Raw genomic sequence first — 53,603 nt, 5'->3', positions numbered from 1 at the left:
GGCTTCGCGCCCGGCGCGCTCTGCTACAACACCGGCGCCGTGGTGCCCTTCGCCGCCACCCGCGCGGAACGCGAGGCTGCGGGCGATCCCCGGCCTTCCATCGAGGAGCGCTATGCCTCGCCGGAAGCCTACGTCACCGCCGTGCGCGCCGCCGCCGAGCGGCTGGCGGCGGAACGGCTGATGCTGGCCGAGGATGTGGAAGCCGCGGTCACCGCGGCGCGGGAGGACAGGCTCGCCCGGCTGAAAAGGTAGTTCAGGCCGGGCGCGCCGAGGCAGGGGGGCGGAACGTTACCGCTCCACCTCTTCGATCGAGAGGCCGAAGGCGGCCGCGCCCTCGGAAAGCAGGTCGCCCAGGCCTTCCATCCCGGCGAGATAGGCGCTGGCATCGCCCTTGGCGTTGCGCTCGGTGGCGAGGCGCACGGCCTCCTCCCACTCCTCGGGCTCGTAATCGCCGCGGCCGACCCAGGCCAGCGCGATGAGGCCGACCTGCTCCTCCTCGTTCAGCTCATCGATGTAGTCGGTGAGCATCTCCTCGGTGATCTCGTCCTCTTCGTCCTCGTCCTCTTCCTCGTCGTCCTTCGGGTCGCCCATCAGGGCTTCCTCGGCCTCCTGCACGGCGTTGGCGAGGTCCACGACGGTCGCGACCACCTCGAGGCTCACACCCAGGTCGACCTCATCCTCGTCATCATCAGGTGGGGCCATGGTTCTCTGCCTTTCGTCGGTTTCGGGGCGCGGGACGCGTCAGTTGCGCGCAGAACGCGGAAGGCCGGGAGGCGTTGCGGCACCTCCCGGCGCGCCGGGTTCATTCCCTTTTTGGGACGTCTCGCGGGCTGGCCGCAAGCGCCCTCTCCGATGAAATTCAGGCGGCCCAGTCAGGCGCGAAGGAGGGGTTCACGAAACGCCTGTTCTTGGGCAGGGCGTCGATGGCGGCGATGTCCGCCTCGCTCAGCTGGATCTCGGCCGCGCCCAGGTTTTCCCGCTGCCGCTCCGGCCCCTGGGCCTTGGGAATCGCCGCCACCATGGGCTTGGCCAGCAGCCAGGCCAGCGCCACCTGGGCCGGGGTCGCGTCCAGCCGGTCGGCGATGCCGGTGATCACCTCGTCCTCGAGCATCTCGCCCTTGCCGAGCGGGGTGTAGCTGGTCGTGACCATCCCCGCCTCGCCCGCCAGCGCCAGGATACGGTCCTGGCCCAGCATCGCGTGCTGCTCCACCTGGATGCAGGAGAGCTCGGCGATCTTGTGCGCGAGCGCCTGCTTCAGCAGGCCGGGCGGGAAGTTGGAGACGCCGACGGCCCGCGCCAGCCCCGCTTCCTGCAGCCTCGCCATCTCCGTCAGCACGGAAGGCAGGTCGAGCTGCGGCGAGGGCCAGTGGATGAGCAGCAGGTTCACATAGGGCTGCCGCAGCCGCTGCAGCGACTGCTCGAAACCCGCGCGGAAGCTCGGGCCGTCCGGCTTGTCCCACCAGATCTTGGTCGTGAGGAAGATCTCGCCGCGAGGGACGTCGGCGGCCGCGAGCGCGGCGCCGACCGCGTCCTCGTTGCCGTACATCTCCGCCGTATCGATGTGCCGGTAGCCGAGGCCGAGCGCGCTTTCCACCGCCGCCTGGCACTCCGCGCCCTTCATGGGCCAGGTGCCGAGGCCGAGCGCGGGCATGGCCATGTGCTTGGTCGTCAGGATCGGAACGCTCATCGTGCGGCGAGATCCAGAATGCCCATGAAGCCCTTCTCCGTGCCGAAGGCGAGCAGCGTGCCGTTGGCGTTCCAGGTGAGCGCGGAGATGCCGCCCTCTCCCGGCGGCGCCACGGGCAGGACGCGCCCCGTGTTGATGTCGCTCAGCAGCACCAGCCCGTCCTCGAAGCCGGCGGCCACCATGTCGTGCTGCGGATGGCAGGCGACGCGCGTGCAGATCACGGCATCGCCGCCCGCGAGCTCGGTCGGCGCCTTGCCCATGGGGCCGCCGCCGAAGAAGGGCCAGATCACGATGGATTCCGCGCCGCTCGTCGCCAGCCACTTGCCCTTGGCGGTGAAGGAGAGGCTGTGCGTCTTGGCCGGGTAGCCGGACATCCGCATGTGCTGCCCATCGGCGAGGCGCCATCCGTGCAGCGACATCTCCTGCATCGCGGTCACGACATGCGAGCCGTCGGGATGGATGGCGATCGCCGCGTGGCTGCCCTTCCAGTCGAGCACGCGTGGCTTGTCCTCCTTCGCGCCGACGAACCAGAGCGAGGCGCCGTTGTAGTGGCTGGCCGCGATGCGCTTGCCCTTGGCGTCGAAGGCGATGCCGCCGACGCTGGAGGGATGGGCGAGCGACTTCAGCACCTCGCCCTTCGCGTTCAGCACATGCACCGCCTTGGAGACGGCGGCGGCGCGCACGCCGCTCTCGTGGCTGGCCACATGCTCGACCCAGCGGCTGCCGAACTTCTGCAGCTCGACCGCCTCGCCCTCGGGCGAGATGCGCATCACGCGGCCGTCGTCGCCGCCCGTGAGCGCGCCGTCCTTGCAATCGGCGCCGAGCGCGAGGCAGGCGCCCTGATGCGCCTCGACCGTCTTCCATTCGCCGTCTCGGGCCGCGAGGTTCACCACGCGCACGGTCCCGTCGCCGAGGCCGGCATGCAGCGAGCGACCCTCGCGCCCGAAGGCCAGGCCCACCACCCAGGCGCCGAGCTGGCGCGCGACGCCGCGCTCGGCCAGCAGGTATTCGATATCCGTATCCGACATCAGGCTGCCGGAGCCTCGACCTGGCAGGATTCGAAACCGCGGCGCAGCTGCGGCCGGTTCAGGTTGCGGCCGATGAAGACGATCTTCGACTTGCGCGGATCGCCCTCCTTCCACGGGCCGATGTAGTCGCCGTCGGCGATCATGTGCACGGCCTGGAAGGCGAAGCGGCGGTCCTCGCCGGGATAGGCCAGGATCCCCTTGGTCCGCAGCAAGTCCTGCCCCTTGGCGGCCAGCAGGTCCGTCATCCAGGTGTTGAACTTCTCGGGGTCGATGGGACGCGAGACCTCGAAGGACATCGAGTTCACCTCGCTGTCGTGCTCATGGTCGTCGTCGCCCGAGAGGAAGTCGGGCTCGCGCGCCAGGATGCGCTCGAGGTTGAAGGCGTCGCGGCCGATGACGCTGTCGATCGGAGCATCGGACTTGGTGCTGCGGATCAGCTCCACCATCGGGTTGATGGCGCGGATGCGGTGTTCGACCTCGGCGGCCTCCTCCTCGCTCACCAGGTCCATCTTGTTCAGCAGGATGAGGTCGGCGAAGGCGATCTGCTCCTCCGCCTCCTTGCTGTCCGCGAGGCGGGCGAGCAGATGCTTGGCGTCCACCACGGTCACGATGGCGTCGAGCTTGGTGGCCTTCTTCACATCCTCGTCGACGAAGAAGGTCTGGGCCACGGGCGCCGGGTCGGCGAGGCCGGTGGTCTCGACGATGATGCCGTCGAACTTCTCGCGCCGCTTCATGAGGCCCGAGAGGATGCGGATCAGATCCCCGCGCACGGTGCAGCAGATGCAGCCGTTGTTCATCTCGAAGACCTCCTCGTCGGCATCGACGACAAGGTCGTTGTCCACGCCGAGCTCACCGAACTCGTTGATCACGACGGCGAATTTCTTGCCGTGGTTCTCGGTGAGGATGCGGTTCAGCAGCGTGGTCTTGCCCGCGCCGAGATAGCCGGTGAGGACGGTGACAGGGACGGGCGCGGCGGTGTCGCTCATCTGGGGGGAACTCCAGGAGAAATGCTTAGGCCGCAATATGGTGCAGCCTTCCGGATGGGCAAAGCCCGGCTGGACCAGGGCCGCCCGGGACGCATAGCGTGGTTGCGGCAAACCGGGGCCCGCCCATGACGCTTTCGACCCTGCTCTGGCTCTGCACGACGGCCTATGCCCTGCATGTCATCGAGGAATTCGTCCTGGACTGGCGCAACTGGGCGCGGAACGTGCTGGGCCTCCCGGTGGAATGGCCCGCCTTCTACGTGACCAACGCCGCGGTCGCGGTGCTGGGCGTGACGGCGGCCATGATCGCGCCGGAGCTGCCGGCCGTGGCCCTCGGCCTCCCCGCACTGATGCTCATCAACGCGACCTTCTTCCACGTCCTGCCCGTGATCCGCTTCGGGGGGCGCTTCTCGCCGGGGCTGATCTCGGCGGTGCTGCTCTTCTATCCCCTGGGGATCGCGAGCTACGTGGCGGCGGCGCCCGGCTGGGGCGGGGCGCTGCTCTCGGTCCTGCTGGGCGCCGCGATCATGGCCTGGCCCATCGTCATGCTGAAGCTCAGCCTGCTGCCCTATTTCCGGCAGGACCGCTGAACCGGGAGGATTCCATGTCGTTCCAGGCCTATCTCGACAATATCCAGGCAAAGACCGGCAAGAGCCCGGCGGATTTCAAATCCATGGCGGCCGAGAAGGGCTGGATGACCGGCGGCCGCCTGCGGGCCGAGATCAAGCCCGGCGCGGTCGTCGCCTGGCTCAAGGAGGATTTCGAGCTCGGCCATGGCCACGCCATGGCGATCGTGGCGCTGCTCAAGGGCACGAAATAGGGTCCGATCCAACCAGGCGCGGCGCCGGGGGTTGGACAGATGAACCCCCGAGGAGGATCGCCATGGCCATCAGCAAGCCCAACCCCGGAAGCTCGAAAAAGGGCGATATCGACACCCGCAGCACCGATGCCTACGGCAAGCAGGCCGACGAGGTGAAGTCCCATGCCGAGCGCGCCCGGGAAAAGCCGGCGAAGAAGCCAAGCGAGGCCGGCGAGGCGGCCGGCGCGCTGAAGGACGAGACGGCGCGCTAGCCTATCGCCTGATCAGCGCGAAGAGGCCCATTCCCGCCAGCATGGCGGCCACGAAGGTCAGCGCCGTCACCCCGCCGAAGGAGAGCGAGGCGAGGGCGGGCCCCGGGCAATAGCCCGCGAGTCCCCATCCCAGGCCGAACAGCGCCGCGCCGCCGAGCAGGCCCGCATCCACCGGGCGGCGCGGCGGCTCGGCGAAGGCGGGCGCGTAAAGCGGCGCGCCCCGCCGCCGCCCCAGCGCGAATCCCAGGGCCGCCACGGCGACGGCGCCCGCCATGACGAAGGCGAGGCTCGGATCCCAGTCGCCTGCGACATCCAGGAAGCCCAGCACCTTGGCCGGATTGGCCATGCCGGAGATCACCAGCCCCAACCCGAAGAGCAGGCCGGATAGGAGGGAAGCGGCCACCCTCATGCCAGGTGCCGTGAGGCGTAGACGGTGAGCGCGGCCACCGCCATGAAGACGAGCGTCGCGGCAAAGGAGCGCGGCGAGAGCCGCGCCAGCCCGCACACCCCATGCCCGCTGGTGCATCCGCTGCCGAGCCGCGTGCCGAAGCCGACCAGCAGGCCAGCCAATACCAGCCGCGCCGTCCCGGCCTCGACCGAGACCTCGGGCGCGCCCTGCACGGCGACGTAGAGCAGCGGCGCGGCGAGCAGCCCGGCCAGGAAGGCCAGCCGCCAGCCGGTTTCTCCCGGCTTCGGGCGCAGCAGCCCGCCCAGGATGCCGCTGATGCCCGCGATCCGCCCGTCCGCCACCCAGAGGATGGCGGCCGAAAGACCGATCAGCACGCCCCCCATCAAGGATGAGAGGGGCGTGAAGTTCTCCAAGGCTTACGCCGCTTCCTTGTGGATCGCGTCCGCCAGCGTCGTGAAGATGCGGTCCACGTGCGACTTCTCGACGATCAGCGGCGGGCTGAGCGCGACGATGTCGCCCGTGACGCGCACCAGCAGCCCGTCGTCGAAGCAGCGGCGGAAGACCTGCGTGGCCCGGTCGCCCGGCTTGCCCTCGCGCGACTTCAGCTCGATGCCCGCGATGATGCCGTAGTTGCGGATGTCGACCACGTTCGGCGCGGACTTCAGCGAGTGCGTCGCCTCCTCCCAATACGGCTCCATCGCCTTGGCGCGGCCCGGAAGGTCCTCGCGCACATGGATGTCGATGGTGGCGATCGCGGCGGCCGCGGCCAGCGGGTGGCCCGAATAGGTGTAGCCGTGGAAGAACTCGATGCCGCCCGCGACGCCGTTCACGATGGTGTCGTAGATCTCGTCGCTCACCGCGACGGCGCCCATCGGCACGGCAGCGTTGGTGAGGCCCTTGGCCATGGTGATGATGTCGGGGATCACGCCGAGGCGCTCGGCACCGAAATGATTGCCGACGCGGCCGAAGCCGGTGATGACCTCGTCAAAGATCAGCAGGATGCCGTGCTTGGTGCAGAGCTCCCGCAGGCGCTCCAGATAGCCGACCGGCGGCACCAGCACGCCCGTGGAGCCCGCGACCGGCTCGACCATGACGGCGGCGATGGTGTCGCCATGGATGCTGACCATCCGCTCCAGCTCGTCGGCGAGGTAGGCGCCGTTGGCGGGCTGGCCCTTGGAGAAGAGGTTCTGGCCCGGCAGGTGCGTGCTCGGCAGATGGTCCACATAGGGGAGCATGGCGCCGAACTGCTTGCGGTTGCCGCCGATGCCGCCCACCGACATGCCGCCGAAGCCCACGCCGTGATAGCCGCGCTCACGCCCGATCAGGCGGACGCGCTGGGCCTGGCCGCGCGCCTTCTGGTAGGCGAGCGCGATCTTGAGCGCGGTGTCGTCGCTCTCCGAGCCGGAATTGGTGAAGAAGACGCGGTCCATGCCCTTGGGCGTCAGGTCCGCCACGCGGGCCGCGGCCTCGAAGGCCAGCGGGTGGCCGAGCTGGAAGGTCGGCGCGAAGTCGAGGATGGCGGCCTGCTTCTGGATGGCCTCGGTGATCTCGCGGCGGCCATGGCCGGCATTGCTGCACCAGAGCCCGGCCGTGCCGTCCAGGACTTCCTTGCCCTCGGGGGTGTAGTACGACATGCCCTCGGCGCGCGCGAGCAGGCGCGGGTGGGACTTGAAGTACTTGTTGTCCGAGAAAGGCATGAAGTAGGCGTCCAGGTTGTTCGGACGCGAGATCTCGTTCATCGGCGGGGTCCTGTCGTGCAGGCCCGCAGGTTAGCCCCGTCCGGCCGGATTGTCGTCAGCCCGGACGGGGTAAGTTTTACCCCCGGGCCGCGAAATTCTCCAGAACGGGCAGCAGATGGGGCCGGAGCGCGCCGTAATCCTCGCTCATGGGAAAGTGGCCGAGGCCCTCCATGATCCGGGCCTGCGCCCCCGGAATGGCGGCGGCGGTGGCCAGCGTGTCCTCCGGGCGGCAGGAATAGTCGTGCTCGCCGGTCAGCAGGTGGACCGGGCATTTCGCGGTATCGATCCGCGCCAGCAGGGGGCGGAGGTCGCCCTCCTCCTTGTAGAAATGCAGGTCGCCCCGGAAGACGCCCGGCCCGCCCTGCATGTAGTGCCAGAGCGTCTCGTGCCGGTCGGCATCGGGCGCCGTGGGCGCGATGAGGCCCGAGACGGCCGAGGCGCAGACCGCGCCGCCATGCACCTGGGGGTGATGCAGCATGGTCGTGTCGTAATAGGGGTGCACGAAGGCGCTGCCCTGCAGGCCGATCACGCCCCGCAGCTCCGCCGCATGGCGGGCCGCCAGGTCCAGCACGATGCGCCCGCCGATGGAGCAGCCCATGACCACCGGCCGCTCGGCCCCCAGGGCTGCCGACAGCGCCATGGCGAAGCCGGTATAGGCGGCGGTGGTGAGGCGGTATTCCTCGCGCTCCCAGCCCGGCGGCGGCGAGGACTTGCCGTGCCAGGGCATGTCGGGCGCGATGCAGCGGAAGCGCCGCGTCACCTCCGGGTCGTTCAGCAGATGCCGCCACTGCCGGGCATCGGAGCCCGCCGTGTGCAGCAGCAGCAGGGGGATGCCCTGCCCCGCCTCCTCGATGAAGACGCGGTGCGGGCGGCCCGCCAGCTCCATGTTGAAATAGCGGCCGGTGACGGCGTCGTAGCCCGGCTGGAGGGCGTGCGTCGCTCCCGCCGGCCGGGACGGCTTCGCGAAAGCCGCCTTGAACCAGGGCAGGTAGGCGAAGAAGAGGCGCGTATCGCCCTCGATCGCCACCGCCCCGTGGCGCCGGAGCGCCATCAGGTCCCCCCAGCGCGGCGGCGGCGGATCGGCGCGGAATTTCTGCCAGCCCTCCTCCGTGAAGCGCAGCGCGATGTCGTAGCGCGCCATCACGCCCGCGGGCTCGGCCGCCACCACGGCGCCATCGGCCACGGTGAAGCGGCTGGCCTGGCCGCCGGCCTCGACCAGCACCACGGCATCGAGGTCCCGGCCCAGCCGCCGGTCGGAGAAGCCCGCGAGCGGCATCAGCCGCGAACCAGCGGGCAGCCGCCCTCGGCCATCGGCCGGAAGGACTGCTCGGGCGGCACCGATTGCAGCAGCTTGAAGTAGTCCCACGCGCCGCGGCTCTCCGAGGGCGCCTTCACCTGGAAGAGGTGCATGGAGTGGATCTTGCGCCCATCCGCGCGGACCGTGCCCCGGCCGAAGAGCGGGTCGTCCGTCGGCATCTCCTTCATCCGGCGCACCACCGCCGCGCCGTCGGCCTTGCCTTGCGCCGCGCCCAGCGAGGCGATGGATTTCAGGTAGTGCATCGTCGCGGAATAGCCGCCGGCGTGGATCATGCCCGGGCGCTGGCCGCCGCGCTCGCGCGCGAAGCGCTCCGCGAACGCGCGGGTGCCGTCGTTCATGTCCCAGTAGAAGCTCTCGGTCACCAGCAGGCCCTGGGCGGATTCCAGCCCCAGCGCGTGCACGTCGTTGATCTGGGTGAGCATGGCCGCGATCCGCATGCCGCGCCGGGTCAGGCCGAACTCGGCGGCCTGCTTGATGCTGTTCACCGCATCCGCGCCCGCATTGGCAAGGCCCAGCACCTTCGCCCGGCTCGCCTGGGCCTGCACGAGGAAGGAGCTGAAATCCGCGGTGCCCGGGAAGGGATGCCGCACGGAGCCGACGATGCGCCCGCCCGCCGCTGTCACGAAGGCGCTGGTATCGCGCTCCAGCGAATGGCCGAAGGCATAGTCGGCCGTCAGGAAGAACCAGGTGTCGCCGCCCACCTGCACCGTCGCCGTGCCCAGCGCATGCGCCAGCGACCAGCTGTCGTAGACCCAGTGGACATGGTTGGGGCTGCAATTGCGGCCCGAGAGGTCGCTCGACGCCGGGCCGGTGAAGAGCGCGACCTTGTTCTTCTCCTTCATGATGTCGATGAGGTTCAGCGCCAGCGCGCTCATGGGCACGTCCAGCACCGCGTCCACGCCCTGCGTGTCGATCCAGGAGCGCGCGATCTGCGAGCCGACATCCACCTTGTTCTGCGCATCCGCGCTCAGCACCTCCACCCGGATGTCCGGGTGGGCCTTCATGAAATCCTCCGCCGCGAGGCGGGTGCCGGCCAGGCTGCCGGGGCCGGTATTGCCGGCATAGGGGCCGGCCATGTCGCTCAGCACGCCGATGCGGATGGTCGCGGACTGCGCCCGCACGATGGCGGGCGCGGCCACCGACATCAGCGGCAGGGCAAGCGGAAGGCCGAGCGCGGCGCGGCGGCCGGGCATGAGGGTCATTGGAACGTCCTCAGAAGCTTGATTTGTACGGACGTTGCCATGCGCTAACCCCTTTGCCCAGAGGACCGCTGGGCTAATATGGAAACCCCTCAGCCCCGGAATCGCGCCTCGTGCTCACCACCTCGCCCCAGTTCAAGGAGAATGCGCGCCGCGCCATGGCCGATCCCGGCCTGCAGAAGGCGCTGGGCACCGCCAAGGGCGCCTTCCTCCAGCGCCGCGCCGCCGCGGTGGAGCGCCTGCCGGAATTCGAGCAGCTGCGGAACATCGGGCGCGACATCAAGAACCACACGCTCGCGAACCTCGACTTCTACCTCGAGACCTTCGCCGGCAATGTCGAGCGCGCGGGCGGCCAGGTGCACTGGTGCAGCACGCCCGAGGAAGCGCGCGCCGCCGTGCTGAAGATCTGCCAGGACGCGGGTGCCCGGACGGTCACCAAGGGCAAGTCGATGATCTCCGAGGAGCTCGGGATCAACGACCACCTGGAGCGCCACGGCATCGCGCCGATCGAGACCGACCTCGGCGAGTACATCATCCAGCTCCGCAAGGAGACGCCGTCCCACATCATCGCGCCCGCCTTCCACCTCAATGTCGAGGATTGGGAGGAGAGCTTCCGGAAGATGCACACGGACCTGCCGAAGGACCGCGTCTTCCACGAGCGCCGCGACATCCTCACCGAGGCGCGCTCCCGCCTGCGGGACAAGTTCCTTGCCGCCGATGTCGGCATCACGGGCGCGAACTTCCTGATCGCGGAGACCGGCAGCAGCGTCATCGTCACGAACGAGGGCAATGGCGACCTGACGCAGACGCTGCCGCGCGTGCACATCGCGCTCGCCAGCATCGAGAAGATGGTGCCGACGCTCGAGGACGCGACCTCGCTGCTGCGGCTGCTCGCGCGCTCGGCGACCGGGCAGGATTTCTCGGTCTACACCACCTTCAGCACCGGCGTGCGGCGCGAGGGCGATCTCGACGGGCCGCAGGAGTACCATGTCGTGCTGATCGACGGCGGCCGCTCCAACATGATCGGCACCGAGTTCCAGGAGATGCTGCGCTGCATCCGCTGCGCGGCCTGCATGAACCATTGCCCGGTCTATGGCGCCGTCGGCGGGCATGCCTATGGCTGGGTCTATCCCGGCCCCATGGGCTCGGTGCTCACGCCCTCGCTGATCGGCGTGGAGAAGAGCGGGCTGCTGCCCAATGCCAGCACCTTCTGCGGCCGCTGCGAAAGCGTCTGCCCGGTGAAGATCCCGCTGCCCAACCTCATGCGCCACTGGCGCGAGAACGAGTTCGAGCGGCACCTCACGCCCTCGACTCTCAGGAGCAATCTCGGCCTCTGGGCCTGGTTCGCGAAGCGGCCATGGATGTACCGCATGGCCTCGCGTTTGGGCATCGGCACGCTTGGCCTGCTGGGGCGCAGCAAGGGCGCCTTCAGGTCGCTGCCCTTCGCCGGCAGCTGGACCGAGGGGCGCGACCTGCCGGTGCCCGAGCGCGGCGGCACCTTCATGGCGCAGTACAGGAAACGGCAGCGCGAGCCGGGGCGGCGCCGATGAGCAAGAAAGCCATCCTGGGCTCCATCCGCCGCGGCCTGCGCCGCGGCGAGCTGCCGGAGGACCAGAAGGAAATGCTGCGCGCCCGCATGGCCGCGCCGCCCCGCCACCTGATCCCGGCCCGCTCGCGCGTCTCGCGGCCGGAGCAGATCGCGCTCTTCATCCGCAACGTCGAGAAGGAGTTCGGCAGCGTCGAGCGCATCCCCTCGCTGGAGGCGCTGCCCGGCGCGGTGGCCGACTACCTCGCCGCGCAGAACCTGCCGCCGCGCTTCGCCATGGCGCCGAATCCCGAGCTGGAGGGAGCCGGCTGGGCCAGCCGCCCCATGCTGCAGTTCGAGGCGCGGCGCGGCGAGCCGACCGACCTCGTGAGCCTGCAATCCGCCTTCGCCGGCATCGCCGAGACCGGCACGCTCATGCTGCCGTCGGATCCCGTTCGGCCCACCACGCTGAACCTCCTGCCGGACGTCGCGATGGTGCTGGTCCGCGCCTCGCGCATCACCGGCGCCTACGAGGAAGCCTGGGACCTGCTGCGGGCCGAGCGGCGCGACCCCATGACCGGCGGCTTCATGCCGCGCAACGTCATGCTGGTCACCGGCCCCTCGCGCAGCGCCGACATCGAGCAGACGCTCGAACTCGGCGCGCATGGGCCGCGCATGCTGCACGTTCTGATCCTGGACGACGATCCCGAGGCGGCCCATGCCTGATGCTGATGTCCGCTCCGCGGACCGGGGGCCGCGCGTGCTGCACGTTCTGATCCTGGACGACGATCCCGAGGCGGCCCATGCCTGATGCTGATGTCCGCTCCGCGGACCGGGGGCCGCGCATGCTGCACGTCCTGATCCTGGACGACGACCTGGCCGCGCTCGCCGGATCGTGAGGCGGCGGGGTCTCTCCGCCGAGGACCAGGCGCTCTGGGCCGCCGTCGCGCGCAGCATCCGCCCCCTGCCCGGCCGCAAGCTGCCGGAGCTGGCCGATGTGCCGGAGGCCATGCCGGTCCCGGAGCGCGCCCCTGCGCCCGCCCCGGCCAAGCCCGTCGCCCGCGCGCGCCTGCCGGCGGCCGAGGTCGCGGTTGGCACCCAGCCCTCGGGCCTCGATGCCCGTCGCTGGCGGGACCTCCGCCGCGGCGACATGCGGCCCGAGCGCAAGCTGGACCTGCACGGCATGACCGCCGCCCGCGCACATCAGGAGGTGGAGCGCTTCCTCCGCGCCTCCCAGGCCGAGGGGCTGCGGGTGGTGTGCATCGTCACCGGCAAGGGCAGCCACACGGAGGGCGGCATCCTGCGCCGCGAGCTGCCGCACTGGCTGAACGCGCCGGGGCTGCGCCCGCTGATCCTCGCCGCCGCGCATCCGCACAAGGCCAATGCGGGGGCGGTGCACCTCCTGCTACGACGGGCGCGATGACGCCCTTCGGCCAAAGATTGCGCGCCCTGCGCGAGCAGCAGGGCATCTCCCTGACGGAGCTGGCGCACGCGCTGCACGTCTCGCCCGCCTATCTCTCGGCGCTGGAGCACGGCAAGCGAGGGCGGCCCTCGGCCGGGCTGATCCACCAGGTGAACGAGCATTTCGGCCTGATCTGGGACGATGCGGAGGAACTGGTGCGCCTCGCCCGCCTCTCCCACCCCCGGGTGGTGGTGGACACCTCCGGTCTCAGCCCCGGGGCGACGGAGCTGGCCAACCGGCTCTCTCGGCTTATCCGGGACCTGCCGGAAAAACGGGTCCGCGAATTGCTGGCCTTGCTCGACGCGCCCCCGGAATAAGGTCCGGCCCAGGCCCCGCTTGCCCTCCACCCGACCGATAGGTAGGTTCCAGCCGGTTTTCACGGCAGTGCAGCAAAAGAGGCGTCAGGGAAATGAAGCTCCTGGTCCCGGTCAAGCGGGTGGTCGATTACAACGTCAAGGTCCGCGTCAAGGCGGACAACACCGGCGTTGAGACTGCGAACGTCAAGATGTCGATGAACCCCTTCGACGAGATCGCCGTCGAAGAGGCCGTCCGCCTCAAGGAAAAGGGTGTCGCGACCGAGATCGTCGCCGTCTCCGCCGGCCCCGCCGCGGCCTCCGAGCAGATCCGCACCGCCCTCGCCATGGGCGCCGACCGCGGCATCCTGATCGAGCATGATGGCGTGCTGGAGCCCATCGCGGTCGCCAAGCTGCTCAAGGCCCTGGTCGAGAAGGAATCGCCGGACCTGGTGATCCTCGGCAAGCAGGCCATCGACGACGACATGAGCGCCACGGGCCAGATGCTCGCCGCCCTGCTCGGCTGGTCGCAGGCGACCTTCGCCAGCAAGGTCGAGATCGCCGACGGCTTCGCCACCGTGACGCGCGAGGTCGATGGCGGCCTCGAGACCGTCAAGGTCAAGCTGCCGGCCGTGGTCAGCGCGGACCTGCGCCTCAACGAGCCGCGCTACGCCTCGCTGCCCAACATCATGAAGGCGCGCAAGAAGCCCATCGACAACGTGAAGCCCGCCGATCTCGGCGTGGACGTCACGCCGCGCCTGACGGTGCTGAAGGTGGAGGAGCCCGCGAAGCGCCAGGCCGGCGCCAAGGTGGGTTCGGTCCAGGAGCTGGTGGCCAAGCTCCGCAACGAAGCGAAGGTGATCTGAGATGTCCGTCCTCCTTCTCGCCGACCACGACGGCGCGGCCGTCTCCCAGCCCACCCGCAGCACCATCGCCGCCGCCGCCAAGCTCGGCGACGTGCATGTGCTGGTCCTCGGCGACGGCGCGGCCGAGGCCGCGAAGTCGGCGGCTTCGGTCCCCGGCGTCGCCAAGGTGCTGGTGGCCGACGACGCCTCCCTGGCCAAGCGCCTGGCCGAGCCGGTCGCGGCCCTGCTGGTGAGCCTCGCGCCGAACTATTCCCACCTGCTGGCCCCGGCCTCGGCCGCCGGCAAGAACGTGATGCCGCGCGTCGCCGCCCTCCTGGACGTGCAGCCCATCAGCGACATCTCGGGCGTGGTGGACGCCGACACCTTCGTGCGCCCGATCTACGCGGGCAACGCGATGGCCACGGTGAAGAGCGCCGATGCCAAGAAGGTGCTGACGGTCCGCGCCGCCAGCTTCGACCCCGCGCCCGCCACCGGCGGCTCCGCGCCGATCGAGAGCGTGGCGGCCGTGGCCGACCCCGGCCTGTCCAGCTTCGTGGGCGCCGAGGTCAGCAAGTCCGAGCGTCCGGAGCTGACGGCGGCCCGCGTGGTCGTCTCCGGCGGCCGCGCCATGGGCTCCTCCGAGAACTTCCACCTGATCGAGGCCGTGGCCGACAAGCTCGGCGCCGCCGTGGGCGCGTCCCGCGCGGCCGTCGATGCGGGCTATGCGCCCAACGACCACCAGGTGGGCCAGACCGGCAAGATCGTCGCGCCGGAGCTGTACATCGCCGTCGGCATCTCGGGCGCCATCCAGCACCTGGCCGGCATGAAGGACAGCAAGGTCATCGTCGCCATCAACAAGGACGAGGAAGCGCCGATCTTCCAGGTGGCCGACTACGGTCTGGTGGGTGACCTCTTCAAGGTCCTGCCGGAGCTCGAGGCCGAGCTGGGCAAGCCCGCCTGATGTCGATCCACCTCGCTCACCGTTCCGACCTGCCCGAGGCGCCGCTCGAGGTGCCGGAGATCCGGTCCCTCGGCATCATCGGCGCGGGCCAGATGGGCAACGGAATCGCGCATGTCAGCGCGCTCGCCGGCCTGCCGGTGACGATGGTGGACATCAGCAAGGACGCGCTGGACCGGGCGATGACCACCATCGCCCGGAACATGGAGCGCCAGATCGGCCGCAAGCTGATCTCGGAAGAGCAGCGCGACGAGGCGCTGGAGCGCATCACGACCAGCACCGACTACGCCTCCTTCGGCCAGGCCGACTTCGTGATCGAGGCGGCCACCGAGAAGGAGGCCATCAAGCACGAGGTGTTCAAGGCGCTCTGCCCGCACCTCAAGCCCGAGGCGATGCTGGCTTCCAACACCAGCTCCATCTCGATCACGCGCCTCGCCGCCGGCACCGACCGGCCGGAGCGCTTCATCGGCATGCACTTCATGAACCCGGTTCCGGTCATGAAGCTGGTGGAGATCATCCGCGGCATCGCCACCAACGAGCCGACCTTCCGGGCCGTCGAGGCGCTGGCCCGGAAGCTTGGCAAGCAGACGGCGACGGCGCAGGACTACCCGGCCTTCATCGTGAACCGCATCCTGGTCCCGATGGTGAACGAGGCGGTCTACGCGCTCTACGAGGGCGTGGGCGACGTCCGCAGCATCGACACCGCGATGAAGCTCGGCGCCAACCACCCGATGGGGCCGCTGGAGCTCGCGGATTTCATCGGGCTGGATACCTGCCTCTCGGTCATGCAGGTGCTCTATGACGGGCTGTCGGACAGCAAGTACCGGCCCTGCCCGCTGCTGGTGAAGTATGTCGAGGCCGGCTGGCACGGCCGCAAGACCGGCAAGGGCTTCTACGACTACAGCCAGGACCCCCCGGCGCCTACGCGCTGAGGAAAGGCCGCCTCTGGCGGCCTTTTTTATGCCCTCGGGCGCCGGGCCACAGGCTCGCCATCCGCAAGGCCTCAGCCCCAGCCCTGGAAGGTGCTGTAGGCCGAGCGGAAGTGGTCGTTGCCCTTCAGCCATTCGTCCGCGCTGCGGCTGATCAGCGGGTTCCGCAGCATCAGCGTGGCGTGCCAGTCGAAGACGTAGGTCTTCTTGTCATGCGTCTGCACCGCCGTCGCGCTGTGATAGGCGATGACGTGGTTGCTCGCGTCCGTCGGCGAGGGCTCCCGGTCCAAGCGCCAGGAATCCGCGATCCAGTGCGAAAGCGTCCCGCGCTTGATGCCTGCGAGGATCGCGCGCTTCGTCACGTCCGCGATGTTCGTGCAGGCCTGATCCTCGCCCACCTTGGTCCACTCGTCGCGCCACGCCTTGGTTCTCTCCGGCGTCATGCGGAAGAAGCGGGTGATGTCCATCGCCGTATCCGCGATGCCCTCGCCGGTCATGTTGACCAGGTTGCGGAAACCGCCCGCCCCGCGCTGCGCGACGGACCAGCCGGACACCACCGGGATGAACTTGCGGCACTCGGCATCCGCCGCGACGACCTCGATCACCGAGGCGGCAATGGAACGCGTCATGGATTGCGCGTAGCTCACCGTATCCCTCCAAATATGCAAAAGCATGCTGTTGGAGGGGTCCAGGCGAGGGCAAGCGGCCTCTTGCATCACCGCCACCGGGGCGTGCGTTCAGGGAGACTCCGTCTCGCCCTCTGAAACGAGTGACCGAAAGTTAACCTCCGGGCACCCAGAGCACGTCCCCCGCGCCATTCCCGTTGAAGCGGCGCGACAGGACGAAGAGGTGGTCCGACGCGCGGTTGAGCCAGCGCACGGCCTCCAGGTTCACCGGCTCCGCCGCCGCCAGCGCCACCACGGCACGCTCGGCCCGGCGCGCCACGGTGCGGGCGAGATGGGCATGGGCCGCCGCCGGCGTGCCGCCGGGCAGCACGAAGCTCCGCAGCGGCGGAATGGCGGCGTTCATCGCCTTCACCTCCCCCTCCAGCCGCAGGCACTGGGCCTCGGTGATCCGCAGCCCGCCCTCGGTCCCTGGCATGCAGAGATCGGCGCCGAGGTCGAAGAGGTCGTTCTGCATGCGCGCCAGCATGGCGTCCGCTTCCGCGTCCGCGTGCAGCCGCAGCAGGCCGAGGCAGGCGTTCAGCTCGTCCACCTCGCCGATGGCCTGGATACGCAGCGCGTCCTTGCGCAGCCGCGTGCCGTCGCCGAGCGAGGTCTCGCCGCCGTCGCCGCCGCGCGTGGTGATGATGTCGAGCCTGACCATGCGCTCACTGTAGCCGGAAATGGACGGTCGTGCGGATGGCGCCGGGCACGGCCATGCCATCGGCCGTGGCGGGGCGGAAGCGCCATTGCTCCACCGCGCGCAGCGCCGCCGCGTCGAGCCGGGGGAAGCCCGAACTGCGCGCCACCACGGCGCTGGTCACCCGGCCCTCGGCATTCACCGTAAGGTCGACCGCCACCGAGCCCTGCTCGTTCGCCAGCCGCGACGGCTCGGGATAGGCGGGGGCGGTGTTGCGATAGCGCGTGTCCGGCGAGGGCGGCGCGACGGCGCCGGTCACCCGGCCCTGGCCGCTGGCGCTGGGCGCGGTCTCGCCGCCCCGGCGCGCGTTGCGGCCCTGGGGCGGCGCGGGAGGGGGCGCGGGCGGCGGCCGCGGCAGCGCGGCCATCTCCGGCTCGGGCGGCCGCTCGTCGGGCGGCATGGGGGGTGGCGGGGGCGGCAGGGGCAGCGCCTGCCGCTCCTCCGCCGGCACGGGCGGCGCCACCGCGAGGTCCGGCGCGGGCGCCTCCAGCGGCGGGGCATCCGGCAGGGGCGGCGGCCCGGCCATGGGGGGTGGCGGAGGCGATGGCGGGGCGGGCGGCGCCGGCGGCGCCTCGGCCTGGCTTTGCGGCGCCTCGGCGCCCGGCGGCTCCCCCGGGGCCTCCGGCATGGCCTCTTCGCCCACCGCCTCGGAGGCCTGCTCGTCCCAGACCACCTCGACGCCGGTCTGCTGCGGCTCGGCCACCGGCTCGCGCCGCGCCCAGAGGGCCGCCGCGCCGAACAGGCCGGCATGGATCAGCAGCGAGGCCAGCAGCGCCCATCCCAAGGGGCTCGGGGCCGGCCCCAGCCTCTCCGGCGCCTGGCGGCGCCGCGCGCGCCTCACAGCACCAGCACCCCGCTGTGCTTCGCCTTGCCCTCGGGCTCGACATGGATGTGGATGACGGCGTCGCCGATCTCGGCGCGCAGCGCGGCCTCGATGCGGTCGCAGATGTCGTGCGCATCGACCACGCGCATCTCGCCCGGCACCACGAGGTGGAACTCGATGAAGGTCCAGCGCCCGGCCTGGCGAGTGCGGATGTCATGCGCCTCGATGGCGCCCTCGGCGGCCTGGGAGACGGTGTTGCGGATGCGGGAGAGCTGGTCCGGCGCCACGGCCTCGTCCATCAGCCCGCCCACGCTCTCGCGCACCAGCCGGACGCCGCTGAAGAGGATGTTGATGGCGGTGAGCCCCGCCAGCAGCGGGTCCAGCCAGAAATACCCTGTCGTCAGCGCCAGCGAGATGCCCGCCAGCACGCCGGCCGAGGTGACGACATCCGTCATCAGGTGGCGGCCATCGGCCAGCAGCGCCGGGGAGCGCAGCGCGCGGCCGGCCCGGAACAGCACCGCGCACCAGAGGGCGTTGAGCCCCGTGGCGATGATGGAGATCAGGATGCCCACGGCCGTCAGGTCCGGCACGCGCGGGCGCTGCCAGACGGACCAGACCTCGCTCAGGATCACGAAGGCCGCGACGAGGATGAGCGCGCCCTCGAGCACGGCCGAGAAATACTCGGCCTTGTCGTGCCCGTAGGGGTGGTTCGCATCCGCCGGCATGGCGGAGAAGCGCACGGCGACCAGCGCGGCGCCGGAGGCGGCGACGTTCACCACGCTTTCCAGCGCATCGGCGAAGAGGGCCACGCTGCCGGTCAGCCACCAGGCCCAGAGCTTCAGCCCCAGGACGACGATGGCGATGGCGACGCTCCCCGCCGCGAGATTCACGGCACGGCTCAAGTGATCTCCCCAAGCGGCTGAAGGAGCGGTCCCTCTAGCCGATTCCGCCGCCCAGGCGAAGCGCGCAGGGCGACATGGAAGCTTCACGAATCTGGCGCATCACCGCAACGGGAAGGTCCTAGTGGGCGGCGCATGGAACCTCCCTCGGACACCGGCGGCCTCTCGGTCGATCGGGTCGCGCTCACGATCGGCGGCAGCGCCATCCTGCGCGGCGTCTCGCTGCATGTGGCGCCCGGCGAGTTCGTGGCGCTGCTCGGCCCCTCGGGCTGCGGCAAGACGACGCTGATGCGGATCATCGCCGGCATCCAGCACGCCGATTCCGGCACGGTGCGCATCGGCGGGCGGAACGTTTCGGCCGCGCATCCGGCCGAGCGCGACGTGGCCATGGTGTTCCAGTCCTACGCGCTCTACCCGCACCTCACGGTCGCCGAGAACATCGCGGTGCCGCTCGCCATGCGTCGGATGAGCGCCTGGCAGCGCATCCCCCTGCTGGGCGGGGCGCTGCCCGGGACGCGCGCGGCGCGCGAGGCCATCACGCGGGATGTCGCGCGGGTCGCGGCGCCGCTCGGGCTTTCCCACCTGCTGGACCGCCGGCCGGGCCAGCTTTCCGGCGGGCAGCGGCAGCGCGTGGCGCTGGCACGCGCCGTCATCCGCTCCCCCGGCGCCTTCCTGATGGACGAGCCGCTTTCCAACCTCGACGCCGCCCTGCGGGTGACGATGCGGCGCGAGATCGTCGAGGTCCATCGCCGCGTCGGCGCCGCGACCCTCTACGTGACGCACGACCAGTCCGAGGCGCTGACCATGGCGGACCGGATCGCGGTGATGCAGGCCGGCGAGATCCTGCAGGTGGCGAGCCCCGAGGTCATCTACCGCGACCCCGCCGACCTGCGCGTCGCGAGCTTCATCGGCAGCCCGCGGATCAACCTGCTGGAGGTCACGGCCGAGGAATCCGGGCGGCTGCTTCTAGAGGGCACCCGGACCGGCCTCTCCACCCCGCTCCGCGGCCCGGCGACGCTGGGCATCCGCCCCGAGGACTGGCGCCTGGACGGCACGGGCATCGAGGCGCGCGTCGAGCATGCCGAATTCCTGGGCGACCACACGCTGCTGCACCTGCGCCTCGGCGCCGCGCCGGTCACGATGCGCGCCGCGCCCAGCCTGCGCCCGGTGACGGGCGAGGCGCTGCGCCTTTCCTTCGACCCGGCGCGCGCGCTGCTCTTCGGCGCGGACGGGAAGCGGGCCGCGCTCGCGGCGCGGGAGCCGGCGCGTGCCTGACACGGGATTCGTCATGCCCGTCGCGGTGGAGATCCCGGCGCCCCGCCGCCGCGGCGAGGCGCTGGGCGCCTGGCTGCTGACGCTGCCGGCCGCCATCGCCTTCGTGCTGCTCCTGCTGCTGCCCACTCTGGCCGCGCTCACCATGGCCTTCACGGATTTCGAGCTCGGCACCTGGCCGCCGCATTTCATCGGCTTCGAGAATTTCTCCGAGCTCTTCTGGGAGGATCGCGGCTTCCGGCAGTCCTTCGCCAACACGCTGATCTATGTGGGGCTGGTGGCGCCCGCCTCGGTCGCGCTCGGTCTGAGCTTCGCGCTGCTGATCGAGGCCGGGACGCGCGGGCGTGCCTTCTTCCGCGCGGTGTTCTTCCTGCCGGTCGTCTCGCTCACCGTCGCGATGGCCTCGGCGTGGCAGTATCTGCTGCACCCGACCATCGGGCCGCTCAACTCGCTGCTGCGCAGCCTCGGCATCGCGGGTCCGGCCTGGCTCTCCTCCTCCGACACGGTGCTGATCTCGCTCGCCGCCATCGGCGTGTGGGAGAATGCGGGCTTCAACATGGTGCTCTTCATGGCGGGCCTCACCGCCATCCCGCGCGAACTGCGCGAGGCCGCCTCGGTGGACGGCGCGCGCAGCGGCTGGTCGCGCTTCTGGCTCGTCACCTGGCCGCTGCTCGGGCCCACCACGCTCTTCGTCGTGACCATCACGCTGATCCGCAGCATCCGCGTCTTCGACACAGTAGCGGTGCTCACGCGCGGCGGCCCGAACCGCGCCTCGGAAACGCTGCTCTACACCATGTACACCGAGGGCTTCACCTTCCTGCGCCTGGGCTACTCGGCCGCCATCACGCTGGTCTTCCTCGCGATCGTGCTGATGCTGATGCTGCTGCAGACGCGGGTTCTCGACAGGCGCGTCCATTATGGATGAGCGCCGCCCCCTGCTGCGGGACCTGCCGCGCCTCGGCCTGCTGGGCCTGCTCGGCCTGCTGATGCTGGCGCCCTATATCTGGATGCTCTCGGCCTCGCTGAAGCCGACGGACGAGATCTTCCGCGCGAACCTCTCGCTCATCCCCGAGCATTGGGCCGCGATCGAGAATTACGGCCGCGTCTTCGGCCAGGTTCCCGTCGGGCGCTACCTGCTGAACGGTGTCATCGTCTGCGGCGGCATCCTGGTCTTCCAGCTGCTTTTCGCCATTCCCGCCGGATACGCGCTGGCCAAGCTGCGCTTCGCGGGGCGCGAATGGATCTTCGGCGCGGTGATGTTCGGCCTGCTGGTGCCGCCCCATGTGCAGGCGCTGCCGCTCTACGCGGGGCTCTCCGCGCTCGGCATGCTCGACACCTATGCGGCGCTGATCCTGCCCTCGACCATCTCGGTCTTCGCCATCTTCCTCTTCCGCCAGTTCTTCCGCTCCCTGCCGGACGACCTGATCCACGCCGCGCGGCTGGATGGCATGAGCGAGGGCGCCATCGTCTGGCGCGTGGCATTGCCCAACGCCTGGCCTGCCGCGACCGCCTTCGCGATCTTCTCGGTCGTCGCGCATTGGAACGATCTCTTCTGGCCGCTCATCGTCGTGCAGGGACACGCGCATGCCACGCCCGCGCTCGGCGTCATGTACTTCCGCACCGACGAGGCCGGGGACGACTTCGCCGCCCTGATGGCCGCCAGCGCGATTATGACCGCGCCCCTCGTCCTCGCCTTCCTCTTCGCGCAGCGCCGCTTCGTGGAAGGCATCGCCACCACCGGCCTCAAGGGATGAGGCCATGAACCGGGAGACCACCGCCATGATCGACCGCCGTACCCTGCATCTCGCCGCGGCCTCCGCCGCGCTCTTCGCGCCCCGCGTGCTGCGCGCCCAGCCGGTGACGGAGATCACCGTCCACTACGCGCAGCCGGTGATCTACAAGGAGGCCTACGACGCCATCACGGCCGAGTTCGCGAAGCGCGAGCCGAACATCCGCATCAACTACGTCACCACCGTGAACTACGAGGAGGGCATGCAGCTCATCCTCCGCCAGGCGGCGACGGGCAGCATGCCGGACCTCTCCTACCAGGGCTTCAACCGCCTGCGCCTCTTCGCCGAGCGCGGCATCGCGCAGGACCTGGCGCCGCTGCTGGCGCGCGAGGGCGATCCCGCGCAGCACGGCTACTCGCCGCAGATGCTGGCGCTGGGCCATTTCGGCGGCATCCAGTCGGGCCTGGCCTTCGCGGCCTCCAACCCGATCTGCTTCTACAACCCCGATCTCGTCCGCCGCGCCGGCGGCAACCCCGATGCGCTGCCGACCGACTGGGACGGCATCATCGCGCTCTCGGCGAAGATCAAGGCGCTGGGCGACGGCATCGAGGGCATGCACTACGCCTGGTCGAGCGACGACTGGATGTTCTCGGCGCTGCTCTTCGGCCATGGCGGCCGCATGCTGACGGAGGACGAGCGCGACATCGCCTTCGCCGGGCCCGAGGGGCTCGCCTCGCTCGTGCTGCTGGACCGCATGGTGAAGGAGGGCGGCATGGCCAACCTCTCGCGCGACGCGGCGGCGCAGGCCTTCGCGGCGGGCAAGATGGGCCTGTTCTTCTGGACGACGGCGATGATCCGCGGCTCGCTCCAGCAGGTCGGCCGCAACTTCCAGCTCCGCACGACCGGCATGCCCATCATCGACGCGCAGAAGGGCCGCCTGCCCACGGGCGGCGCCGCCGGCATGCTCATCACCAAGGAAGGCCCCAGGCACGAGGCGGCGTGGAAGTTCCTGCGCTTCTCGACGAGCCCCGAGGGCACCTCGCTGATGGCGCGCAACACCGGCTACGTGCCGACCAACCAGCTCGCGATCGACGAGGACAAGTATCTCGGCGAGTTCTACCGGCAGAACCCGCTCTACGTTCCCGCGACGCAGCAGATGGCGATCAGCATTCCGTGGTACGCCTTCCCGGGCGCCAACTCGGTGCGCGTGACGCAGAGCGTCGTGAACAATTCCGGCCGCATCGTCGAGCAGCGCGCCACGCCGCAGCAGGCGCTGGCGGACATGGCCACGGAAGTGCGACGCCTCCTCCCCCGCCCCAGGGGATGAGCGCGGGCTTCTCCGTCCCCCTACGAGTATAAGGAATCCGGCCCTGCGGCCGGATTCTTCGTTGAACCCCTGATGGAAACCGCCCCATGTCCTTCCGCATCGCGCAAATCACCGACACGCATCTCTCGCCGGCCCGTCCGCTCTTCGACGGGAATTTCGCGCCGCTCGCCGAGGCGCTGCGCGACGCGCGGCCCGAGCTCGTGATCCACACCGGCGACCTCTCGCTCAACGGCGCCGATTCGGATGAGGACCTGCGGCATGGCGCCGCCATGATGAGGAGCCTCGGCCTCGACTGGGTGGCGGTCCCGGGCAACCACGATGTGGGCGACGACCTGACGCTGCCCAGCAAGCAGCCCGTCTCCGTCGAGCGCTTCGCGCGCTGGGAGAATTGCGTGAGCCCGCTCGGCTTCTTCCGCGACGTGCCGGGCTGGCGGATCATCGGCCTCGATACCCAGGGCTTCGCAGCCAATGAGGGCCATCGCGAGCGCATCGCCGCCGCCATTCGGGGCGCCGGCCCGCGCCGCATCGCGCTGTTCCAGCACAAGCCGATCACCGAGGAGGCGCTGGCCGACACCGCCGTCAACTACTGGCCGCTGCTGCCCGCCCCCCGCGCCGAGCTGCTGGCCATGTTCGGCGGTCGCCGCCCCGACGTGATCGCGAGCGGCCATGTGCACCAGTGGCGCGACCGCGAGGCCGACGGCATCCGCCAGATCTGGGCGCCCGCCGTCGCCTTCATCGTGGGCGATGCCTTCCACGTCCCGGTCGGCCACAAGCTGCTGGGCTGGATCGAGCACGAGTTCCACGAAGATGGCCGCCACGAGGCGCATCTGCACGCGATGGAGAACCTGACCCCCTACGACCTCGGCGAGATCCCCGAGGCCTATGGGCCGCTGACGCGGGCGGCCTAGCTACCTGCGGCGCCTGGGGACGACCCTCTCCGGCACGGGCCGGTAGACCACCTCTTCCAGCAGCAGCCGCAGGTCGCGGCTCATCAGCGCGATGCGCGCCTCCAGCAGGTCGAGCATCGCGTCCCGCCGCTCCATGTCGCCCACGGAGAACTCGCCCTCCGGGTCGAAGAGAGGCTCGATATCGTCCTCGTCGATCAGGCCGGCCGAGCGCCACTCGGCCACGATCTCCTCGGCGATGGAGCGCGAGTCCGGCGTGTCGCGGCGCGTGAGGTAGCGCCAGACCGTGGGCGGGAAGAGGCTGGAATTCGCCGGCTGGCGGAAGACCTCGTTCAGCAGGTTCGCGCGGGTGCTGAGCCGCCCGGTGGAGGAGCCGAAGAGGATCGCGCCGCCGACCATCGCCTCGGCCGCGCCGCCGACCACGCCCGCGATATCGCCGGCGTTGGAGGAGCCGGCCATGGACAGGCCGCCCGAGGCCGCGGCCGTCGCCGCGCCGATCAGGATGCCGGCAAGGCCGAGGTTGCGGGTGCGCCGCGCCTCGATGCGCTGAAGCTGGCCGCGCAGCTGGTCGCCGCGCTCGCCCTCGCAATCGATGGCGGCCAGCGTCGCGTTGACGTCGAGCATGGCGAGCAGGACGCGATGCGTCAGCCCCTGCCGCGCCAGCAGCAGCGCCGTGCCGCCATCCGCCCGGCGCTCCGCCTCCAGGATGTCCGCGACCGGGTCGAGCGCGCCGATGATCTCGGCCGTCTCCAGCGCATCGGCGTCGAAGCCCGCGCGCGTAAGCGCCACGGTCTGGCCGGGCCGCGGCTGCGGCACATCGCGCGCCGCGCGGTCGAGGCGCGCGGCGCAGAAATTGTCGCTGATGGTGGGGCGCTGCGCCGTCGCGCAGGCGCCCAGCAGCGGCAACATCGCCAGCAGGACGAACGCCCCGCGCATCAGACGGAGAAGTACTTCGCCCGCGGGTGATGCAGCACGATGGCGCTGGTGCTCTGCTCCGGATGGAGCTGGTACTCGTCCGAGAGATCCACGCCGATGCGCTTCGCGTCGAGCAGCTTCAGAAGCGGCTCCTGGTCCTCCAGGCGCGGGCAGGCCGGGTAGCCGAAGCTGTAGCGGCCGCCGCGGTAGCCCTGGCTCAGCATCTTCTCGATGTCGCGCTCGTCCTCGCCGGCGAAGCCGAGCTCGGTCCGGATGCGCTTGTGCGTGACCTCGGCCAGGGCCTCCGCCATCTCCACGCCGAGGCCATGGAGGTAGAGGTAGTCCTGGTAGCGGTTCTCCTCGAACCACTCGCGCGCCACGTCGCTCGCCTTCTGGCCCATGGTGACCACCTGCAGGCCCACCACGTCGCGCTCGGCGTCATCGACATCGCGCACGAAGTCGGCGATGCACTCGCCGTCGTCCTTGGGCTGGCGCGGCAGGGTGAAGCGCGTCACCTCGGTCTTGCCGTCCTCCTCGAAGAGGATGAGGTCGTTGCCCTGGCCTGCGCATTTCCAGTAGCCGTAGATGGCCTGGGGCTTGAGGATCTTCTGGTCCTCGGCCAGCGCCAGCATGCGCTTCAGCACCGGCCGCAGCTCCTGCTTCGCCCAGCCGATGAAATCCTCCAGCGAGCGGCCGGCTTTCCGGAAGCCCCACTGGAACTGGTAGAGGCTGCGCTCGTTGATGAACGGAACCAGCGCCTTGGGGTCCGTCTCGATCACCTTGGCGCCCCAGAAGGGCGGCTTCGGCACCGGCTCACCGGCCGTGAGGCGGCGGCGGCGGGACTGCGCGTAGTTCACGTCCACCGGCGCGAAGCCGCGCGGATCGGCCTGGCCGAGCACGCGCTTCTCGTTGCGCGACTTGCCCGCGCGCTTCGTCTGGATGGCGGCGAGGTAGCCCTCGAAATCGTTGCCCATCACCTTGTCCATCAGGTGCAGGCCGTCGAAGGCGTCGCGCGCATAGACCACGCGGCCCGAGGCATAGGCCTTCACGCAATCATCCTCGACGTAGTTGCGCGTCAGCGCCGCGCCGCCGAGCAGGACGGGGATGTCCACGCCCTGGCGGCTCATCTCCTCCAGGTTCTCGCGCATCACGACGGTGGACTTCACGAGCAGCCCGCTCATGCCGATGGCGTTCGCCTTGTGCTCGCGCGCCGCGTTCACGATCTCGTTCAGCGGCACCTTGATGCCGAGGTTCACGACCTTGTAGCCGTTGTTGGTCAGGATGATGTCGACCAGGTTCTTGCCGATGTCGTGCACGTCGCCCTTGACGGTGCCGAGCACGATGATGCCCTTCTCCTGACCCTCGACGCGCTCCATGTGCGGCTCGAGATAGGCGACGGCGGCCTTCATCGTCTCCGCGCTCTGCAGCACGAAGGGAAGCTGCATCTTGCCCGCGCCGAAGAGCTCGCCCACCACCTTCATGCCGTCCAGCAGCACGTCGTTGATGATGGCGAGCGGCGCGATGCCCTGGGCCAGCGCATCGGCCAGCTCGTCGTCCAGCCCCTTGCGGTCGCCGTCCACGATGCGGTCCTTGAGGCGGCCCTCCACCGTCTCGGCCTTGGGCTTCTGCACGGCGTCCGCGGCCTTCCGGCCGGAGAACATCTCCAGCACCTTGGCCAGCGGGTCGTAGCCTTCCTCGCGCCGGTCGAAGATGAGGTCCTCCATGACCTTCACCTCCTCGGGCGGGATGGCGTGCAGCGGCTTGATCTTGGAGACGTGGACGATGGCGCCCGTCATCCCCGCCTTCACGGCGTGGTCCAGGAACACGCTGTTCAGCACGTGCCGCGCGGCGGCGTTCAGGCCGAAGGAGATGTTGGACAGGCCCAGGATGATCTGGATGTCCGGGAACTCCTCCCGGATCTGGCGGATGCCCTCCAGCGTCCAGAGGCCGAGCTTGCGGTCGTCCTCGTTGCCCGTCGCGATGGTGAAGGTCAGCGGGTCGATCATCAGGTCGGACTGCGGCAGCCCGTGCCGGTTGCAGGCGAAGTCCACCAGGCGCCGCGCGATGCGGACCTTGTCCTCCGCCGTCTTCGCCATCCCCACCTCGTCGATGGTGAGCGCGATGACGCCGGCGCCGAACTTCTTCGCGAGGATCATGCGGTCCGTCGCCGCGCCCTCGCCTTCCTCGAAGTTGATCGAGTTGATGATGGGCTTGCCGCCGTGCAGCTTCAGCGCCGCCTCGATGACCGGCGTCTCGGTGCTGTCGATGACCAGCGGCGCGTTCACGCTGGAGGTGAAGCGGGTGATGACCTCGCTCATCTCGCGCATCTCGTCGCGGCCGACGAAGGCGGTGCAGATGTCGAGGCTGTTGGAACCCTCGGCCACCTGCTCGCGCCCGATGGAGAGGCAGGCGTCCCAGTCGTTCGCCTCCTGCGCCACGCGCCAGGCCTTCGAGCCGTTGGCGTTGCAACGCTCGCCGATGGAGAAGTAGGAATTCTCCTGCCGCAGCGAGACCGCCGAGTAGAGCGAGGCGACCGAGGGCACCCAGTAGTACTTGCGCGCGACCGGCGCCGGCCGGTGCTTCGCGCCGCCGAGCTTGCGCAGCATCGCGTCCTGCCCCGCGATATGCGGCGTCGAGGTGCCGCAGCAGCCGCCGATCAGGTTCACGCCGTCCTCCAGGACGAAGCGCTCCATCCAGCCGGCCATCTCCTCGGCGCCGAGCGGGTAGTGCGTCTTGCCGTCCACCAGCTCCGGCAGGCCGGCATTGGGCTGCACGCTGATCAGGCCCGGCCAGTTGCGGCTGAGCCAGCGGACATGCTCCGCCATCTCCTGCGGGCCGGTGGCGCAGTTGAGGCCGACCAGCGGCACGTCCAGCGAATGGATCACGGCGGCGGCCGCGGCGATGTCCGGGCCGACGAGCAGCGTGCCGGTCGTCTCCACGGTCACCTGCACGAAGATGGGAATGTCGCTCTTGGTCTTCGCCTTGGCGATCTTGGCCGCGTTCACCGCCGCCTTGATGAAGAGCGTGTCCTGGTTGGTCTCGGTCAGCAGCGCATCCGCGCCGCCGGCGATGAGGCCGAGGCACTGGGTCGTCAGCGCCTCCTCCAGCTTGTCGTAGCTGATGTGGCCGAGGCTCGGCAGCTTGGTGCCGGGGCCGATGTCGCCCACCACCCAGCGATGGCGCCCGTCCGCGAAGCTCTCCGCCGCCTCGCGCGCCAGCTCCACACCCACCTTGTTGATCTCGAAGGCGCGGTCGCCGAGCTCGAACTCGTCGAGCGTGATGGGGCTGCCGCCGAAGGTATTGGTCAGCACCATGTCCGAGCCGGCTTCGTAGTAGCCGCGATGGATCTCGCGCACGATGTCGGGGCGCGAGAGGCTCAGGACCTCGGTGCAATTCTCCTTGTCCCAGTAGTCCTTCTCGACATCGAGGGTGAGCGCCTGCACGCGGCTGCCCATGCCGCCGTCGCAGAGCAGCACTTGGTCACGAAGGGCATCGAGAAGGTGCGGACGTGTGGACATGGTGTCCCTTTATCAGGCGTTGCTGAGGGCGTGCGCGGGAAGTTTCTCCGCACGCCAGATGCGGACACGGAGCGGCCCGCCGATATCCCCGACAGAGGCGATGGCGCAGCCCGCCTCGCCCAGCCAGCCAGCCATCTCGGCATCGTCGAAGCCGGGCCAGCGGTGGACGTAGCGGTCGAGCAGCGCGGCCTCGCCATGGGGGGCGAGGTCGGCCACGAGAAGCGTGCCGCCCGGGCGCAGCACGCGCGCGGCCTCGGCCAGCGCGGCCTGCGGCTCCTCGGCGTAGTGCAGCACCATCTGCAGGGTGACGGCGTCGAAGGATCCGTCGGCCAGCGGCAGGCGGTACATGTCCGCCTGGCGCACGGTGCAGCGCTCGGCCAGGCCGCGCTCGGAGAGGCGCGCGCGGGCCAGGGCCAGCATCTCGCGGCTCGCATCGACGCCAAGCGCGCGGCGCGTGCGCTCGGCCACCAGCTCCAGCAGGCGGCCGGTGCCGGTACCGATGTCCAGCAGCGTGTCGATATGGGGCGGCAGCGCCTCGAGCAGCGCGGCCTCGATGGCGCCGGCGTCGAGGCCGAGGGCGCGCATCTCGTCCCAATCCATGCCGTCGCGCTGGAAGGCGTCGGAGGCGGCGCGGGCGCGTTCCGCCGCAATGCGGGCGGCCTGGCGGCGGTCCGATTGCAGGACCGGCTCCTCCTCCGGCAGGCGCGCCAGGAGGATACGGACCAGGCCCGCGCCGGCCGGAACCTGGAAATAGGCGTTGGGGCCCTCGGGGATGCGTTCCAGCAGCCCGGCTTCGGTCAGCAGCTTGAGGTGGCGCGAGAGCCTCGGTTGCGATTGGCCGAGGACCGCGCAAAGCTCCGTGACGCAGAACGCCCCCCGCGCGCAGAGCGCGAGCAGGCGGAGCCGGGTGGGCTCGGCCGCCGCGCGCAGCTGGGAGAGGAGTGCATCCATGATCCCCCTTCAAATGGCATAAAGATATCCTTATGTCCAGCCTATGACATGGCACCTCGACGCGAGAATCCCGGTTTTCCTGTTCCCTGACGACGGGGCGCTGGACGCTGCCTTGGCCGAGGGCAAGCCGGCCGCGGTGCTGCGCTTCTCCGCCGGCCAGGCACCGCACGCGGTGGCCTGCGCCTGCTGCGAGGGGCGCGGCGAGGCGGCGCAGGCGCTGGACCGGCTCTTCCAGGGCCGGGTGCGCGGCACGGTGCCCTGGTTCAACCGGGTGCTGGTGCTGGATGAAGGCTGCGCGGGCGAGGAGGTCCGGCAGGCCGTGGCGGGAGACCGCGTCGCCGCGGCGCGCTATCGCCTGGGCTGAGGCCAGCTAGTCGATCCCCTCGCCCTCCCCCGCCAGCCGCTCGCCGATGACGCCCAGGGCGCGCCGCAGCACCGCGACCTCGGCGGCGTCCAAGCCGGCCAGCAACTCATCCTCCAGCGCGCGCGCCATCGGTACGATGGCCGCATGCATGCGGGCGCCGGCGGCCGAGAGGTCCAGCCATTGCAACCGCGCATCGGCGCGATCGGCCCGCCGCAGCACCAGCCTGCGGTCCAGCAGCAGCGCCACCGCGCGGCTCACCTTCACCTTGTCCATCGCCGTGCGGGCCGCGATCTCGCGCGCCGGCAGGGGCCCGAAGCGGCCTAGCACGGCCATGACCCGCCATTCGGGAATGGTGAGGCCGAATTCCCTCCCGTACCGGCTGGCGAAGAGGCGCGAGACGCGGTTCGCCGCCACCGAAAGGCGGTAGGGCAGGAAATCCTCCAGCAGGAAGGCCGGCTTTGACATCGGTTTCATATGAAACTAACTTCGCCCGCGCATCAAGGCGGAGGAAACGCCATGTCCAGCAAGCAGTACATCGCCTTTCCGCGCAGTGCCGGCCTCACCTCCCGCCAGGCGCATGCCGACCTGCCCGAGGGCAGCTACGAGCGGGAGCTGGGCAAGGAAGGCTTCTTCGGTCCCGCCACGCACATGTACCACGCGCATCCGCCCACCGGCTGGACGCATTGGGACGGCCCCCTGCGCCCCCGCGCCTTCGACCTGGCGCAGATCAACGCCGAGCAGGCGAGCCCCTGGGACGCGGCCGAGATCCTCTTCAACGCGCATTGCCGCCTGCGCTTCTGGCGCGCGCCGCGCGCGATGGACCACCTGGCGCGCAACGCGGATGGCGATGAGCTGCTCTTCATCCATACCGGGCGCGGCCGCCTCTTCTGCGACTACGGCCACCTGCCTTTCCGCGCGGGCGACTACATCCTGCTGCCGCGCAGCACCATGTGGCGCATCGAGTGCGACGAGCCGGTCTCCGCCCTGCTCATCGAGGCGACCGGCAGCAGCTACCAGCTGCCGGACCGCGGTATCCTCGGCAAGCACGCCCAGTTCGACCCCGCGATGCTGGAGACGCCAGCGATCGACGAGGCCTTCCGCGACCAGCAGGGCGAGCGCGAGACGCTGGTGCGCATCAAGCGCAACAACGCGCTCTCCACCGTCACCTATCCGTTCAACCCGCTCGACGCGATCGGCTGGCATGGAGACCTCTCGCCCGTGCGGCTGAATGTCGAGGATATCCGGCCGGTGATGAGCCATCGCTATCACCTGCCTCCCAGCGCGCACACGACCTTCGTCGCCAACCGCTTCGTCGTCTGCACCTTCGCGCCGCGCCCCTTCGAGACGGATCCCGGCGCGCTGAAGGTGCCCTTCTTCCACAATAACGACGACTACGACGAGGTGCTGTTCTATCACGCGGGCGACTTCTTCAGCCGCGACAACATCCATGCCGGCATGATGACGCTGCACCCCTGCGGCTTCACCCACGGCCCGCACCCCAAGGCGCTGGGCAATGCCTTCACGCCCAAGAAGGCCGCCACCGACGAGTACGCCGTCATGCTCGACACGCGCGACGCGCTGGAGACGGGCGAATGGGCCAAGCGCGTGGAGTGGCAGGACTACGCCTATTCCTGGCGCGTGAAGCCGGAAGCGAAGGCCGCCGAATGAAGCTCGCTTCGCTGAAGGAGGGGCGCGACGGGCGCCTCCTCCTGGTGTCGCGCGACCTCTCGCGCTCCGCGCCCGCCGCGGCCGCGAGGACGCTGCAAGCGGCCCTGGATGATTGGGATTCGGTGCTGCCCGCGCTGCGCGCGGAATGGGAGGCGCTGGAATCCGGCGCCACCGCCGGCGCGCCCTTCGACCCGGCGGCCTGTGCCAGCCCCCTGCCCCGCGCCTATCAATGGGCCGACGGCTCGGCCTATGTGAACCATGTCGAGCTCGTCCGCCGCGCGCGTGGCGTGGAGATGCCGCCGAGCTTCTGGACAGACCCGCTGATGTACCAGGGCGGCAGCGACGGCTTCCTCGGCCCGCGCGACCCGATCCCCCTCGGAGACGAGGCCTGGGGCTGCGACTTCGAGGGCGAGATCTGCGTGATCACCGGCGATGTGCCCTATGGCGCGACGCGCGGCCAGGCCGCTTCCTCGATCCGCCTGCTGATGCTCACCAACGACGTCTCGCTGCGGAACGTCATCCCCGGCGAGCTGGCCAAGGGCTTCGGCTTCTTCCATGGCAAGCCCGCCTCCGCCTTCTCGCCGGTCTGCGTGACGCCCGACGAGGCGGGCGCCGGCTGGGACGGAGCCAAGCTCTCCGGCGCGCTGCACTGCACGCTGAACGGCATCGCCTTCGGCAAGCCCGATGCCGGCACCGACATGACCTTCGACTTCCCGACCCTCATCGCCCATGCGGCGCGGACGCGGGCGCTGGGCGCGGGCACCATCGTCGGCTCCGGCACCGTTTCCAACAAGCAGGGCTCGCTGCATGGCTCGACGGTGGCGAATGGCGGCCTCGGCTACGCCTGCATCGCCGAACTTCGCATGTACGAGACCATCGAGACGGGAGCGCCCCTGACGCCCTTCATGCGCCACGGCGATACCATCCGGATCGAGATGCTGGATGCCGCCGGCCGGAGCCTCTTCGGCGCGATCGACCAGAAGGTGGCCCCTCCCTGACGTTGCGCGGCCGGCCCGATGGCGCGAAACTGCCGGCACCATCGCAACGAGGACTTCCGTGGCCAATCCCGTCGAGCACATCGCCCAGTGGCAGGATGAATTCACCGCCATCCGCCGCGACATCCATGCCCATCCCGAGCTGGGCCTGGAGGAGCATCGGACCGCCGCCCTGGTGGCCGAGAAGCTGAAGGCCATGGGGATCGAGGTGCATGCGGGCGTGGGCCAGACCGGCGTCGTGGGCGTGATCCGCAACGGCAACGGCCAGGGCCGCATCGGCCTGCGCGCCGATATGGACGCGCTTCCCATGTCCGAGGCCAACGGCTTCGCCCATGCCAGCACCGTGCCCGGCAAGATGCATGCCTGCGGCCATGACGGGCACACGACCATGCTGCTCGCGGCCGCCAAGTACCTTTCGGAAACCAAGAACTTCGACGGCACCGTCCACCTCATCTTCCAGCCTGGCGAGGAGGGCGCGGGCGGCGCGCTCGCCATGCTGGAGGACGGGCTGTTCGAGCGCTTCCCCTGCGACGCGGTCTTCGGCCTGCACAACCGCCCCGGCCTGCCCGTGGGCGAGTACGGCCTGCGCCCCGGCCCGATGATGGCGGGCGTCGCCTTCTACGACATCATCGTCACCGGCAAGGGCGGCCATGGCGCCCGTCCGGAAGCGACCTTCGATCCCGTGGTGATGGGCGCCGCCATCGTGCAGGCGCTGCAATCCGTGGTCGCCCGCAACGTGCCGGCGGTGGAGCGCGCCGTCCTCAGCATCACGCGCTTCGACGCGGGCAATGCCTACAACGTCATTCCCAACGAGGTGCGTCTCGGGGGCACCGTGCGCGCCTTCTCGAACGAGATCATGAAGCTCGTCGAGGACCGCATGCGCGCCATCAGCGAAGGTGTCGCGGCCGGCCTCGGCGGCAAGGCGGAGCTCGACTTCCGCGTCATCACCACGCCGCTGATCAACGACGCGATGGAAGCGGTGGCGCTCGGCGACGCCGCGGCCGCGATGGTCGGCGAGGCGGGCGTGAAGCGCGAGTTCCCGGCCGTGATGGGCGGCGAGGATTTCGCCTACATGCTGGAGAAGTGCCCGGGCGCCTACATGGTCGTCGGCAATGGCGACACGGCCGAAGTCCACAACCCCAGCTTCGACTTCAACGATGCCGCAATCCCCTACGGGGCGGGCGCGCTCGCGGCGCTGGTAGAGACCAAGCTCGCGCGAGTGAAGACCGAGCAGCCGGATAACTGATACGCCGCGCTGCGCGCCCATGCGGCGGCGGGGGATCCGGGGGCGGCACAGCGCATCGCATTGACGGAGAAGCGAATGGATGCGGCAGCCCTGAAGGCACGCGAGGACGATGCGGGGCTTTCCGCCCCGCTCGCCGCGCTGTGGTGGGATTTCAAGGGCGATTGGCAGCGCGCCCATGAATTCGCGCAATCCGTCGAGACGGAGGAGGGCGCCTGGGTGCATGCCTATCTGCACCGCAAGGAAGGCGACCTGAGCAATGCGGACTACTGGTACCGCCGCGCCGGAAAGCGTCGGCCCACTTACCCGTTGGACACGGAGTGGGCCGACATTGTGACAACTCTCTTTTGATACCCTCAAAGGCCGGGCACGGCCTCCAGCCGTTTGGCTTCGCGCTCGCGGCCCGAGGCTAAGCCTCGGGCCGAAGGCCGGTCAGTCCGCCACCCGCGCGCGATTCTTCAGCAGCACCGCCGCCGACAGCGTCAGCGCCGCGGCCACGATGAAGCCCAACGCGATCGGCCGCTCCAGCAGGATCGAGAAATCGCCGTCGGAGATCAGCAGGCCCTGCCGCAGCGAACGCTCGAAGGTCGGTCCCAGCACATAGGCCAGGATCAGCGGCCCAAGGTCGAAGCCGCCGCGCCGCAGCACGAAGCCCAGCAGGCCGAAGCCCACCGCCAGCATCACGTCGAACGCCGCGAGGTTGCTGGAATAGACGCCGATGACGCAGATGCCGAGGATCGCCGCCGCCATGAACCGCCGCGGAATGAGCAGCGCCTTCACGAAGAGGCCGACCAGCGGCAGGTTCAGGATCACCAGGATGAAGTTGCCGAGATACATGGAGGCGATGACGCCCCAGTAGATCTCGGGCTGGCGCTCCAGGATCATCGGGCCCGGCTGCACGCCATGGATCAGCAGCGCGCCCAGCAGCAGCGCCGTGACGGCGTTGGACGGAATGCCGAGCGTCAGCAGCGGGATGAACGCGCCGGCCGTGCCGGAATTGTTCGCCGCCTCAGGCCCCGCGACGCCTTCCACCGCGCCCTTGCCGAACTCCTCCGGATTCTTCGCCAGCCGCTTCTCCACGGCATAGGAAAGGAAGGAGGCCAGCACCGCGCCGCCGCCCGGCAGCAGGCCCACCAGGAAGCCGAGCACCGAGCCGCGCAGCACCGGCGCCACGGAACGCTTCGCTTCCTCCTTGTTGGGCATGAAGCCCAGGAGGGAGCTCGGCGGCCGCAGGATCTCGGCCTTCGTGTCCTTCACCAGCGCCAGGTACAGCAGCTCCGACAGGCCGAAGAGGCCGAGGGCCAGCGGCGTGATGTTGATGCCGTCCACCAGCTCGTTGATGCCGAAGGTGAAGCGCGGCGTGCCGGAGATGGGGTCGAGCCCCACCGTGCCGAGCAGCAGGCCGAGCAGCGCCATCAGCCCCGCTTTCGCCAGGCCCGAGGCCGCGAAGAAAGCGATGAGCGAAAGCCCCGCCAGCATCAGCGCCGCGTATTCCCAGGGCCCGAAGGCGATCACCAGCTCCGCCAGGATGGGCGAGAGCAGCATGACGCCCAGGATGCCCACCGTGCTCGCGAAGAAGGAGCCGATGGCCGCGATGCCGAGCGCGGCGCCCGCGCGCCCCTTGCGCGCCATCTCGTAGCCGTCGATGCAGGTGACGACGGATGACGCCTCGCCCGGAATGCGCATGAGCACCGAGGTCAGCGTGCCGCCATAGGCGACGCCGTAGTAGATGCCGGCGAGCAGGATGATCGCGCCCGTCGGGTCCAGCTTCAGCGTGATGGGCAGCAGCAGCGCGATCGTCGTCGCCGGGCCGAGGCCGGGGAGAACGCCGACCACCGTGCCCAGGAAGGCGCCGATGAGGCAGAGGGTGAGGTTCTGCCACGTCGAGAGGATGGCGAAGCCGTGCAGGAGACCGTCGATCATGGCTTACGCGCCCCTCAGCAGTCCGAAGGAATAAAGAACCCGTTCCGCCACGCCGGAGGGGAAGGGCACGCCCAGCGCCGTGCCGAAGATGAGCGTGATGCCGGCCGTCAGCAGGACGCCGTAGAGCACGGCCTGGAACCAGGAGGTGCGCTCGCCGAAGCGCAGCATCACCACCGTGCCCACCACCATGGGCAGGATGAAGCCGAGATAGGGCAGCGTGATCGCGACCCCCAGCATGGCGATGCCGTAGGCCAGGAAAGTGCGGTTGCGCCAGGGCGCCTCCCCGCCTTCCGGCTCCACGGTAGGGTCGCCCGGCCATGCAAGGACCGCGAGGGCCACGATGCCGAAGAGCACCGAGAGCACCTGCGGCAGCAGGCCGGGGCCGGGGCCGTCCCAGCCCCAGCTGTCGAGCTTCGCGGCCTCGAACCAACCGAGGATGGCGAAGAGAAGGCCGCCCAGGGCGACGAGGCGCGCGGTACGGGTCATGCGCTTACCGACGACGCGCCAAGCCGGCTTCCCGCAGCTGCGGGCCGAAGCGGTCATGCGCCTCGCGCACCGACTGCTCGAACTGCTGCGGCGTCATGAGCGAGGAGACCATGCCGAAGCGCTCCAGGATCTCGCCCAGGGCCGGCTTCTGCGCGGCTTCGGTGAAGGCGCGCGTCAGGATGGCGGCGCGGTCCTCGGGGATGCCCTTGGGGCCGATGAGGCCGATCATGGAATCCACCAGGACATCGATGCCCTGCTCGCGCAGCGTCGGGACGTTGGGGAATTCCTTCCAGCGCTGGGCGCTGCCGGAGGCCAGCAGGCGCAGGCGGCCGGACTGCAGCGCGGGCAGCATCTCGGGCGGGTTCTGGATCACCGCGTCCACATGGCCGCCGAGCGCCGCCGTCACCGCCTCGGCGCCCGAGCCGAAGGGCACGAACTGGAAGCGCGCGCCGGTCAGGCGGGCGATGTCGAACATGCCGATGTTGTTCGGCGCGCCCGTGGCACCGAAGGTCGTGCGGCGCGTCTTCGCGGCGTTCACCAGGTCCTGGATCGTCTGGTGCGGCGATTCCGCGCGCACGGCGATGCCGTAGAGGTAGCGCGCGAAGGACGGCAGGAAGGTGAAGCTGTCGTTGGTGTAGCTCACGTCCAGCATGTGCGGCGCGATGGCAAGGCCGGCGAGGCCCGTGGTGCCGATCGTGTAGCCATCCGGCCGCGCGGCCGCGATCTGCTGCACGCCGACCGTCCCCTGCCCGCCGGGGCGATTCACGATCTGCACCGGCACGCCGAGGATCTTCTCCGCCTCGGAGGCGATGGCGCGCGTGGAGACGTCGGTGGAGCCGCCCGCGCCGTACTGCACGATGACGGTGATCTCGCGCTCGGGCCACGCGGCGGCGCGGGCGATCTGCGGCGCGGCGATGACGGCGGCGCCGGCGGCGAGGAGAGTACGGCGTTGCATGTGGTTTTCCTCCGGTGTTGAAACTCGTGCGCGCGGGCGCGCGGCTGGAGCAGGCCGCATCCGGATGATCGTCCGGATGCGTGAAGATGCTCGCAGGGGCTACGGCATGTAGCTGCCGCCGCCCACGTCGATGGTCGTGCCGGTGAGGTATCCGGCGGCGTCGGAAGCGAGGAAGTGGACGACCTCCGCCACCTCCTCCGGCTCGCCGAGGCGGCCGAGCGGGATGCGGGCCAGGAAGGCCTCGTTCATGCCCGGGGCGGCGCCGGCCACCATGTCGGAATTGATGCGGCCCGGCGCCACGCTGTTCACCGTGATGCCGTGCGGACCGAGCTCCGCGGCGAGGTTGCGCGCGAAGCCCATCAGGCCCGTCTTGGACGCGCCGTAGTAGGAACCGGTGATGGTGCTCGCCACGCGCGCGGCCTGGCTCGTCATCATCACGATGCGGCCCCAGCCGTTCTTCTTCATGACGGGAATGGCCTCACGCGAGAGCATGAACGGCCCGGTGAGGTTCACGTCGAGGACGCGGCGCCACTCCTCGGTCGGCATGTCCTCGACCATGCGCTTGCGGCCATCGACCTTGGGCGAGATGCCGGCATTGTTCACCAGCACGCCGAGCTTCGGCCACCAATCGCCCAGCACCTGCGGCAGCGCGCGGATCGCACCCTCGTCCGCGACGTCGAGGCGGATGGCGCGGGCCTGATGGCCCGCCGCGGCGATGGAGGCGGCGGTCTCGTCCACCTTGTCCAGCACGTCGGCCAGCACGACGGGATGGCCCGCCGCGGCGAGGCGCCGCGCAATGGCGGCACCCAGGCCGCGGGCCGCGCCCGTGACGAGCGCGACGCGCCCCGCATTCTGTTCCGTCATTCTTTTCGTTCCTTCCCCTTGCCGCGTGCCGTCCGGCATCACGGCATCAGGATGACCTTGCTCGCCGCCCGCTGGCGCGAGAGCTCGAAGCCCTCCAGCCCGCGGTCGAGCGGCAGTCGGTGGGTGATCATCGGGCGATAGGCTTCCGGATCGCGCGCCAGCAGCGCGATCACGCGCTCCCACGTGCGATGCTCGGAGCCGTGCGAGGCGCGGAGCTGATGGCGGTTCCGCACGAAGACCGTGAGCGGCAGCGTCAGCGGAGCGGCATGGATGCCCGCCGCCACCAGCACGCCCTCGCGCTTCAGCACGGGCAGCGCATCGGTGATCGACGGCGGATAGCCCGTCGCCTCCAGCACCACGTCCACCGGCTTGCCGCCCGTGATCTTCAGCACCTGTTCGCCGAGCGGCCCCTCGCCCACATCCACGATGTCGTGGAAGCCGAGCTGGCGCAGCACGTCGTAGCGCGGCGCGTCGCCGCGCCCGGCGATGATCACGCGGCCCGCGCCGGCGGCGCGCGCCATGAGCGCGAGGCCCTGGCCGATCGTGCCGGGGCCGAGCACCAGCACCGTGTCGCCCAGGCCGACATCGCCCACAAGCACCGCTTCCGTCGCGACCGCCAGCGGCTCGACGAGCGCGCCGAGCTCCGCATCCACCGCGTCGGGCAGCGGCAGGGCATTGCCCGCCTGCACGTTCAGCAGCCGCTGGAAGCCGCCATCGGCGGTGAGGCCGAGGCTGAGGCGCGCGCCGCGCTGGCGCGGGTCGCCCGGCCAGGCAATGGTGCCGTCGCCGCGCTGGATGCGCGGATGCACCGAGACGCGCATGCCCTTCTCCATCGCGACGCCGGGCCCCACGGCCACGATGCGGCCGGAGAACTCGTGCCCCATGGTCAGCGGCAGGTACGGCACGATGTGCTGGTAGCCGTCCGTCCACTCATAGGCATGCACGTCGCTGCCGCAGATGCCGCAGGCCTCGACCTGCACCTGCACCTCGCCCGGGCCGGGCGCGGCCGGCTCGGGGATGTCGAGCAGCTGGAGGCCGAAGGCGGCCTCCGTCTTGCGAAGGGCGAGCATGCTCAGAACGGCTCCGGGTAGTGCCCACTGTAGAGGTTCAGCGGCGGCTTGCCGTTCGGATCCGTCAGCACCTCGATGAGCGCGGGCTTGCCGGAGGCGAAGGCGGCATCCAGCGCCGGGCCCACATCCTCGCCGCGCGTCACGCGGACGCCGGAGATGCCGCAGGCGCGCGCGATGGCCGAATGGTCCACGTCGGCGAAGTCGCAGGCGATGGTGTGGTCGCCGTACTTCGCGTCCTCGGCGTGCTTCTGGAAGCCCAGGATGCCGTTGTTCAGCACCACCACCGTCACCGGCACCTGCAGGCGGAACAGCGTCTCGAGCTCGGCCCAGGAATGGCCGAAGCCGCCATCGCCCACCAGCGCGACCACGCGCTTGCCCGGCGCGGCCACCTGCGCGCCGATCGCGAGCGGCACGCCCCAGCCGAGGCCGGCCAGGCCGCGCGGCGAGAGGAAGCGCTGACCCGCGCGCTTCGCCGTCATGTAGATGTTGATCCAGTTCGACGAGTAGGAGGCGTCGGCCACCATGATGCCGTCGGCCGGCAGGCGCTTGTCGATCTCGGTCGCGACGCGCTCGGGGCGCACCGGGCCGCCGTCGCGCGTGGTCACGTCCGCGACCAGCTTGCGCCAGCCCTCGACGGCCTTGGCGATGGTCGCCTCCAGGGCCGGGCGCGCGGCGGCGCGGGCCTTGAGGTCCTGCTTCAGCATCGCCTCGCGCAGCGCGGCCAGCGTCAGCTTGGCGTCGCCCGTCAGGCGCAGCGCCTCGTAGTTGCGGCCGATCTCCGACGGATCGGGATCGATGTGGATGTAGCGGGCGTTGCGCGGATAGAGCGTCCAGCTGTCCGTGCCGTTCTGGTTGGTGCGGTTGCCCACCAGCAGCACGACATCCGCCTCGCTGATGAGCGGCTTCAGGTCACGCGAGCGCGCGCCGAGACCCATGGTGTTGCCGACCACGCCGATGGAGAGCGCATGCGTCTCGTCGACGCTGCCCTTGCCCATGAAGGTGGTGGCGACGGGCAGGTGGCCGTCCTGCTGCAGCGCGGCCAGCTCCTGCGCCGCGTCGGAAATGTGGATGCCGCCGCCGGCGATGATCACCGGGCGCTCGGCCTGGGCGAGCAGGGCCGCGGCCTCCTCGATGCGCTTCGGATCGGCCAGCGTGCGGTCCAGCGGGAAGGTGCCGAGGTTGGCGCGGCGGTGCGAGGCGGCGGCCGCCTTCTCCAGCAGCAGGTCGGCCGGCAGCAGCAGCACGGCGGGGCCGGGGCGGCCCGAGGTCGCGGCCGTGAAGGCCATGTCCACGTAGTCTTCCAGGCGGTCGGCGCGGTCGATGCGGCGCACGAACTTCGCCACGCCCTCGAAGAGCTTGACGTGGTCCAGCTCCTGGAAGGCGTTCTTGTCCACCGCGTCGCGCGTCACTTCCTGGACCAGCGCGATGACGGGGATGGAGACCTTCATCGCCTCGGCCAGCGGCGGGACCAGCAGGGTCGCCGCGGGGCCGTTCTGCGCGGTGACGACGCCGACCTTGTGCGAGATGCGCGCATAGCCGTCGGCCATCGTGCCGCCCATGTTCTCCTGACGGTAGACGGTCTGGCTGATGCCGGCATTGGGCGCGGCGAGATGGAAGGCCGAGGGAAGGCTCTGGCCGAAGGTGGTCGTCACGCCGTGGCGGGCGAAGGCCTCGGCCAGGCGAAGGGCAACGGTCGCATTCGGGGTAGCAGAGCCATCGGGCATCGGCGCTTTCCTCCTAGTTGGTGTTGGTGTTTGCAATAACAAACTTGATGTCGCTTGACGGGTCAACCCTGCCTCGCGGAGAATCAGCGCGGATGGACAACTTCGAATTCGAACCGGTCGACCGCGAGGACACGCTTGCGGAGAAGGTCTACCGCCGCCTGCGTGGCGCGCTGGTGGCCGGGCGACTCGTGCCCGGGGAGCGGCTGGTTCACCGGCTGCTCGCCAAGGAGCTCAACGTCAGCCCCACCCCGGTGCGGGAGGCGCTGCTGCGCCTCGTCTCCGAGGGCGCGCTGGAGCTGGACGGGCGCGGCATCGCCTGGGTGCCGCGCCTCGCCGTCGACCGCTACTCCGAGATCATGGAGCTGCGCGTGGAGCTGGAGGGCCGCGCCGCCGCCCGTGCCGCGGAGCTCGCGACCCCCGCGCAGATCGAGATGCTGGAAGCCGTTCAGCAGCGGCTCATCGAGGCCCGCTTCCGGCTCGATGCGCGCACGGTGCTGCTGGAGAATGAGCGCTTCCATTTCGGCGTCATCTCCATCGCCCGCATGCCCGTGCTGCAGCGCGTGGTCGAGAGCCTCTGGGTGCAGGTGGGGCCGACGATCAACCTGCTCTTCAGCGTGCCGCGCCAGACCTCCGCCGAGCGGCATCCGCACGCCGCCTGGCTGAAGGCCATGCACGCGCACAATGCCGCCGACGCCCGCGCCGCGGTGACGCGCGACCTGCGCGAGCATGCGGCCGAGGTGGTGCGCGTGCTGGAGCGCGAGGCGCCCTAGGCCCTCGCCTTTCAAAACCGCGCCCCCGATACTCGCGACGTCGAATCCCTGGGAGTGCAAGATGAGGCGGCTGCTCACGATCCTGACGGAGGGGGCGATGGTCGTCGTCCCGCTGGGCGCCGTGGCGCTGCTTGTCATCGCGATCGTCCGCCGGCTCGCGGCCGCGGCCGATACGGTCGCTCCCGGCTATGTCCATCCGCTGGTCGCGGCCGTCCTGCTGGGGGTGGTGCTGCTGCTGGTGGTGGGGCTGCTGGTCAGCTCCGCGCCGGGAAGGCGCATGCGCCGCTTCCTCGAGGGCTCGATCTTCGATCGCATTCCCGGCTACCGGCTGGCGAAGGTCGTCACCGGCGAGGGGCTGCTCGCCACCGGGAAGGGCAAGGGAATGCGCCCCGCCCTCGCCTCGATCGAGGAGGGCTGGTGCCCCGCAATCGTGACGGAGGAGTTCGCGGACGGGCGGCTCGTGGTCTTCGTGCCAGGCTCGCCCGCGCCCATGTCCGGCACGCTCTACATCTTCACGCCGGAGAGGGTCCGGTTCCTCGACGTGCCGATCCTACCATTCATGCAGAGCGTGGCGGCCTGGGGCCTCGGCCTGCGGGAGCTGCTGGAAAAGGCGGAACAGGCGCGGCCCGCGGAGCCGCCGCCCCTGCCGCCGCCCGCGCCGATCCGGAGCTGACTACTTCGCGCTGAAGCGCTCGACGAGCTGGGCGATCCTCGCCGGGTCGCTCTGTTCCATCACGCGCCGGGCGAAGCGGGCGCAGTCGTCGATGTTGAGGCTGCGGATCGCCTGCTTCACCCGCGGCACCGAACTCGCATTCATCGAGAGCGTGCGCAGCCCGAGGCCGAGCAGCAGCGGCACCAGCTTCGGGTTCCCCGCCATCTCGCCGCAGACCGAGACGGGCATGCGCAGGCGCAGCGCGGCTTCGGTCGCGAACTGCATCAGGCGCAGCACCGCGGGGTGCAGCGGGTCGTAAAGATGGGCGACGTCGATCTCCGCGCGGTCCACCGCCAGCGTGTACATGGCGAGGTCGTTCGTGCCGATCGCGAAGAAATCCGCCTCCAGCGCGATGGCGTCCGCGGCCAGCGCGGCGCCCGGCGTCTCGATCATGGCGCCGAGCGGCGGCAGCTTGTCGGGGATGCTGTCGCCGCGCCGGCGCAGTCGGCGCGCGACGCGCTCGTAGATCTCGCGCGCCTGCGCCACTTCCGAGGGCACGGTCACCATCGGCAGCAGGATCCGAACCTGGCCGAGCGTCGCGACGCGCAGGATGGCGGCGAACTGCTCCTCCAGAAGGTCCGGCTTCTTGAGCAGCAGCCGGATGCCGCGCAGCCCGAGCGCGGGGTTCGGGCCCGTCGGCACCGGCACGCCTTCGGCCAGCGCCTCCATATCCTTCTCGCCGCCCCAGTCGAGCACGCGGATGGTCACGGGATCCTGGCCCATCGCCTCCACGATGCCGCGATAGGCCTGCACCTGCGCGTCCTCGTCGGGCAGATCCTCGCGGTTCATGAAGAGGAACTCGGTCCGCAGCAGGCCGATGCCGACAGCGCCCGCGGCGGCGATCAGCGGCAGCTCGGCCGGGATCTCGAGATTGGCCTGCAGCTCCACCTGCTGGCCGTCGGTCGTCTCGGCGGGCAGGCGGCGCAGCTTGGAGAGGCGCGTGCGCTCCTTCGCCTGGGCGGCGAGGCCCTCCTTGGCGGCGGCCAGCGCCTCGGGCCCCGGATGCAGCGTGAGCGCGCCCGTGGTGCCGTCCAGCACCACCGGGTCGCCACGCCGGGCGGCGGCCGTTAGCCCGTGGCAGCCCAGCACGGCGGGGATGCCGAGGGCGCGCAGCATGATGGCCGTGTGGCCGTCCGCACCACCCTCCTCGGTCGCCACGCCGGCCACGCGGCCGGGCTCCAGCAGCGCGGCATCGGCCGGCGTCAGCTCGTCGGAGATGAGGATGGCGCCCGGCGGCACGTCCTTCAGGCTGCGGAAAGGCGTGGCCAGCAGGTTGCGCGTCAGGCGCCGCCCGATCTCGCGCACCTCGGCGGCGCGGCGGTTCAGCCCGGCCTTGTCGTCGTCCTTCGTCGCGAGAATGGCGGCGGCGATGGCCTCGGCCTCGTCCTGCACGGCGGTCTCGGCCGCCAGCAGCTCGTCGCCGATACGCTTGCGCGCGCCGCGCAACAGGCGCGAATTCCCCAGCATGAGGATATAGGCGTCGAGCAGCGGCTCCAGCTCGGCCTGGGCTTCCTCGGGCAGGACGGAGAGCCGGGTCTTGAGCTTGCCGACCTGCTTGCGCGAAAGGGCGGCGGCGTCGGTGAGGCGCGTGCGCTCCGTCTCGACCTGGTCGGCCGCGATGCGGCGGCGGGGCGCCTCGGCGGGCTCCTCCGTCGTGTCGTAGATCGTCGAGATGACGATGCCGGGCGAAACCGGGATGCCGCGCAGCTTCTGCTCGGCACGGACGAGCGCGCGGCTCGGGCGTCGCGGCCCTTCGGCGGGCCGGGATTCGGGCTTGCCGCTGCCCTCAGTCTTCATGGAAGCCGGCTTCGATCAGCCCGGCTACCGCATCCAGCGCCTCGCGCGCGTCCCAACCCTCAGCCTCCAGCGTCACTTCGCTTCCCTTTCCGGCGCCCAGCATCATGAGCCCCATGATGGAACAGGCGGGCACCGTCTGCCCAGCCCGGCTGAGGGTCAGGCAGGCGGAATAACGCTCAGCCAGCGCAACGAGCTTGGCGGCCGCGCGCGCGTGCAGGCCACGGCTGTTCACGATGGTCAGGGTGCGCTTCAGCACCAGCCCGTCGCCGCCGCAGCCGCACCCCTCTTCCACCGGCGCGGGGGCGGCGTGGATATGGGGGTTATAGCCCTCTTCCGTGGGCCATTCGTTCATGTGTCGTGTCCGTTCTCGGGGGGTTTCGGCAGGACGGCAGCGCCGTTCATCGGCAGGTCGGCCGCGGCGGTGATGTACTTGCGCCCGGCCTTGGCGGCATGGTCGACCGCCTCGGCCAGCGGCTCGCTGCCGCGGATCTTCGCGAGCTTCACGAGCAGCGGCAAATTCACGCCCGCGATCACCTCCACGTTCTTGTGGTCGCAGAGCGAGAAGGCGAGGTTCGACGGCGTCCCGCCGGCGATGTCGGTGAGCAGCACGACGCCGTCGCCCTGGTCGACATCCGCGATGCGCGCGCTGATATCCGCGCGCCGGTTCTCGAGATCGTCCTCGGGGCCGATGCAGACGGTCGCGACCGCCTTCTGGGGGCCCACGACGTGCTCCATGGCGTGGCGCAGCTCGAGCGCCAGGCGGCCATGAGTGACGAGCACCAGGCCAATCATGATGGGGTATTCGCAGTCATCGTCATGGAGGGGCTTTTGACGGCCTTGTCGTGATCGGGGGGTTCGGGGTGCGCGGTGCGGGTTGGGGGGGCCGCCGGCGCGGTGCTCATATCATGTGTCGGGGTCAATTCCCGATGTGTCAGATCCGCACGCCAGCCCTGCTGCCGGAGATGGGCTGTTAACTTTTCCGTGACAAAAACGGAACGATGCCGCCCGCCTGTGCAGCCGAGGGCGATGGTCAGGTACTTCTTCCCCTCGGCCACGTAGCGCGGCAGCAGGGGCTCGATGAAGCCGGTCAGGCGGGTCCAGAATCCAGCGAAATCAGGATCCGCCGCGACATATTCGGCGACCGCCGCGTCACGTCCCGTCAGGGGCTTCAGGACCGGGTCGTAATGCGGGTTGGCCAGGAAGCGCAGGTCGAAGACCAGGTCGGCCTCGCGCGGCAATCCTTTGGGGAAGGCGAAGGACTGGACATGGATCGCCAGGCCGGGCGCCCCCTCCGGCCGGAAACGGCTCTCGATCATGCGGCGCAGATCGGGGAGCGGGAGGTGCGAGGTGTCGAGCACCAGTTCCGCCGCCTCGCGCAGCGGTGCCAGGAGCGCGGCCTCCCGCGCGATGCCGTCCTGCACACGGCTGCCGAGCGGACCGCCCGGCGCGAGAGGGTGGCGGCGGCGCGTCTCGGTGTAGCGGCGGAGCAGGACGTCCTCTTCCGCCGTGGCGAAGACGAGGCTCGGGACGATACCGGGCTCGGCCTTGAGGCGCGCCAGCGCGGCCAGCACCTCCTGCGCGTCGAAGCCGCGGGTGCGCGCGTCGATCCCGACCGCGAGCGGCCCGAAGCTTTCCTCGACCAGGGCGCCGAGAATGGCGAGAGGCGGGTTGTCCACCGACTCGAAGCCCAGATCCTCGAGCGCCCGCAGGATCGACGCCTTGCCGGCGCCGGACATGCCCGTGACCAGCACGAATGGCCGGGATTCCACCGTCACGCGGCGAAGGCTCCGCAATGCATCGTCACGCGCCCCGTCAGCGCGCCCAGCGCCATGGACAGAACCTCCGGCGCGGAGGGCGCGGCGGCGTCGAGGCTGAGCAGCGGCACGGAGACGCCCAGCGCCTGCCAGGTCGCCGGCAAGGGCAGGCGCGCGATCTGGGCCCGCGCCGCGATCCGGGCCACCAGGCGCAGGGGCGCCGCGCGCCAGGCGAGGCCGCCCACCAGCCCAAGGCCGAAGACCTCCATGCGCCCCGCCAGGGCGGCGGGCGGCGCGGCCATGAGGCGGCCTTGATCGCTTTCGAGCATCACCTGATCATCCGCGACGAGACTCCAGCCCCTCGCCATCAGGCGCAGGAGCAAATCCGACTTGCCGCCGCCCGGGGGAGCAAGGATCAAAACCGCCTCGCCGTCCAAAGCTGCACAGCTTGCGTGCTGAAGCATCCGGGCTGCCAAAATGTTTCAACAGATTACTTTATGGCAGGAATGGGGCTCGCTTGAAAGTGCAACCGCGCCACAGGGAAAATCATGCTTCCTGATCGAATCCTTATCACGAATGCCGCGCGCCGCATCACCGCCGACATCCGCCGCACGCCCGTCATCGGCATTCCGGGCTGGGGCCTCCTGAAACTGGAACTCCTGCAGCTCGCCGGCAGTTTCAAGCCCCGGGGCGCCTTCCATCGAATCCGCGCCGCGGGCGCGGGGCCGGCTGGCGTCATCGCCGCCTCGGGCGGGAATCACGGCGTGGCCGTGGCGGCCGCGGCGCAGGCCCTCGGCCTGCGCGCGGAAATCTTCGTCCCGGAGATTTCGGCCGAGGCCAAGCGCGCGCGCATCCGCGCCTTCGGCGCGCATCTCGTGGTCGGCGGCGCGACCTATGACGAGGCCCGCCTGGCCAGCGAGGCGCGCGCGGCCGAGACCGGCGCGCTCATGGTCCATGCCTATGACCAGCCGGAGGTGCTGGCGGGCCAGGGCACGCTGGCGCTGGAATGGGAGGAGCAGTCGCCCGGCCTCACGCATCTTCTGGTGGCGGTGGGCGGCGGTGGGCTGCTGGGCGGCATCGCGGCCTGGCACCGGGCGAACGGCGCGCAGCTCGTGGCCGTGGAGCCCGAGGGCTGCCCCTGCCTGCACGCCGCGCTGGCGGCGGGCCGGCCCGTGCCCGCGCCGGTGGGGGGCGTGGCGGCGGATAGCCTGGGCGCGCGGCAGGTCGGCGGCCTCATGTTCCCGCTGGCGGCCGAGCTTCACGCCGCGGGCCGGCTCACGCCCGTGCTGGTGCCCGACGGCGCCATCCGGGAGGCCCAGCGCATGCTATGGGAAACGGTGCGGGTGGTGGCGGAGCCCGGCGGCGCCACGGCTCTCGCGGCACTTCTCTCCGGGCTCTGGACGCTGCCCCGCGATGCCCGTGTCGGCATCCTGGTCTGCGGCGGCAACACCGATCCCGGCAGCGTCAGCCCTTCTGCCTGAGGGCCGCGAGCTCGGCCCTCAGCTCGGCATTCTCGGCGCGCAGCACCTCGACCTCGCTGCGTCCGGGGGCGCCGGGCTGGAAGGGCGTGAAGAAGCTCATCGCCCGCTCGATCATCTGCATGTTGCGCTGGCCGATCTCCTCCAGGCTGAAGGGGCGCAGCGCCTGCTCCATGCCGCGGCGCATCTCCTCCTGCTGGCGGGCGAAGCCGGTCATTGTCGCTTCGAGGTAGCGCGGGATCACGCCCTGCAGGCTGTCGCCGTAGAAGCCGATGAGCTGGCGCAGGAAGCTCTCGGGCAGCAGGTGGCTGCCCTTGGATTCCTCCTCGACGATGATCTGGGTCAGAACGGAACGGGTAATGTCGTCGCCCGACTTGGCGTCATAGACCACGAAATCCCGTCCCAGGCGCACCATCTGCGCGAGATCCTCGAGCGTGACGTAGCTGCTGCTTTCCGTGTTGTAGAGACGACGGTTCGCGTACTTCTTCACCACGACCGGCGGTGGGCCTGATTTCGTTTCGGCCGTCTGATCGGGCATTTGGCGTCCCCACTATGGCGTTTGCTTCCCAGCGAGCGTAGCACGGGCGCCACGGGATGCGACAACTTCACGCGACCGGTGTGAGATGCAATCACGGGCATGAATGGACCAGCCAGAGGATATCGAACGGCTCGCCGCCGATTGGATCGCGCTTTGGGAGAGCGAGCTCGCCGCGCTCGGCCAGGATGCGGAGCTGGCCGAATCCTGGGCGGCATCGGTCGCGCTCATGGCCGCGTTCTGGCGCGCGCAATCGGCGCATCTGGCCGCCGCCATGAAGTGGCGCGGGCCCGATGAGGAGCCGCCGCGGCCCGCGCCCGCTGCCGCTGCATCTCCTGCTGGGGGCGGCGCGCGGGATGGCGGCGCTGGCGTTCCAGCCGCTCCTCCCGGGGCCAAGCCCCTCGGTGACGGACCCGATGTGGAGCAGCTTCGCGCCCGGCTGGCCGAGCTGGAACGCCGCCTGGCCACGCTCGAAGGCGGGGCGGCAGGAGGCGGAGAGGATCGCCCGCGCCCTCGCAAGCCTCGGACCCGCCGCAAGCCCTGAGCATTTCCGCGCCGCCGTGCTTCGGCGCCTCTGGCGGCAGGATGCGGCGCTGCTCCGCGGCCTCGCCGCCTATCGCCGCCATCCCCATGCGCGCGACCTGCCGGACCCGCCCGTGCTCTGGCGAGAGGGCTCCGCGCGGCTGCTGGATTTCGGCGGCACGGGCCGGCCCGTTCTGTTCGTCCCCTCCCTCGTGAACCGCGCCTATGTGCTGGACCTCGACGAGGGCGGCTCGATGATGCGGTGGCTTGCGGCGAACGGCGTGCGGCCGCTGCTGCTCGACTGGGGCTGGCCAGGCGAGGCCGAGCGCCGCTTCACGCTGACCGACCACATCGCCGGACGGCTGGAGCGCGCGATCCTCGCCGCGCCGCCGGGCCTCGCGCTCGCGGGCTATTGCATGGGCGGGCTGCTGGCGCTCGCCGCCGCGCTGCGCCGGCCCGACCGCGTCTCGGCGCTCGCGCTGCTGGCGACGCCCTGGGATTTCGCCGCCGACCCGCAGGCGCGCGGCCTTTCCCGCCTGCTGCCCGGGCTGGAGCCGATGATGGAGCCGATGGGCGCGCTCGGCGTGGACATGCTGCAGAGCCTCTTCGCGATGCTCGACCCCTACGCCATCCCCGAGAAATTCCGAGCCTTCTCGCGCCTCGACCCCACGAGCGCGCGGGCCCGCCGCTTCGTGGCGCTGGAGGATTGGCTGAATGATGGCGTGCCGCTGGCCGCCCCCGTGGCGCGGGAGACGCTCGGCGGCTGGTATGGCGAGAATACGCCCGGACGCGGCGAATGGGCCGTGGCGGGGCTGCCCGTACGGCCGCGGGACTGGCGGGGGCCGGCCTTCGTCGCCGTGCCCGCGCGCGACCGTATCGTGCCGCCGCCCTCCGCCCTGCCGCTGGCGGCCGCGCTGCCGGCCGCCGCCGTGCATCTGGTGCCGGCGGGGCATATCGGCATGGTGGCGGGCCAGAGTGCCGAGGCCGCGCTGTGGCGGCCCCTGCGCGACTGGATCGCTGGCGTCTGATCCGCCGAGGCGGTGGTATCGCCGAGGCCGTGAATCAGCCGTGCCAGCCGCTCTAGGCCGCGCTCGCGCGGTCCCGCTGCACCCGGTAGGAGGAGGGATCGAGGATCCGCGAGCCCTCGGGATTGGTGTCGGAGAACTCGAAGACCGGCCCTTCCCAGGCGCCGAAGTCGATCGGCCCCGAGGTGTCGTTGTAGTATTGCGTGTCCTGTCCTGCGATCACCCGCGCGCCGGTCGTCAGCGCGAGATAGCCGCAGAACCGCCTTCCATCCGCGCGCGTGCCGATATTGCCCTGGTAGGTTTCCGCCGGCGCGCAAGCGAAGACGACGATCTCGTCCACCAGCCCCTTCCACCGGCTCGTCAGCCCATAGTTGAAGAGGTTGAGCCCCTCGCGCCCAAGCTGCAGGCCGAAGCCCCCATGGGCGGTGGGGATGGTCATCCCGGAACCCAGGTCGGAATGGCCCTCATAGCCGTGGCAGAGGATATGAAGCCGGTCGAGCTTGCGGACCTGCCGCGCCCGCCTCGCCACCACCTCGACGATGTGGTGGATCGACGTCTTGTCGTTCACCTGCATGACGAAGTTGTAGTAGGCCGGCGTCTGTCCGCTGAGGCGCCGGTCGTGGATCACCATGGATGGCATAGCATGCTCCTCCGAGTGGAGCGGGCAGCCTATCCGCCCCGGCCGGCGGATTTCATGCGTCGCAATGTATCGTCTGTCGCTCGACTCGACGCCGTCCCGCCCCACATGCGATGAGTCGAGGAATTCCCCGGGGAGTGGACCCATGACTGACATCGTCATCGCTTCGGCCGCGCGCACGCCGGTCGGCAGTTTCAACGGCGCCTTCGCCAGCCTTCCCGCCCATGAGCTCGGCCGCGTCGCCATCGAGGCCGCGCTGAGCCGCGCGGGCGTCGCCGCCGCCGATGTGGACGAGGTGATCCTCGGCCAGATCCTCACCGCCAATGCCGGGCAGAACCCGGCCCGCCAGGCCGCCGTGAACGCCGGCATCCCCGTCGAGCGGACCGCCTTCGGCATCAACCAGCTCTGCGGCTCGGGCCTGCGCGCCGTGGCGCTCGCCGCCCAGCAGATCGCGACCGGCGATGCCAAGATCGTCGTCGCGGGCGGGCAGGAGAGCATGAGCCAGGCGCCGCACGCGCAGAACCTGCGCGGCGGCCAGAAGATGGGCAGCCTCGAATTCACCGACACGATGCTCAAGGACGGGCTGTGGGATGCGTTCCACGGCTATCACATGGGCAACACGGCCGAGAACGTGGCCCAGAAATTCCAGCTGACCCGCGCCGAGCAGGACGCCTTCGCCGCGGCCTCGCAGCAGAAGGCGGGCGACGCGCAGAAGGCCGGCCGATTCAAGGACGAGATCGCTCCCGTCACGGTAAAGGGCCGCAAGGGCGACGTGGTGGTGGAGGCCGACGAGTATCCGAAGCCCGAGACGACGGCCGAGGTGCTGGCCAAGCTGCGCCCCGCCTTCGCGAAGGACGGTACGGTCACGGCCGGCAACGCCTCGGGCATCAACGACGGCGCGGCCGCGCTGGTGGTGATGTCGGCCGATGAGGCGAAGAAGCGCGGCATCAAGCCGCTGGCCAAGATCGTCTCCTGGGCGACGGCGGGCGTGGATCCCTCGATCATGGGCACGGGCCCCATCCCGGCGAGCCGCAAGGCGCTGGCGAAGGCGGGCTGGACGGTCGGCGACCTCGACCTCATTGAGGCCAATGAGGCCTTCGCCGCGCAGGCCTGCGCCGTGAACAAGGACATGGGCTGGGATACGTCGAAGGTGAACGTGAATGGCGGCGCCATCGCGCTCGGCCATCCCATCGGCGCCAGCGGCGCGCGCGTGCTGACGACGCTGCTCTACGAGATGCAGCGCCGCGGCGCCAAGAAGGGCCTGGCCACGCTGTGCATCGGCGGCGGCATGGGCGTCGCGATGTGCGTCGAGAGCGTCTGACGCCGCTCAACGCCTGAACATGCAAAAGGGGAGGGCGCGTGCCCTCCCCTTCTTCATTCCGGGAAGCCGGATCAGCCGGCGCCGAGCGCCACGTCAATCTGGCGAACCGCCTCGCTGCGGTTGCGCTGGCGCAGCGCCTCACGGGCGCTGGAAATCGCGGCCACGCGGGGCTGCGCGCTCGGCTCGCCCGCGCGGACGGGCTCGGTGCTGCGCGTCAGCAGGCGGGATTCCGCGCGTTCCAGGAACTCGTTGGCCTGGCCCAGCTGGCCGCGGTTGATGGCGAGTTTCGCCTGGTTCAGCCAGTCATGCACGCCCTCGGCGCCCATGGCGTCGGCCGCACGGCCCACCTGGTTCTGGTGGGTGACCGACGGCGTTCCGGGATTGCCGCGCTCCCGCTGCATCTCCGTCATCGCCGGGTCAGCGCTGCGGTGCATCGGCGACATGGGCTGCGTCTGCGCGAAGGCCGGGGCGGCGATGGCGATCGTGCCGAGGGCCGCATAGATCCAGGAAATCTTCCGCATGGGGTTTCTCCTTTCGAAGCTGGGGGCGGACACGCGTCTGCGCGTCCGTCGGCCACGTTCGGAATGTGGCGCACCGCCTCGGCATGGAGGCGGTCGCCGGAGAAACGCCCCGGCGGCGGCCGGGTTGCCCCATCAGCCGATCAGCAGCACCGCCAGCATCAGCACGCCGAGCGCGATGCGGTACCAGCCGAAGGGCGTGAAGCCGATGCGGCCAATGACGGAAAGCACCCAGCGTACCGTCACCAGCGCCACCACGAAGGCGACGACGAAGCCGATGGCGATCTGCGACATGCCGTCGAAGGAAAGCTCGTGCCGCGCCTTCAGCAGCGAATAGGCCGTGGCGGCGAGCATGGTCGGGATGGCGAGGATGAAGCTGAACTCCGCCGCCGTCTTGCGGTCCACGCCGCAGAGCAGCGCCGTGATGATCGTGGCGCCCGAGCGCGAGGTGCCCGGGATCATCGCCAGCGCCTGACCGAAGCCGATCAGCACGGCGGCGAGCGGGCCGATCTCCGGCACGGAATGGATGCTGGGGTTCGGCATGGCGCGCTCGATCGCGATGATCGCGACGCCGCCCAGGATCAGCGCCACGCAGACCACATAGGGGTTGAACAGCAGCGAGGTGATCGTGCCGTGCAGGGCGCCGCCGATCACCATCGCCGGCAGGAAGGCCAGCAGGATGTTCAGCGCGAAGTAACGCTGCGGCGAGCGCGGCCGCCACATGTTCACCGCGACATCGAGCAGCTTGCGCCAGAACACGACGATGACCGCGAGGATCGCCCCGAGCTGGATCGAGATCTCGAAGACCTTGCCTGGCGGCCCCTGGAAGCCCAGCAGCTCGCCCAGCAGGATCAGGTGACCGGTGGAGGAGATGGGCAGGAACTCGGTCAGCCCCTCCACGAGGCCCATCAGCACGGCATCGAACATGCGTCAGTCTTCCTTTTCCGCGGCGGGCTCGGTGAGGACGAGGTCGTCGCGATGAATGATCTCGTCGCGCCCGCGCCAGCCCAGGAGCGCCTCGATTTCGGCACTGCGATGGCCGGCGATGCGCGCCGCGTCCGCCGCGTCGTAGGCGGAGAGGCCGCGCGCGAGCTCTCGCCCCGCCTCGTCCCGCACGCTCACCGGGTCCCCGCGCGAGAAATCGCCCGTCACCGCCCGCACGCCGGCCGGCAGCAGGGAGCCGCCGCGATGGAGCGCCCGCGCCGCGCCGGCATCGACCGTAAGCGTGCCGTGCGGCAGCAGGGAGCCGCCGATCCAGCGCTTGCGCGCCGTGCGGCCCTCGGGTGAGGGCAGGAACCAGGTGCAGCGCTCGCCCGCCTCCAGCCGCTTCAGCGGATGCGGGGCGGCGCCCAGCGCGATGGCCATGGAGCAGCCGGCATCGGTCGCGATGCGCGCCGCGATCAGCTTGGTGCGCATGCCGCCGGAGGAATAGCCGGGCGGGGGATCGCCCCCCATGGCCATGATCTCGTCCGTCAGGCGCTCGACGACCGGCAGATGCTCCGCCTTCGGATCCTTGCGCGGATCGGCCGTGTAGAGCCCGTCGATATCGGAGAAGAGGATCAGCGCATCGGCCGAGATCATCGCCGCCACGCGCGCGGCGAGGCGGTCATTGTCGCCGAAGCGGATCTCGGCGGTCGTAACGGTGTCGTTCTCGTTGATGACCGGCACGCAGCCGAACTCGGCCAGCGTCGCCAGCGTCGCACGCGCATTGAGGTAGCGGCGGCGGTCCTCGGTATCCTCCAGCGTCAGCAGCAGCTGCGCGGCGCGCAGCCCATGCGCCGCGAGCGCCGCGTCCCAGGAACCCGCGAGGCGGATCTGCCCCACGGCGGCGGCGGCCTGCTTCTCCTCCAGCCGCAGCACCTTGCGCGTGAGGCCGAGCTTGCCGCGGGCCAGCGCCTGGGCCCCCGAGGAAACGACGACGACCTCGACGCCCCGCGCCTTCAGCGCGGCGATATCGGCGGCAAGGCTGTCGAGCCAGACGGCCCGCGGCTCCCCCCGCTCGACGAGCAGGGCGGAGCCGATCTTCACGACGATGCGTCGGGCCTGGGCGAAGGGTGACATGGTCTGGTCTGTGAGCGTTTTGCCGGAACTGGG

Annotated in this window: 60 protein-coding genes (1 of these 60 running past the window's edge); 27 read left to right on the top strand and 33 right to left on the bottom strand. The window is 70.4% G+C overall.

Annotated elements, in window-relative coordinates:
- Nucleotides 1-252 carry the 3' end of an alpha/beta hydrolase domain-containing protein gene (locus tag WJM96_RS03355; protein ID WP_424811006.1) on the top strand. Its footprint begins 1,701 nt before the window's first position, so 252 of the gene's 1,953 nt are visible here — the last part of the coding sequence; its start codon lies beyond the left edge, outside the window; its stop codon occupies nt 250-252.
- 36 nt (nt 253-288) lie between these two features.
- Here WJM96_RS03355 and WJM96_RS03350 read toward each other — a convergent pair whose 3' ends face one another.
- The 4 genes from WJM96_RS03350 to WJM96_RS03335 form a co-directional block, all read right to left on the bottom strand.
- On the bottom strand, nt 289-702 hold the full coding sequence (locus WJM96_RS03350) for a DUF3775 domain-containing protein (protein WP_424811005.1): 414 nt from the start codon (nt 700-702) through the stop codon (nt 289-291).
- Nucleotides 703-859: 157 nt separating this feature from the next.
- Entirely contained in the window at nt 860-1,687 is an 828-nt protein-coding gene (locus WJM96_RS03345) for an aldo/keto reductase (protein ID WP_424811004.1), read from the bottom strand.
- Nucleotides 1,684-2,715, bottom strand: a complete 1,032-nt coding sequence (locus WJM96_RS03340) for a WD40 repeat domain-containing protein (protein ID WP_424811003.1) — start codon at nt 2,713-2,715, stop codon at nt 1,684-1,686. The genes WJM96_RS03345 and WJM96_RS03340 overlap by 4 nt, the downstream gene beginning before the upstream one ends.
- Nucleotides 2,715-3,701: a CobW family GTP-binding protein gene (locus WJM96_RS03335; protein WP_424811002.1), complete on the bottom strand. Its 987-nt coding sequence runs from the start codon at nt 3,699-3,701 to the stop codon at nt 2,715-2,717. The genes WJM96_RS03340 and WJM96_RS03335 overlap by 1 nt, the downstream gene beginning before the upstream one ends.
- A gap of 125 nt (nt 3,702-3,826) precedes the next feature.
- Between WJM96_RS03335 and WJM96_RS03330 the strand changes: the two genes are divergently transcribed.
- From WJM96_RS03330 to WJM96_RS03320, 3 genes are all read left to right on the top strand, one after another.
- On the top strand, nt 3,827-4,288 hold the full coding sequence (locus WJM96_RS03330; RefSeq protein WP_424811001.1) for an HXXEE domain-containing protein: 462 nt from the start codon (nt 3,827-3,829) through the stop codon (nt 4,286-4,288).
- Nucleotides 4,289-4,302: 14 nt separating this feature from the next.
- Nucleotides 4,303-4,518, top strand: a complete 216-nt coding sequence (locus tag WJM96_RS03325; protein ID WP_424811000.1) for a DUF4287 domain-containing protein — start codon at nt 4,303-4,305, stop codon at nt 4,516-4,518.
- Between the two features lie 62 nt (nt 4,519-4,580).
- Nucleotides 4,581-4,769: a hypothetical protein gene (locus WJM96_RS03320; RefSeq protein WP_424810999.1), complete on the top strand. Its 189-nt coding sequence runs from the start codon at nt 4,581-4,583 to the stop codon at nt 4,767-4,769.
- Nucleotide 4,770: 1 nt separating this feature from the next.
- Here the strand turns inward: WJM96_RS03320 and WJM96_RS03315 are convergent, their stop codons facing one another.
- From WJM96_RS03315 to WJM96_RS03295, 5 genes are all read right to left on the bottom strand, one after another.
- Nucleotides 4,771-5,178 carry a DUF6691 family protein gene (locus WJM96_RS03315; protein WP_424810998.1) on the bottom strand — a complete coding sequence of 136 codons (408 nt, stop codon included), beginning with the start codon at nt 5,176-5,178 and terminating at the stop codon, nt 4,771-4,773.
- A complete protein-coding gene (locus tag WJM96_RS03310; protein ID WP_424810997.1) occupies nt 5,175-5,591 on the bottom strand; it encodes a YeeE/YedE family protein in 417 nt (138 codons plus the stop codon). The genes WJM96_RS03315 and WJM96_RS03310 overlap by 4 nt, the downstream gene beginning before the upstream one ends.
- Nucleotides 5,592-5,594: 3 nt before the next feature.
- Entirely contained in the window at nt 5,595-6,917 is a 1,323-nt protein-coding gene (locus WJM96_RS03305; RefSeq protein WP_424810996.1) for an aspartate aminotransferase family protein, read from the bottom strand.
- Between the two features lie 76 nt (nt 6,918-6,993).
- Nucleotides 6,994-8,193, bottom strand: a complete 1,200-nt coding sequence (locus tag WJM96_RS03300; protein ID WP_424810995.1) for an alpha/beta fold hydrolase — start codon at nt 8,191-8,193, stop codon at nt 6,994-6,996.
- Nucleotides 8,193-9,437, bottom strand: a complete 1,245-nt coding sequence (locus WJM96_RS03295) for an ABC transporter substrate-binding protein (protein WP_424810994.1) — start codon at nt 9,435-9,437, stop codon at nt 8,193-8,195. Before WJM96_RS03295 ends, WJM96_RS03300 begins: the two co-directional genes overlap by 1 nt.
- Before the next feature lie 110 nt (nt 9,438-9,547).
- On the opposite strand from WJM96_RS03295, the gene WJM96_RS03290 reads away from it, so the two are divergent.
- From WJM96_RS03290 to WJM96_RS03260, 7 genes are all read left to right on the top strand, one after another.
- Nucleotides 9,548-10,984, top strand: a complete 1,437-nt coding sequence (locus WJM96_RS03290; RefSeq protein WP_424810993.1) for a lactate utilization protein B — start codon at nt 9,548-9,550, stop codon at nt 10,982-10,984.
- Nucleotides 10,981-11,685, top strand: a complete 705-nt coding sequence (locus tag WJM96_RS03285) for a LutC/YkgG family protein (protein WP_424810992.1) — start codon at nt 10,981-10,983, stop codon at nt 11,683-11,685. The genes WJM96_RS03290 and WJM96_RS03285 overlap by 4 nt, the downstream gene beginning before the upstream one ends.
- A 169-nt stretch (nt 11,686-11,854) precedes the next feature.
- A complete protein-coding gene (locus tag WJM96_RS03280; RefSeq protein ID WP_424810991.1) occupies nt 11,855-12,382 on the top strand; it encodes a Smr/MutS family protein in 528 nt (175 codons plus the stop codon).
- Nucleotides 12,379-12,738 (top strand): helix-turn-helix domain-containing protein, encoded by a 360-nt coding sequence (locus tag WJM96_RS03275; RefSeq protein WP_424810990.1) that lies wholly within the window; start codon nt 12,379-12,381, stop codon nt 12,736-12,738. Before WJM96_RS03280 ends, WJM96_RS03275 begins: the two co-directional genes overlap by 4 nt.
- A gap of 92 nt (nt 12,739-12,830) precedes the next feature.
- On the top strand, nt 12,831-13,580 hold the full coding sequence (locus WJM96_RS03270) for an electron transfer flavoprotein subunit beta/FixA family protein (RefSeq protein WP_424810989.1): 750 nt from the start codon (nt 12,831-12,833) through the stop codon (nt 13,578-13,580).
- Between the two features lies 1 nt (nt 13,581).
- Nucleotides 13,582-14,520, top strand: coding sequence for an electron transfer flavoprotein subunit alpha/FixB family protein (locus WJM96_RS03265; protein WP_424810988.1), 939 nt, complete (start codon nt 13,582-13,584; stop codon nt 14,518-14,520).
- Nucleotides 14,520-15,449 (top strand): 3-hydroxybutyryl-CoA dehydrogenase, encoded by a 930-nt coding sequence (locus tag WJM96_RS03260; RefSeq protein WP_424810987.1) that lies wholly within the window; start codon nt 14,520-14,522, stop codon nt 15,447-15,449. The genes WJM96_RS03265 and WJM96_RS03260 overlap by 1 nt, the downstream gene beginning before the upstream one ends.
- Nucleotides 15,450-15,520: 71 nt before the next feature.
- Here WJM96_RS03260 and WJM96_RS03255 read toward each other — a convergent pair whose 3' ends face one another.
- From WJM96_RS03255 to WJM96_RS03240, 4 genes are all read right to left on the bottom strand, one after another.
- Nucleotides 15,521-16,093 carry a hypothetical protein gene (locus WJM96_RS03255; RefSeq protein ID WP_424810986.1) on the bottom strand — a complete coding sequence of 191 codons (573 nt, stop codon included), beginning with the start codon at nt 16,091-16,093 and terminating at the stop codon, nt 15,521-15,523.
- Between the two features lie 133 nt (nt 16,094-16,226).
- Nucleotides 16,227-16,772, bottom strand: a complete 546-nt coding sequence (locus tag WJM96_RS03250) for a cob(I)yrinic acid a,c-diamide adenosyltransferase (protein WP_424810985.1) — start codon at nt 16,770-16,772, stop codon at nt 16,227-16,229.
- A gap of 4 nt (nt 16,773-16,776) precedes the next feature.
- Nucleotides 16,777-17,592: an energy transducer TonB gene (locus tag WJM96_RS03245; RefSeq protein ID WP_424810984.1), complete on the bottom strand. Its 816-nt coding sequence runs from the start codon at nt 17,590-17,592 to the stop codon at nt 16,777-16,779.
- Between the two features lie 53 nt (nt 17,593-17,645).
- Complete coding sequence (locus WJM96_RS03240; RefSeq protein ID WP_424810983.1) at nt 17,646-18,533, bottom strand: cation diffusion facilitator family transporter; 888 nt, start codon at nt 18,531-18,533, stop codon at nt 17,646-17,648.
- A 132-nt stretch (nt 18,534-18,665) separates the two neighbouring features.
- Between WJM96_RS03240 and WJM96_RS03235 the strand changes: the two genes are divergently transcribed.
- From WJM96_RS03235 to WJM96_RS03215, 5 genes are all read left to right on the top strand, one after another.
- Entirely contained in the window at nt 18,666-19,805 is a 1,140-nt protein-coding gene (locus WJM96_RS03235) for an ABC transporter ATP-binding protein (protein ID WP_424810982.1), read from the top strand.
- Complete coding sequence (locus WJM96_RS03230) at nt 19,798-20,727, top strand: carbohydrate ABC transporter permease (RefSeq protein WP_424810981.1); 930 nt, start codon at nt 19,798-19,800, stop codon at nt 20,725-20,727. Before WJM96_RS03235 ends, WJM96_RS03230 begins: the two co-directional genes overlap by 8 nt.
- Entirely contained in the window at nt 20,720-21,556 is an 837-nt protein-coding gene (locus tag WJM96_RS03225) for a carbohydrate ABC transporter permease (RefSeq protein WP_424810980.1), read from the top strand. The genes WJM96_RS03230 and WJM96_RS03225 overlap by 8 nt, the downstream gene beginning before the upstream one ends.
- Nucleotides 21,557-21,560: 4 nt before the next feature.
- Complete coding sequence (locus WJM96_RS03220) at nt 21,561-22,859, top strand: ABC transporter substrate-binding protein (protein WP_424810979.1); 1,299 nt, start codon at nt 21,561-21,563, stop codon at nt 22,857-22,859.
- 86 nt (nt 22,860-22,945) lie between these two features.
- On the top strand, nt 22,946-23,767 hold the full coding sequence (locus WJM96_RS03215) for a metallophosphoesterase family protein (RefSeq protein WP_424810978.1): 822 nt from the start codon (nt 22,946-22,948) through the stop codon (nt 23,765-23,767).
- Here the strand turns inward: WJM96_RS03215 and WJM96_RS03210 are convergent, their stop codons facing one another.
- The 3 genes from WJM96_RS03210 to WJM96_RS03200 are packed head-to-tail and all read right to left on the bottom strand — an operon-like array spanning nt 23,768 to nt 29,148.
- The gene (locus WJM96_RS03210) at nt 23,768-24,700 is read right to left on the bottom strand and encodes a hypothetical protein (protein ID WP_424810977.1); all 933 of its coding nucleotides are present in this window, start codon (nt 24,698-24,700) and stop codon (nt 23,768-23,770) included.
- Complete coding sequence (gene metH / locus WJM96_RS03205; RefSeq protein WP_424810976.1) at nt 24,700-28,197, bottom strand: methionine synthase; 3,498 nt, start codon at nt 28,195-28,197, stop codon at nt 24,700-24,702. Before metH ends, WJM96_RS03210 begins: the two co-directional genes overlap by 1 nt.
- 12 nt (nt 28,198-28,209) lie before the next feature.
- The gene (locus WJM96_RS03200) at nt 28,210-29,148 is read right to left on the bottom strand and encodes an ArsR/SmtB family transcription factor (protein WP_424810975.1); all 939 of its coding nucleotides are present in this window, start codon (nt 29,146-29,148) and stop codon (nt 28,210-28,212) included.
- A gap of 43 nt (nt 29,149-29,191) precedes the next feature.
- Here WJM96_RS03200 and WJM96_RS03195 point away from each other — a divergent pair, with 43 nt between their 5' ends.
- A complete protein-coding gene (locus WJM96_RS03195) occupies nt 29,192-29,512 on the top strand; it encodes a hypothetical protein (RefSeq protein WP_424810974.1) in 321 nt (106 codons plus the stop codon).
- Between the two features lie 6 nt (nt 29,513-29,518).
- Here the strand turns inward: WJM96_RS03195 and WJM96_RS03190 are convergent, their stop codons facing one another.
- A complete protein-coding gene (locus tag WJM96_RS03190) occupies nt 29,519-29,977 on the bottom strand; it encodes a MarR family winged helix-turn-helix transcriptional regulator (RefSeq protein WP_424810973.1) in 459 nt (152 codons plus the stop codon).
- 51 nt (nt 29,978-30,028) lie between these two features.
- Here WJM96_RS03190 and WJM96_RS03185 point away from each other — a divergent pair, with 51 nt between their 5' ends.
- The 4 genes from WJM96_RS03185 to WJM96_RS03170 all read left to right on the top strand — a co-directional run bounded on the left by WJM96_RS03185 (nt 30,029) and on the right by WJM96_RS03170 (nt 33,769).
- The gene (locus WJM96_RS03185; RefSeq protein WP_424810972.1) at nt 30,029-31,180 is read left to right on the top strand and encodes a homogentisate 1,2-dioxygenase; all 1,152 of its coding nucleotides are present in this window, start codon (nt 30,029-30,031) and stop codon (nt 31,178-31,180) included.
- Nucleotides 31,177-32,178 carry a fumarylacetoacetate hydrolase family protein gene (locus WJM96_RS03180; RefSeq protein WP_424810971.1) on the top strand — a complete coding sequence of 334 codons (1,002 nt, stop codon included), beginning with the start codon at nt 31,177-31,179 and terminating at the stop codon, nt 32,176-32,178. Before WJM96_RS03185 ends, WJM96_RS03180 begins: the two co-directional genes overlap by 4 nt.
- Nucleotides 32,179-32,236: 58 nt before the next feature.
- A complete protein-coding gene (locus tag WJM96_RS03175; RefSeq protein ID WP_424810970.1) occupies nt 32,237-33,421 on the top strand; it encodes a M20 aminoacylase family protein in 1,185 nt (394 codons plus the stop codon).
- A 75-nt stretch (nt 33,422-33,496) separates the two neighbouring features.
- The gene (locus WJM96_RS03170; RefSeq protein ID WP_424810969.1) at nt 33,497-33,769 is read left to right on the top strand and encodes a hypothetical protein; all 273 of its coding nucleotides are present in this window, start codon (nt 33,497-33,499) and stop codon (nt 33,767-33,769) included.
- A gap of 81 nt (nt 33,770-33,850) precedes the next feature.
- Here WJM96_RS03170 and WJM96_RS03165 read toward each other — a convergent pair whose 3' ends face one another.
- From WJM96_RS03165 to WJM96_RS03140, 6 genes are all read right to left on the bottom strand, one after another.
- The gene (locus WJM96_RS03165) at nt 33,851-35,341 is read right to left on the bottom strand and encodes a tripartite tricarboxylate transporter permease (RefSeq protein WP_424810968.1); all 1,491 of its coding nucleotides are present in this window, start codon (nt 35,339-35,341) and stop codon (nt 33,851-33,853) included.
- A 3-nt stretch (nt 35,342-35,344) separates the two neighbouring features.
- A complete protein-coding gene (locus WJM96_RS03160) occupies nt 35,345-35,827 on the bottom strand; it encodes a tripartite tricarboxylate transporter TctB family protein (RefSeq protein WP_424810967.1) in 483 nt (160 codons plus the stop codon).
- 4 nt (nt 35,828-35,831) lie between these two features.
- Complete coding sequence (locus WJM96_RS03155; RefSeq protein WP_424810966.1) at nt 35,832-36,782, bottom strand: tripartite tricarboxylate transporter substrate binding protein; 951 nt, start codon at nt 36,780-36,782, stop codon at nt 35,832-35,834.
- Between the two features lie 99 nt (nt 36,783-36,881).
- The gene (locus WJM96_RS03150; RefSeq protein ID WP_424810965.1) at nt 36,882-37,646 is read right to left on the bottom strand and encodes an SDR family NAD(P)-dependent oxidoreductase; all 765 of its coding nucleotides are present in this window, start codon (nt 37,644-37,646) and stop codon (nt 36,882-36,884) included.
- Between the two features lie 38 nt (nt 37,647-37,684).
- Nucleotides 37,685-38,716, bottom strand: a complete 1,032-nt coding sequence (locus WJM96_RS03145) for a zinc-dependent alcohol dehydrogenase (RefSeq protein WP_424810964.1) — start codon at nt 38,714-38,716, stop codon at nt 37,685-37,687.
- Nucleotides 38,717-38,718: 2 nt separating this feature from the next.
- Nucleotides 38,719-40,440, bottom strand: coding sequence for an acetolactate synthase catalytic subunit (locus WJM96_RS03140; protein WP_424810963.1), 1,722 nt, complete (start codon nt 40,438-40,440; stop codon nt 38,719-38,721).
- Between the two features lie 92 nt (nt 40,441-40,532).
- Between WJM96_RS03140 and WJM96_RS03135 the strand changes: the two genes are divergently transcribed.
- Nucleotides 40,533-41,210 (top strand): GntR family transcriptional regulator, encoded by a 678-nt coding sequence (locus WJM96_RS03135; RefSeq protein ID WP_424810962.1) that lies wholly within the window; start codon nt 40,533-40,535, stop codon nt 41,208-41,210.
- A gap of 61 nt (nt 41,211-41,271) precedes the next feature.
- Nucleotides 41,272-41,883, top strand: coding sequence for a hypothetical protein (locus WJM96_RS03130; protein WP_424810961.1), 612 nt, complete (start codon nt 41,272-41,274; stop codon nt 41,881-41,883).
- Here WJM96_RS03130 and ptsP read toward each other — a convergent pair whose 3' ends face one another.
- Genes ptsP through WJM96_RS03105 form a run of 5 tightly spaced genes read right to left on the bottom strand, consistent with a single transcriptional unit; the run spans nt 41,884 to nt 45,937 of the window.
- Nucleotides 41,884-43,719 carry a phosphoenolpyruvate--protein phosphotransferase gene (ptsP, locus tag WJM96_RS03125; RefSeq protein WP_424810960.1) on the bottom strand — a complete coding sequence of 612 codons (1,836 nt, stop codon included), beginning with the start codon at nt 43,717-43,719 and terminating at the stop codon, nt 41,884-41,886.
- On the bottom strand, nt 43,709-44,011 hold the full coding sequence (locus WJM96_RS03120; RefSeq protein WP_424811816.1) for an HPr family phosphocarrier protein: 303 nt from the start codon (nt 44,009-44,011) through the stop codon (nt 43,709-43,711). Before WJM96_RS03120 ends, ptsP begins: the two co-directional genes overlap by 11 nt.
- 56 nt (nt 44,012-44,067) lie before the next feature.
- The gene (locus tag WJM96_RS03115) at nt 44,068-44,511 is read right to left on the bottom strand and encodes a PTS sugar transporter subunit IIA (RefSeq protein WP_424810959.1); all 444 of its coding nucleotides are present in this window, start codon (nt 44,509-44,511) and stop codon (nt 44,068-44,070) included.
- Complete coding sequence (gene rapZ / locus WJM96_RS03110) at nt 44,508-45,494, bottom strand: RNase adapter RapZ (protein ID WP_424810958.1); 987 nt, start codon at nt 45,492-45,494, stop codon at nt 44,508-44,510. The genes WJM96_RS03115 and rapZ overlap by 4 nt, the downstream gene beginning before the upstream one ends.
- Nucleotides 45,491-45,937: an HPr kinase/phosphorylase gene (locus WJM96_RS03105; protein WP_424810957.1), complete on the bottom strand. Its 447-nt coding sequence runs from the start codon at nt 45,935-45,937 to the stop codon at nt 45,491-45,493. The genes rapZ and WJM96_RS03105 overlap by 4 nt, the downstream gene beginning before the upstream one ends.
- Before the next feature lie 84 nt (nt 45,938-46,021).
- Between WJM96_RS03105 and WJM96_RS03100 the strand changes: the two genes are divergently transcribed.
- Nucleotides 46,022-46,954: a serine/threonine dehydratase gene (locus tag WJM96_RS03100; protein ID WP_424810956.1), complete on the top strand. Its 933-nt coding sequence runs from the start codon at nt 46,022-46,024 to the stop codon at nt 46,952-46,954.
- On the opposite strand, the gene phaR is transcribed toward WJM96_RS03100, so the two are convergent.
- Nucleotides 46,938-47,489: a polyhydroxyalkanoate synthesis repressor PhaR gene (phaR, locus tag WJM96_RS03095; RefSeq protein WP_424810955.1), complete on the bottom strand. Its 552-nt coding sequence runs from the start codon at nt 47,487-47,489 to the stop codon at nt 46,938-46,940. The two genes, WJM96_RS03100 and phaR, sit on opposite strands and share 17 nt — an antisense overlap.
- Nucleotides 47,490-47,592: 103 nt before the next feature.
- Between phaR and WJM96_RS03090 the strand changes: the two genes are divergently transcribed.
- Both WJM96_RS03090 and WJM96_RS03085 read left to right on the top strand, forming a co-directional pair.
- Nucleotides 47,593-48,030 (top strand): hypothetical protein, encoded by a 438-nt coding sequence (locus WJM96_RS03090; protein ID WP_424810954.1) that lies wholly within the window; start codon nt 47,593-47,595, stop codon nt 48,028-48,030.
- A gap of 16 nt (nt 48,031-48,046) precedes the next feature.
- A complete protein-coding gene (locus WJM96_RS03085; RefSeq protein ID WP_424810953.1) occupies nt 48,047-49,036 on the top strand; it encodes an alpha/beta fold hydrolase in 990 nt (329 codons plus the stop codon).
- Between the two features lie 52 nt (nt 49,037-49,088).
- On the opposite strand, the gene WJM96_RS03080 is transcribed toward WJM96_RS03085, so the two are convergent.
- Nucleotides 49,089-49,673, bottom strand: a complete 585-nt coding sequence (locus WJM96_RS03080) for a hypothetical protein (RefSeq protein WP_424810952.1) — start codon at nt 49,671-49,673, stop codon at nt 49,089-49,091.
- A gap of 142 nt (nt 49,674-49,815) precedes the next feature.
- Between WJM96_RS03080 and WJM96_RS03075 the strand changes: the two genes are divergently transcribed.
- Nucleotides 49,816-50,991 (top strand): acetyl-CoA C-acetyltransferase, encoded by a 1,176-nt coding sequence (locus WJM96_RS03075; RefSeq protein ID WP_424810951.1) that lies wholly within the window; start codon nt 49,816-49,818, stop codon nt 50,989-50,991.
- 71 nt (nt 50,992-51,062) lie between these two features.
- Here the strand turns inward: WJM96_RS03075 and WJM96_RS03070 are convergent, their stop codons facing one another.
- From WJM96_RS03070 to proB, 3 genes are all read right to left on the bottom strand, one after another.
- Nucleotides 51,063-51,512, bottom strand: coding sequence for a hypothetical protein (locus tag WJM96_RS03070; RefSeq protein ID WP_424810950.1), 450 nt, complete (start codon nt 51,510-51,512; stop codon nt 51,063-51,065).
- 132 nt (nt 51,513-51,644) lie between these two features.
- A complete protein-coding gene (locus WJM96_RS03065; RefSeq protein ID WP_424810949.1) occupies nt 51,645-52,436 on the bottom strand; it encodes an undecaprenyl-diphosphate phosphatase in 792 nt (263 codons plus the stop codon).
- A gap of 3 nt (nt 52,437-52,439) precedes the next feature.
- The gene (gene proB, locus WJM96_RS03060; RefSeq protein WP_424810948.1) at nt 52,440-53,570 is read right to left on the bottom strand and encodes a glutamate 5-kinase; all 1,131 of its coding nucleotides are present in this window, start codon (nt 53,568-53,570) and stop codon (nt 52,440-52,442) included.
- Nucleotides 53,571-53,603 lie beyond the last annotated feature (33 nt).

It is taken from the genome of Roseococcus sp. YIM B11640, assembly GCF_049727625.1.
Taxonomy (GTDB): domain Bacteria; phylum Pseudomonadota; class Alphaproteobacteria; order Acetobacterales; family Acetobacteraceae; genus Roseococcus.
The sequence above is the reverse complement of the archived record's forward strand: the minus strand, read 5'-3'. Positions and strand labels throughout refer to the sequence as shown.

Bases quoted from the DNA above. Each gene is read 5' to 3' on its own strand.
- WJM96_RS03170 (WP_424810969.1), top strand. From the start codon at position 33,497: ATGGATGCGGCAGCCCTGAAGGCACGCGAGGACGATGCGGGGCTTTCC.
- phaR (WP_424810955.1), bottom strand. From the start codon at position 47,489: ATGCCCGATCAGACGGCCGAAACGAAATCAGGCCCACCGCCGGTCGTG.
- WJM96_RS03260 (WP_424810987.1), top strand. From the start codon at position 14,520: ATGTCGATCCACCTCGCTCACCGTTCCGACCTGCCCGAGGCGCCGCTC.
- WJM96_RS03140 (WP_424810963.1), bottom strand. From the start codon at position 40,440: ATGCCCGATGGCTCTGCTACCCCGAATGCGACCGTTGCCCTTCGCCTG.
- WJM96_RS03200 (WP_424810975.1), bottom strand. From the start codon at position 29,148: ATGGATGCACTCCTCTCCCAGCTGCGCGCGGCGGCCGAGCCCACCCGG.
- WJM96_RS03300 (WP_424810995.1), bottom strand. From the start codon at position 8,193: ATGCCGCTCGCGGGCTTCTCCGACCGGCGGCTGGGCCGGGACCTCGAT.
- WJM96_RS03285 (WP_424810992.1), top strand. From the start codon at position 10,981: ATGAGCAAGAAAGCCATCCTGGGCTCCATCCGCCGCGGCCTGCGCCGC.
- WJM96_RS03075 (WP_424810951.1), top strand. From the start codon at position 49,816: ATGACTGACATCGTCATCGCTTCGGCCGCGCGCACGCCGGTCGGCAGT.
- WJM96_RS03080 (WP_424810952.1), bottom strand. From the start codon at position 49,673: ATGCCATCCATGGTGATCCACGACCGGCGCCTCAGCGGACAGACGCCG.
- WJM96_RS03305 (WP_424810996.1), bottom strand. From the start codon at position 6,917: ATGAACGAGATCTCGCGTCCGAACAACCTGGACGCCTACTTCATGCCT.
- WJM96_RS03065 (WP_424810949.1), bottom strand. From the start codon at position 52,436: ATGTTCGATGCCGTGCTGATGGGCCTCGTGGAGGGGCTGACCGAGTTC.
- WJM96_RS03215 (WP_424810978.1), top strand. From the start codon at position 22,946: ATGTCCTTCCGCATCGCGCAAATCACCGACACGCATCTCTCGCCGGCC.
- ptsP (WP_424810960.1), bottom strand. From the start codon at position 43,719: ATGAAGACTGAGGGCAGCGGCAAGCCCGAATCCCGGCCCGCCGAAGGG.
- WJM96_RS03090 (WP_424810954.1), top strand. From the start codon at position 47,593: ATGGACCAGCCAGAGGATATCGAACGGCTCGCCGCCGATTGGATCGCG.
- WJM96_RS03265 (WP_424810988.1), top strand. From the start codon at position 13,582: ATGTCCGTCCTCCTTCTCGCCGACCACGACGGCGCGGCCGTCTCCCAG.
- WJM96_RS03250 (WP_424810985.1), bottom strand. From the start codon at position 16,772: ATGGTCAGGCTCGACATCATCACCACGCGCGGCGGCGACGGCGGCGAG.
- WJM96_RS03070 (WP_424810950.1), bottom strand. From the start codon at position 51,512: ATGCGGAAGATTTCCTGGATCTATGCGGCCCTCGGCACGATCGCCATC.
- WJM96_RS03270 (WP_424810989.1), top strand. From the start codon at position 12,831: ATGAAGCTCCTGGTCCCGGTCAAGCGGGTGGTCGATTACAACGTCAAG.
- WJM96_RS03225 (WP_424810980.1), top strand. From the start codon at position 20,720: ATGGATGAGCGCCGCCCCCTGCTGCGGGACCTGCCGCGCCTCGGCCTG.
- WJM96_RS03350 (WP_424811005.1), bottom strand. From the start codon at position 702: ATGGCCCCACCTGATGATGACGAGGATGAGGTCGACCTGGGTGTGAGC.
- WJM96_RS03180 (WP_424810971.1), top strand. From the start codon at position 31,177: ATGAAGCTCGCTTCGCTGAAGGAGGGGCGCGACGGGCGCCTCCTCCTG.
- WJM96_RS03160 (WP_424810967.1), bottom strand. From the start codon at position 35,827: ATGACCCGTACCGCGCGCCTCGTCGCCCTGGGCGGCCTTCTCTTCGCC.
- WJM96_RS03220 (WP_424810979.1), top strand. From the start codon at position 21,561: ATGAACCGGGAGACCACCGCCATGATCGACCGCCGTACCCTGCATCTC.
- WJM96_RS03165 (WP_424810968.1), bottom strand. From the start codon at position 35,341: ATGATCGACGGTCTCCTGCACGGCTTCGCCATCCTCTCGACGTGGCAG.
- WJM96_RS03150 (WP_424810965.1), bottom strand. From the start codon at position 37,646: ATGACGGAACAGAATGCGGGGCGCGTCGCGCTCGTCACGGGCGCGGCC.
- WJM96_RS03345 (WP_424811004.1), bottom strand. From the start codon at position 1,687: ATGAGCGTTCCGATCCTGACGACCAAGCACATGGCCATGCCCGCGCTC.
- WJM96_RS03130 (WP_424810961.1), top strand. From the start codon at position 41,272: ATGAGGCGGCTGCTCACGATCCTGACGGAGGGGGCGATGGTCGTCGTC.
- WJM96_RS03325 (WP_424811000.1), top strand. From the start codon at position 4,303: ATGTCGTTCCAGGCCTATCTCGACAATATCCAGGCAAAGACCGGCAAG.
- WJM96_RS03155 (WP_424810966.1), bottom strand. From the start codon at position 36,782: ATGCAACGCCGTACTCTCCTCGCCGCCGGCGCCGCCGTCATCGCCGCG.
- WJM96_RS03340 (WP_424811003.1), bottom strand. From the start codon at position 2,715: ATGTCGGATACGGATATCGAATACCTGCTGGCCGAGCGCGGCGTCGCG.
- WJM96_RS03320 (WP_424810999.1), top strand. From the start codon at position 4,581: ATGGCCATCAGCAAGCCCAACCCCGGAAGCTCGAAAAAGGGCGATATC.
- WJM96_RS03195 (WP_424810974.1), top strand. From the start codon at position 29,192: ATGACATGGCACCTCGACGCGAGAATCCCGGTTTTCCTGTTCCCTGAC.
- WJM96_RS03275 (WP_424810990.1), top strand. From the start codon at position 12,379: ATGACGCCCTTCGGCCAAAGATTGCGCGCCCTGCGCGAGCAGCAGGGC.
- WJM96_RS03135 (WP_424810962.1), top strand. From the start codon at position 40,533: ATGGACAACTTCGAATTCGAACCGGTCGACCGCGAGGACACGCTTGCG.
- WJM96_RS03295 (WP_424810994.1), bottom strand. From the start codon at position 9,437: ATGACCCTCATGCCCGGCCGCCGCGCCGCGCTCGGCCTTCCGCTTGCC.
- WJM96_RS03210 (WP_424810977.1), bottom strand. From the start codon at position 24,700: ATGCGCGGGGCGTTCGTCCTGCTGGCGATGTTGCCGCTGCTGGGCGCC.
- WJM96_RS03335 (WP_424811002.1), bottom strand. From the start codon at position 3,701: ATGAGCGACACCGCCGCGCCCGTCCCTGTCACCGTCCTCACCGGCTAT.
- proB (WP_424810948.1), bottom strand. From the start codon at position 53,570: ATGTCACCCTTCGCCCAGGCCCGACGCATCGTCGTGAAGATCGGCTCC.
- WJM96_RS03145 (WP_424810964.1), bottom strand. From the start codon at position 38,716: ATGCTCGCCCTTCGCAAGACGGAGGCCGCCTTCGGCCTCCAGCTGCTC.
- WJM96_RS03100 (WP_424810956.1), top strand. From the start codon at position 46,022: ATGCTTCCTGATCGAATCCTTATCACGAATGCCGCGCGCCGCATCACC.
- WJM96_RS03115 (WP_424810959.1), bottom strand. From the start codon at position 44,511: ATGATTGGCCTGGTGCTCGTCACTCATGGCCGCCTGGCGCTCGAGCTG.
- WJM96_RS03235 (WP_424810982.1), top strand. From the start codon at position 18,666: ATGGAACCTCCCTCGGACACCGGCGGCCTCTCGGTCGATCGGGTCGCG.
- metH (WP_424810976.1), bottom strand. From the start codon at position 28,197: ATGTCCACACGTCCGCACCTTCTCGATGCCCTTCGTGACCAAGTGCTG.
- WJM96_RS03190 (WP_424810973.1), bottom strand. From the start codon at position 29,977: ATGTCAAAGCCGGCCTTCCTGCTGGAGGATTTCCTGCCCTACCGCCTT.
- WJM96_RS03185 (WP_424810972.1), top strand. From the start codon at position 30,029: ATGTCCAGCAAGCAGTACATCGCCTTTCCGCGCAGTGCCGGCCTCACC.
- WJM96_RS03315 (WP_424810998.1), bottom strand. From the start codon at position 5,178: ATGAGGGTGGCCGCTTCCCTCCTATCCGGCCTGCTCTTCGGGTTGGGG.
- WJM96_RS03105 (WP_424810957.1), bottom strand. From the start codon at position 45,937: ATGCTTCAGCACGCAAGCTGTGCAGCTTTGGACGGCGAGGCGGTTTTG.
- WJM96_RS03330 (WP_424811001.1), top strand. From the start codon at position 3,827: ATGACGCTTTCGACCCTGCTCTGGCTCTGCACGACGGCCTATGCCCTG.